The sequence below is a fragment of the Microbacterium atlanticum genome, assembly GCF_015277815.1.
GTDB classification, from domain to species: Bacteria; Actinomycetota; Actinomycetes; order Actinomycetales; family Microbacteriaceae; genus Microbacterium; species Microbacterium atlanticum.
This window is the reverse complement of the sequence record NZ_CP063813.1, coordinates 2,867,066-2,924,736: the sequence shown is the minus strand read 5'-3', so window position 1 is coordinate 2,924,736 and position 57,671 is coordinate 2,867,066. Positions and strand designations below refer to the sequence as shown.

The following is a 57,671-nucleotide window of genomic DNA, read 5'->3' as shown; positions in this document are numbered from 1 at the left end:
CCTCGTCGTGGGTGCGCTCGTCGGCTTCGTCAACGGATGGATCGTCTCTCGATCCAATGTCCCGTCCTTCATCGTGACGCTCGCCATGCAGTTCGCGCTGGCGGGACTCACGCTCGGCGTGGCACGCCTGGTCACCGGCAGCACGAACATCCCGATGACGCCGGATGCCATCTCCAAGGCGCTGTTCGGCACCTTGATCGCCGGCCAGTTCGAGGTTGCCATCATCTGGGCGATCGTGATCGCGCTCGTCGTCGCGTGGATCCTGCAGGCGACCAAGTACGGGAACTGGGTGTTCGCCATCGGCGGTGATTCGCAGAGCGCCCGGGCTGCGGGCATCCCGGTACCGAGGGTGAAGATCGCACTCTTCATCTCGACGGCCCTGGGGGCCTCGCTGGTGGGCATCATTCAGACCATGCTCTACAGCGGCGCGCAGACCGGTGTCGGCCAGGCCTTCGTGTTCAACTCGGTGATCGCCGTCGTCGTCGGTGGTGTGCTGCTCACCGGCGGGTATGGGTCGGTCGTCGGCATCGTCTTCGGCTGCCTGACCTTCGCGATCGTGAACCAAGGCATCTACTACACCGGCTGGAACTCCGACTGGGCGTCGCTGATCCTCGGCGTCCTGCTCCTGGTCGCGGTCCTCATGAACAACACCTTCCGTCGCCTCGCGCTCACTGCGGGGCCGGGCAAGCCCAAGACCGCGAAGAAGTAGGAAGGACTCCGGCAATGGCTACTCCGATTCTCAAGCTCAACCAAGTCACGAAGACCTTCGGCACCAATACCGCACTGGCAGGAATCTCGCTGGAGGTCGAGCCGGGCGAAGTGCTGTGCCTCCTCGGGGACAACGGCGCTGGCAAGTCGACCCTCATCAAAGTGCTCTCGGGCGTGCACAAGCCGTCCACCGGCACCGTCGAAGTCAACGGCGCGCCGATGGCCTTTGAAAGCCCGAAGGATGCCTCGGAAGTGGGCATCGCGACCGTGCACCAGTACGGTGGCACCTTTCCGCTCATGTCGGTTGCCCGCAACTTCTTCGTCGGGCGCGAACCCGTCAAAGGGATATGGCCGTTCCGCTACTTCGACCAGAAGACGGCCGGCGAGATCACTGTCACCGAGATGCAGAAGCTCGGCATCACGCGCGTGACCGATGGCAACCGCCTCGCCGGCAGCCTGTCGGGCGGCGAGCGTCAGTCGCTGGCGATCGCGCGTGCCGTGTACTTCGGCGCGAAGGTGCTGATCCTCGACGAGCCGACGTCTGCGCTCGGCGTGAAGCAGTCGACTCACGTGCTCCGGCTGATCATGCACGCGCGGGCGCAGGGCATCGCCGTCGTCTTCGTGACGCACAACGTGATGCACGCGATGGCGGTCGGCGACCGCTTCGCCGTGCTCATCCACGGCAAGAAGGCGGATGATTTCCGCAAGGGCGAGCGCACCCGTGAGCAGATCACCGACCTCATGGCCGGCGGGGAGGCGATGGCCGAGCTCGAGGCCGAACTCGCCGAGCTGACGGGTCCCGTCAAGCTGCCATGAACCCCGGAGCGGGCCGCCGGTCTGCCACTGGGCGGCCCGCTCTCGGGCTTTGCATCTACGACGGTAGATGTTAGTATGTCAGTACAAACTTGAAGCGAAGGAAGTAATGGAGATGACGGAAGTCGATGACAGCCGCTACGACGTCCTGACGATCGGTCGCATCGGCATCGACATCTACCCGCTTCAGGACGGTGTCGGGCTCGAGGATGTCGAGACGTTCGGGAAGTTCCTCGGCGGCAGTGCCACAAACGTCGCGGTCGCGGCCGCGAAGCACGGTCTTCGCACCGCCGTCATCACGGCCACGGGCGACGACCCGTTCGGTCGATACGCGCATAAGGAACTGCGCCGGCTCGGCGTCGACGACCGCTTCGTCGGCACGGCGGCGGGTCTGAACACTCCGGTCACGTTCTGCGAGATCTTTCCGCCGGATGATTTCCCGCTCTACTTCTACCGGGCGCCCATCGCGCCCGACCTGGTGCTCACCAACGCCAATCTCGACCTTGACTCGATCGCCCGCGCGCGGGTGTTCTGGGCGACGGTGACAGGCCTCTCGGCCGACCCGAGCCGTACCGCGCACCACACCGCGTGGGAAGCGCGCGGTCGTGCACCGCTCACGATCTTGGACCTGGACTACCGACCGATGTTCTGGTCTTCCCCTGCCGCTGCGACCCGTGAGGTCGAGAAGGCGCTGGAGAAGGTCACGGTCGCCGTCGGCAACCGCGAGGAGTGCGAGGTCGCCGTCGGCGAGACCGACCCGCACCGCGCCGCCGACGCGCTGATCGAGCGTGGCGTCGAGCTCGCCATCGTCAAGCAGGGCCCCAAGGGCGTGTTGGCCAAGACTCGCGACGAGACCGTCGAGGTGGCCCCATACCCGGTCGACGTCGTCAACGGCCTCGGCGCCGGCGACGGCTTCGGCGGCGCACTTACATATGGACTGCTGCAGGGCTGGTCGATCGAGCGCGTGCTGCGTTTCGCCAACATCGCCGGTGCGCTCGTCGCCACCCGGCGCGAGTGCTCTACGGCGATGCCGACCACCGAAGAGGTCGAAGCGATCCTGGAGGAGGTGTCCGGTGTCCACGCCTGAGCTCACCGAGACTCCCGCCGTCGTGGCCGAGTCCGACTTCGCGCGGGTGCGCGACATCCGCTTCCGCACCCCCGGTGCGATCCCCGAAATCTTCGCCGACCGCCGTCGTCGACCCCTCGTCGAGGGGGACGGCCGGCTGTTCATCGTGGCCGCCGACCACCCGGCACGCGGTGCGCTCGGCGTCGGCACCGATCCGCTGGCGATGGCCAGCCGCTACGACCTGCTGCGGCGCCTCGCGCTGGCGTTGTCCCGTCCGGGCGTCGACGGTGTGCTGGGCACGCCGGACATCCTCGAGGATCTCGCGATCCTCGGTGTGCTCGACGGCAAGGTCGCGGTGGGCTCCATGAACCGCGGCGGTCTGCGCGGCGCCGCCTTCGAGATGGATGACCGGTACACCGGCTACGACATCCCCTCGCTGGTCGGCGCGCGCCTGGATGCCGGCAAACTGCTGGTTCGCGTGAACCTGAGCGACACCGCAACGGTTCGAACGCTGGAGGAGACCGCACGCGTCGTCAGCGAGGCAGCTCGCTCCGAGATCCCGATCATGCTCGAGCCGTTCATGAGCGAGTGGCGGGACGATCGCGTCGTCAACGACCTTTCTACGGATGCCGTCATCACGTCGGTGGCTATTGCGGCAGGCCTGGGCAACAGCTCGGCTTACAGCTGGCTCAAGCTGCCGGTCGTGAAGGACATGGCGCGCGTCATGGAGGCCGCCACGCTCCCGACTCTGCTGCTCGGCGGCGACGCCGACGGCGACCCGGACGAGACGTTCGCTTCGTGGGAAGCCGCCCTCGAGCTCCCCGGAGTACACGGCCTCGTCGTCGGCCGTACACTCCTCTACCCCAACGACGGCAACGTCGTGCGTGCGGTCGACACCGCCGCTTCCCTCGTCCACGGCCGTTGACCCCACCCGGCCCGACATACAAGAAGGAACACCCATGACCAACATCACCGAAGCCCAGATCGAGGCACCCGTCGCAGACGAGACCGCGATCGTGTCGCACTGGATCGACGGCGCGGAGCGTGCCTCGAACAGCGGCCGCACCGCCCCGATCTACAACCCGGCCACGGGTGCCGTGAGCGCTCGCGTCGCCCTCGCCGACCAGGCCGAGATCGACGAGGCGATCGCGTCCGCCGAGCGCGGCTACCAGGTGTGGAGCAAGTTCTCCATCGCGAAGCGCCAGACCGTCCTCTTCAGCTTCCGCGAGATCCTGAACGCCCGTAAGCGGGAGCTGGCGGAGATCGTGACGGCGGAGCACGGCAAGGTCGTCTCGGACGCGATGGGCGAGATCCTCCGCGGTCAGGAAGTGGTCGAGTTGGCGACCGGGTTCCCGCACCTGATCAAGGGCGCGTTCAGTGAGAACGCGTCGACCGGGATCGACGTGTACTCGCTGAAGCAGCCGCTCGGCGTGGTGGGGGTGATCAGCCCGTTCAACTTCCCGGTGATGGTGCCGTTGTGGTTCGTGCCGATCGCAATCGCCGCCGGCAACGCCGTGGTTCTCAAGCCCTCGGAGAAGGACCCGTCCGCCGCGCTCTGGCTCGCCGAGGCATGGAAAGAAGCCGGCCTCCCGGACGGCGTGTTCACGGTGCTGCAGGGCGACAAGCTCGCCGTCGACGGCCTGCTCACCTCCCCGGTCGTGCAGTCGATCTCGTTCGTGGGGTCGACGCCGATCGCGCAGTACATCTACGAGACCGCCAGCAAGCATGGCAAGCGGGTGCAGGCGCTCGGTGGCGCGAAGAACCACATGCTCGTCCTCCCCGACGCGGACCTGGACCTGGTCGCCGACCAGGCCGTGAACGCCGGGTACGGTGCTGCCGGGGAACGGTGCATGGCCATCTCGGTCGTCCTGGCCGTGGAGCCGGTCGCCGACGACCTCATCGTCAAGATCCAGGACCGCATCGGCAAGCTCCGCATCGGCAACGGCGCCGGCATCGACGGTGTCGAGCCCGACATGGGCCCGCTGATCACCGACATCCACCGCGACAAGGTCGCCTCCTACGTCGACATCGCCGAGGCCGATGGCGCGAAGATCGTCGTCGACGGCCGCGGCTACACCGTCGACGGTCACGAGGACGGGTTCTTCTTCGGCCCCACCCTGATCGACGACATCCCCACCACCAGCAAGGCGTACACGGAGGAGATCTTCGGACCCGTCCTCTCCGTCGTCCGCGTGAACAGCTACGACGAGGGTCTCGACCTGATCAACTCCGGCCAGTTCGGCAACGGCACCGCGATCTTCACCAACGACGGGGGAGCGGCCCGCCGGTTCCAGAACGAGGTCCAGGTCGGCATGATCGGCATCAACGTGCCCATCCCCGTCCCCGTCGCGTACCACTCCTTCGGCGGCTGGAAGCAGTCCCTGTTCGGCGACGCGAAAGCCTACGGCGTGCACGGCTTCGACTTCTTCACCCGCGAGAAGGCCATCACCAGCCGCTGGCTCGACCCCGCCACCCACGGCGGCATCAACCTCGGCTTCCCCCAGAACAACTGACCCCGCAACTACACAAGACTGGATGCCGCGGCCCCACGCCGATCGGGGCCGCGGCATCCCTCGATGACGAGAAGGATTGATGACTGGCAACCGTTGGTTCCATCGCCGGGGCGATCTCGCCCGCGACGGGTGGGAGAGCGTCGTCGACGAGAACACTCCCGGCTGGGCGCACACCGGTATCCGGGTCGCGGAGCTGACCGCGACCGACTCGCTGGCTCTCGCACCCACAGGGGTCGAGCGGATCGTTGTGCCGCTGTCGGGGTCGTTCACCGTTGCGCGGTTCGAGGGTGCCGAGACCGTGACGACGCGGCTGAAGGGCCGCGCGTCGGTGTTCGACGGGCCGACCGACGTGCTCTACCTCTCGTCGACTGCGACCGCCGTGCTGACCGGCGTGGGCCGTGTCGCGATCGCGACCTCGCCGACCGACGTCGTGAAGCCGAGCGTGCACATCCCGGCAGCCGACACTCCGATCGAGCTGCGAGGAGCGGGTCGCTCCAGTCGTCAGGTGCACAACTTCGGCACCCCGCAGGCGCTGGACGCGGTGCGGCTGATCGTGTGCGAGGTGATCACGCCGGCCGAGAACTGGTCGTCGTACCCGCCGCACAAGCACGATGAGCACGTGCCCGGCCACGAGTCGCGTCTCGAGGAGATCTACTACTTCGAGACGGCTCCGGTGGCGGGATCGGATGCCGCAGCCGAGACCTCGTTCGGCATGTTCAGCACCTACTCGTCCCCGGCGGGCGAGATCGACATCAACGCGATGGTGCGCACCGGCGACATCGCGCTCGTGCCCTACGGGTACCACGGCCCCGCCGTCGCGGCCCCGGGATACGACCTCTACTACCTCAACGTCATGGCCGGCCCCGACCCCGAGCGGAAGTGGCTGATCAGTGACGATCCCGCGCATGCGTGGGTGCGCGACACCTGGACCGGGCAGGCATTCGACGAGCGACTGCCGTACACGAACGACAAGGAAGGCGACCGCTGATGGGCGCGACGAGACGGATGACGGTCAGCCAGGCGCTCGTGGAGTTCCTGGCCCACCAGTGGACCGTGGACGGCGACATCCGCGAGCGCACCGTCCCCGGCATGTTCGGCATCTTCGGCCACGGCAACGTGGCCGGCATCGGTCAGGCACTGAAGCAGTTCAACGTCGAGAACCCCGACCTCATGCCGTACCACCAGGCCCGCAACGAGCAGGCCATGGTGCACCAGGCCGTCGGGTACGCGCGCATGCACCGCCGCCGCGGCACCTACGCCTCGGCCGCATCGGTCGGCCCGGGCGCCGCCAACATGCTCACCGCCGCGGCGCTCGCCACCACCAACCGGATGCCCGCGCTGCTGCTGCCGAGCGACACGTTCGCGACCCGCGTCGCCGACCCGGTGCTGCAGCAGCTCGAGCAGCCGTGGGACACCGGCATCCAGGTCACCGACGCCTTCCGCCCGCTGTCGAAGTTCTTCGACCGCGTGCAGCGACCCGAGCAGCTGTACTCCATAGCGCTGGCCGCGATGCGCGTGCTCACCGACCCCGCTGAGACCGGCGCCGTCACCATCGCACTCCCCGAGGACGTGCAGGCCGAGGCGCTCGACGTCCCGGTCGAGTTCCTGCAGGACCGCGAGTGGCACATCCGCCGTCCGCTGCCCGAGCGCGGCCCGCTCGCCCGCGCGGTGGCGGCGATCCGGAACGCGAAGAACCCGTTCATCGTCGCCGGCGGCGGCGTCATCTACTCCGGCGCCGAGGACCAGCTCCGCGCACTCGTCGAGGCCACCGGCATCCCGGTCGGCACCTCGCAGGCCGGCGGCGGCGTCCTGAACTGGGACCACCCGCAGAATCTCGGCGGTGTCGGCGCGACCGGCACGCTCGCCGCCAACCGGCTCGCGGCCGAGGCCGACGTCATCATCGGCATCGGCACGCGCTACAGCGACTTCACCACGGCATCGCGCACGGCGTTCCAGAACCCCGACGTGCTGTTCGTCAACATCAACATCGCCTCCTTCGACGCCTACAAGCACGGCTCGCAGCTGCCCGTCATCGCCGACGCCCGCGAGACGCTCGCCGAGCTCGCCATCGAACTCGAGGGCTTCGAGATCTCGGGCGAGTACTCCGAGCGCATCGCGCGCGAGAAGGCGCAATGGGATGCCGCGGTCGACGCCGCATTCGTCCCCTCGGGGCTCGCACTGCCCGGTCAGCCCGAGATCATCGGCGCCGTCCAGTCCACCAGCGCCCCGGAGGACGTCATCGTCCAGGCGGCAGGCTCGCTCCCGGGTGACCTCCACAAGCTGTGGCGCGTGCGCGACCCCCTCGGCTACCACGTCGAGTACGCGTTCTCGTGCATGGGCTACGAGATCGCCGGCGGCCTCGGCGCCAAGCGGGGCCTTCTCGTCGACGGCGACGACCGCGACGTCATCGTCATGGTCGGCGACGGCTCGTACCTCATGCTCAACACCGAGCTCGTCACCGCGGTCGCCGAGGGCATCAAGCTCATCGTCATCCTGATCCAGAACCACGGCTACGCCTCCATCGGCCACCTGTCCGAGACGGTCGGCTCCGAGCGCTTCGGCACCTGGTACCGCGAGTACGACCGCGAGGCCCGCAACTTCCAGGGCGAGCAGATCCTCCCCGTCGACCTCGCGATGAACGCCCGCAGCTACGGCCTCGACGTTATCGAGATCGAGCCCGGCGCCTCGGCCATCGACGACCTCAAGGCGGCCCTCGCGCAGGCGAAGGCATCCGACCGCTCCACGTTCATCCACATCAACAGCGACCCGCTCATCTACGCGCCCGACGGTGCCGGCTGGTGGGACGTGCCGGTACCCGAGGTCTCGACCCTCGAATCCACCCAGCAGGCGCGCGAGGAGTACCTCGTCCAGCAGGCGAACCAGAAACCGCTCCTCGGCTGAGCCGCACGACCGTCCACCACGACACGACCGGAGACACCATGGTCCGCATCGCGCTCGACCCCACGCCGTACCACCACGATTTCTCACTGCTCGAGTTCCCCGAGGTCGCTGCTCGTCTCGGCTACGAGCACCTGCAGCTGACGCCGCACGTCGACCTCTCGCCCTTCTTCCGTTACCCGAAAGCCGATGACGACCTCGTCGGGCGGTTCAAGAAGGCGGCGAAGGATGCGGGAGTCGGCATCCCGGCCATCTTGCCCGTGCAACGGATCTCGTGGCCCGACGAACCCCAGCGGGAAGCGGCCGTGCGCAATTTCCGCAGGATCATCGAGCTCGCCGTGCAGCTCGAGATACCGATGATCAACACCGAGTTCTCGGGACGCCCGGAGCGGGCCGAAGACAGTGAGGCCGCCTTCTACCGCTCGATGGAGGAGTTGCTCCCGGTCATCGAATCCGAAGGCCTGCGCATCAATATCGACCCGCACCCCGACGACTTCGTCGAAGACGGGCTCGAGGCCTGGCGCGTGCTGCGCGGCCTCAACTCGAAGGCCGTCGGCTTCGTGTACGTCGCCTCGCACACCTTCCACTACGGCGACCGTGCGACGACGCTGCTGCCCGAGATCGGCGAACGTCTGGGTGCGGTGTACAGCGCGGACACCTTCGACCACCACCGTTCGCACGGGCTGCGATACATCTCCAACCCGCCCGGCAACGCGGCGCGAGTGCACCAGCACCTGCGAATCGGCGACGGCGACGTGAACTGGGACGAGCTGTTCGCCACCCTTCGCGCGATCGGCTACCTCGACCGCGACGACGCCCTCGTCGTGTCGAACGTGTTCGCCGAGGACGAGGCCGCCGACGAGGTGTCCCGCTTCCAGTTGCAGAGGCTTCGAGAGCTGATCGGCTGAGCCGACGACCCCGCGGACGCGCCCGCACCTATTGACGAGAAGACAAGGAAGTTCATCGACCCATGCAGAATGCTTCGCCATCCACGACGAGCCTGATCACACTGCCCCCGCTGGGGACCGGCGGTTTCGTCCGCCGTCTCGGCTGGATCGCGGCCATCGCCACACTCGGCGGGCTGCTGTTCGGCTACGACACCGGCGTGACCAACGGCGCGCTGGCCTTCATGGTGGACTACTTCCACCTGGACGCGCTCGGCGAGGGGGCGATCACCTTCTCGCTGCTGATCGGTGCCGCGTTCGGCGCTCTCGTGGGAGGCCGGCTCGCCGACCGCGTCGGGCGCCGCCGCATGATCATCGTGATGGCGATCCTGTTCATCGCCGGAACGCTGGGCTGCGTTGTGACGCCGAGCTACGAGTTCCTCCTCGCCGCGCGATTCGTGCTGGGCCTCGCGGTGGGCGCGTCGTCAGTTGTAGTCCCGGCGTACCTTGCCGAGGTGGCGCCGCACGAGCGACGCGGGAGCCTGGTGTCGCGGAACGAGTTCATGCTGGTCATCGGGCAGTTCCTCGCCTTCCTCATCAACGCGATCATCGGCAACGTGTGGGGTGGCAACGAGCACGTCTGGCGCTGGATGCTCGCGGTGGCGCTGATACCCGCGGTTCTCCTCCTGGTCGGCATGCTCCGGATGCCGGAGAGCCCGCGGTGGCTGGCTTCGCGGGGGTGCAACGACGAGGCGCTGAGCGTGTTGCAGACCGTCCGTTCGCCTGAGCGTGCTGCTGCCGAGATCGCCGAGGTCGAGGAACTCGCCCGGACCGAGCAGCGCGAACATCTCGGAAAGCTGCGCGACATTCTCAGCCAGCGCTGGTTGCGCGTGCTGATGCTCATCGGAATCGGCGTGGCGGGTTTCCAGCAGCTCACCGGCATCAACTCGATGATGTATTACGGCACCCAGGTGCTTGAGCAGGCGGGCTTCGACCGCGACTCGGCGTTGATCTTCAACGTGCTCAACGGCGTCATCTCGGTCGTCGCGATCGCCTTCACGCTGACCATCATCAACCGGTTCAACCGGCGGGCTTTCCTCCTCACCGGCTATATCGGCACCACGACCGCGCACGTGGCGGTGGGAACCGTCGGCCTGGTCCTTCCCGAGGGCAATCCGGTCCGCCCGTGGCTGCTCATGGTGCTGATCCTCGCCTTCATCGGCGTCATGCAGGGAGCTCTCGGCCCGACGCTGTTCGTGGTGCTGTCGGAGCTGTTCCCGCTGAAGTTCCGCGGGGTCATGCTCGGGACGGCGATGCTGGTGCTGTGGGTGGTCAACGCCCTTATCTCGCTCGTCTTCCCGGCGCTGGTCCAGGGCCTCGGCTTCGGGACATTCCTGCTGTTCGCCGGCGTCGGCGTCTTCGCGATCTGGTTCGTCGCGACCTCGGTGCCCGAGACCCGCGGACGCACGCTGGAGCAGCTCGAAGAGCGCTTCCACAGTCGCTACGGGGTGTGACCACGATGACGACGGAGACGGATGCTGCGGCCCGGCGCGTTGCCGAGCTGGAGGCCGACGAAGCCGAGGCGGTCTTCGCTCGCTTCGACGAGTCGATCGCGTGGCGCATCGGGTGCGAGATCCAGGCTCGAGCGGCCGAGCACGAGTACCCGATCATGATCGACGTCCGGCGGCCCTGGGGAGTCGTGCTCTTCCGAGCCGCCCTGCGCGGTTCCACCGCGAATCACGAGGACTGGATCCGCAGGAAGGTCGCCACCGTCGTCCGGTTCGAGGAGAGCTCGGCACTTGTCGGCGCGCGCATCGCCGCCGCCGGCGGCGAGCCCGATTCGGTGCCGTGGTTGCCGGTCGATGCCTACGTGCTTGCCGGGGGAGCAGTCCCGGTCCGCGTCCGCGGCGGTGGCGTGGAGGCCGTGGTGACGGTATCCGGTCTATCGGCGGAGGAGGACCACGCACTCGTCGTCGATGCGTTGCGCGCGGTCGGTACGGCACTGCAGTCAGGGCTCGATCCCGTCGCGGTGTGATCCCACGAAAGAGAGGACGACGATGTCTGCAAACAGGGCGGTGGCCTACAAAGGTCCGGGTGAGGTCGAGGTGATCGACACCGACTATCCCGTGTTCGAGCTGAAGGACGGGCCGGGGGTGAATCCCGCGAATGTGGGCAGGAAGGTGCCGCACGGCGCGATCCTCAAGACCGTGTCGACGAACATCTGCGGCTCGGATCAGCACATGGTGCGCGGCCGCACCACCGCGCCCGCGGGGCTCGTGCTCGGTCACGAGATCACCGGCGAGGTGGTCGAGGTCGGACCCGACGTCGAGTTCGTCAAGGTGGGCGACATCGTGTCGGTGCCGTTCAACATCGCCTGCGGCCGCTGCCGCAACTGCAAAGAGGGCAAGACCGGCATCTGCCTGAACGTCAACCCCGACCGGCCGGGGAGCGCGTACGGGTACGTCGACATGGGCGGCTGGGTCGGCGGGCAGGCCGAGTACGTGCTGGTCCCCTACGCCGACTGGAACCTGCTGGTCTTTCCCGACCGCGACCAGGCGCTGGAGAAGATCCTCGACCTCACGATGCTGTCCGACATCTTCCCCACCGGCTTCCACGGCGCCTACACCGCCGGTGTGGGGCCGGGTTCGACGGTCTACATCGCGGGCGCCGGTCCTGTGGGGCTCGCCGCCGCGGTCGGTGCGCAGCTGCTCGGCGCGGCCGTCGTCATCGTGGGCGACCTCAACGCCGACCGCTTGGCCCGCGCACGTTCGTTCGGCTGCGAGACCGTCGACGTGTCGAAGGGCGACCCCAAAGACCAGATCGAGCAGATCCTCGGCGTCCCCGAGGTCGACAGCGGCGTCGACGCCGTCGGGTTCGAGGCGAGAGGACACGGGACGGATGCCTCGCACGAGGCGCCCGCGACGGTGCTCAACTCGCTGATGGACCTCACCGCGGCCGGCGGCGCCCTCGGCATCCCCGGCCTCTACGTGACGGGCGACCCGGGCGGCATCGATGAGGCCGCGAAGGTCGGCTCGCTGTCGCTGCGCCTCGGCCTGGGGTGGGCGAAGTCGCTGTCGTTCACCACCGGCCAGTGCCCGGTCATGAAGTACAACCGGCAACTGATGATGGCGATCCTGCACGACAAGGTCCACATCGCCGACGCGGTCGGTGCGACCCCGATCGGCCTCGAAGACGCCCCGCAGGGCTACGCCGACTTCGACCAGGGCGCGGCGAAGAAGTACGTGCTCAACCCCAACGGCTACATCAAGGTTCCCACGTCGACGGCGACACCGGGCGACAACCGTGATCAGGAAGGCTAGGTTTCGAGAATGGGCATCACATCCCAGGGTGACGCGTCCCGTCTCACGGGGTCGGAGGGCGCTTCCACGGCGGACCGCGCTGGTCGGGAACCCGCGATCGGCCTGGCGGTCCTCGACATCCACAACCAGGTATACGCCGACTTCGCGGATGGTGTCGCGGAGATCGTGCGACCGGCGGGTTACCGTCTGCTCCTGGAGCTCGGCGGGTATGCTGGCGAATCGGCTGCAGAGGGGCTCCGGTCGCTGGTCGGACTCGGCGTCGACGGCATCCTGTTGGCCACTCACGTCGATGAGACGATTGATGTCGCGAGCGCCACAGCAGGCACGCCCACCGTCGTCCTGGGCGCGCCCAAGGGCTCGTCTCACGTCGACGCCGTGCACGGCGATGACCGTGTGGGTGGAAGGCTGGCGACGGAGCACCTCATCGCCGCGGGTCACCGCGACATCCTCTACCTCGGAGGCCCGCCCGACTCGCAGAGCCCGGCACGGGCGGCCGGATACCGCGACGCGATGAACGCCGCGGGACTGGCGCCGCGCGAGGAGGAGGGTGACGCGACCGAATCTGCCGGGTACACGACTCTGCTTCGGCTCCGGAGGGCGGAACAACTGCCGTCCGCGGTCTTCTGCTACAACGACGCCACGGCGATCGGAGTCCTCGCCTGCGCGAAGCGCGAGCTGCTCGCCGTTCCTCGCGATCTCGCGGTGGTGGGCTACGACAATACGCGCGCGGCAGGATACCCGGGCGTGGAACTCAGCACCATCGACCAGCAGGCTCGGCTCATCGGTCAGCGGGCCGCCGAGTTGCTCCTCGCTCGGATCTCCCACCCGGAAGGCAAGGCCCACGTCGAGGTGTTCACTCCGCGCCTGATCGTGCGGGAGTCGACGAACCGATTCATCTCACCTGGCGGAGCCCGATAGGGGGCTCCGTCGAGTGGTGATACGAACGCTTCGGTCGCGATCGGCTGGGAGGCAGGAGCCGGCGACCGCGAATCCGCGGAACGTAGCGCGCTCTTCGCCGTTCCGCCGTCGCCGCGACGCTCCGATGGCGGCGGTCGCGTTTCTGATGGTCGGCATGAGGACGTGCAGCATCTCCGGCACGCCGGGAAACGCACGGTGTCTGGCTTCATCCAGCGCCTCGGCCAATCGACCGCCGAGGAGGTCTTCCGCTGTGATGTCGATGTTCACGTAGCCCGGAACCTCGGCCAGCAGCCATTTCGCTACGACGCCTCGGGAGACGACAGCATCTGACCGTTCAGCGGTGGCGAGTCGAGGGCGAGCAGCACACGGCGGGGGACGTGGTTGACATGTCGTCGTATGAGCGTCATCATGGATTCGAATCCATGATGGATTCGAATCCATATCCCGCGAGGACGCGACGGAGGATCGCATGACTTCAACTCCCTTCTCTCTGCTGATGCACATGGCCGGCGACGCCGGCCAGGCTGAGATCTTCTCCGCCGACGCGGCCATCGAGACCTGGCTCGCCGCGGAACGAGCTCTCGCCCTGGCGCAGGCGGAGGTCGGCGTCCTGACTGACGATGACGCCGGCGCGATCGCGCGCGCTGCCGTCATCGAGAACATCGACGAGGGACGACTGTGGGCGTCGGCGAAGAACGTCGGTTACCCCATCCTGGGCATCGTGCGCGAGATCGCGGCCGCGCTGCCCGAGGGGCCAAATGGTCGTGTGCACTACGGTGCGACCACGCAGGACATCATGGATACCGGCCTGGCGTTGCAGCTCAAGGCATCGCTGCAGCTGCTCGATGGTGACATCGCACGGCTCGGCGACCGTCTGGCCGGCCAGGTCGAGGCGCACGCCGGTACGGTGATGGCGGGGCGCACCCACGCGCAGCAGGCGGTGCCGACGACCTTCGGCGCGACGCTCGCGACGCTACTCGCCCAGCTGACGCGCCAGCGCACACGCATCGCGCAGGCACTGCCGCGTGTCGCCGTCATCTCGATGTTCGGCGCGGGCGGGACGTCGGCTGCGTACGGGCCGCGCGCTGAGGAGATCCGTGGACGGATGGCTGCGCATCTCGGCCTCGAGAACGTCGATGTGCCGTGGCATGTCGACCGCGATGGACTCGCCGAGTTCGGCTGGCTCTGCGCGTCGATCACGGCGACGTGCGCCAAGCTGGCGCGCAACATCGTGGACCTCTCCCGTACCGAGATCGGCGAGGCATTCGAGCCGTACTCGCCGCATCGGGGGGCATCGTCCACGATGCCGCAGAAGGTGAACCCGATCTCGTCCGAACTGATCATCGGGCTCGCCGGCACCGCCGGTGCCCTCGCCTCGTCGCTGCTGCGGATCCAGGAGGCAGGGCACGAGCGCAGCGCGGGGGAGTGGCAGATCGAATGGCAGGTCGTGCCGCAGCTCGCATCCCTGGCCGGCAGTGCTCTGCAGGAGGCGTTCGTCATCGTCGATGGGCTCCGCGTCGATCGCGAGCGGATGCGGCGCAACATGGAACTCGACGGTGGTCTCGTCCTCGCGGAGGCGCAGATGATCCAGCTCGCCGATGCGCTCGGTCGCGAGCGCGCGCACGACCTGCTGTACGCAGCATCCACCCGCGCACGTGAGTACGGTCAGGTGCTGGCTGATGCCCTGCGGGACGTCGCCGCCGCAGCAGGCCTGGGCGGCATGCTCCCGTCGCAGCTCGTGAAGGCGGAGGACTACCTGGGCGATGCCGAGAAGATCTGCCGCACCGCGGTGCGCACGTGGGCGAAGACTCCGGCTCTCGAGGCCGCCGTCGTCCCGATCTCGGGGCTCGCTGCGGCGACCGCCGCGACGGGGGTGAGCGCATGACCACCACCGCCGTGCAGACGCACCAGGACGTCGAACGCGCGAGCAGATTCGACATCGCACGCGCACGGGTCGGTCTCTGGGCCGTTGTGCCGCTCATGCTGCTGGCGCTGCTCCTGCCGGCCGATCTGCCCTGGGATCAGCGCGCCATGCTGGCCGTCCTCAGCTTCGTCGTGCTGTTCTGGATCACCGAAACGATCCCGATCCCGGTCACGGCCCTCATCGGCATCGCGCTGCTCGTCATCCTCGGCGTCGCGCCCGCCGCCGAGGTGTACTCCGCGTTCGGATCACCGACCGTGTTCCTCGTCATCGGCGCGTTCATCCTCGCGCGCGCCATGACCGTCCACGGGCTCGACCGTCGCTTCGCGCTCAGGGTGCTCTCGCTTCCGCGGATCGGAGACAGCACCATCCTCACGGCGCTCGCATTCATGGTCGTCGCCGCGCTTCTCGCGATGCTGGTGTCCGCATCAGCCACCGCCGCCATGCTTCTGCCGATCGGCATCGGAGTGGTGCGCACGGTGGGCGATCTCATCCACGACCCGAGCACCGGAGTCAAGTCGTATCAGACCCGCTTCTCGTGCATGCTCATGCTCGCGATTGCGTACGGCGCAGGTGTCGGCTCGGTGCTGACGCCGATCACGGGGATCGCGAACGTGATCGGCCGCGGCACGGTCGAGGAGATGACGGGATATCAGATCCCGCTGTTCGACTGGGTCGCGATCTCGGGCCCGTACGTGCTCGCTCTCGGCGCGGTGATGTTCCTCGCGCTGTGGCTGCTGAACAGACCCGAGACGCGCCACATCCCCAACGGCACCGAGTCGTTCCGCGCATCGTACGCTGAGCTCGGCGGGATGACGCGCGGCGAGAAGATCGTCACGGCGGTGTTCGTGGCGACCGTGGTGCTGTGGACCGTGCCCGGTGTGGTGTCCGCGCTGAACGTCACCGATCCCGCGGTCCTCGCCGTCGTGTCGAAGCTGAACGAGGGCTCCGTCGTGCTCGTGTTGTCGGGGCTGCTGTTCCTGCTTCCCGCCGCCAAGGGCCTCCCCACGATGGAGTGGTCGGAGGCGGCGAAGATCGACTGGGGCACGGTCGTATTGGTCGGAGTCGGGCTCACCATCGGCGCGATGATGAAGGCGACGGGGCTGGCCGAGACCATCGGCGACGCCGTCGCCGATGCGACCGGGGTGAACAGCACCATTCTGCTGTGCCTGGTCGCCATCATCCTGGGCATGGTGATCTCGGAGACCACGAGCAACACGGCAAGTGTGGGGATCGTCGTCCCGATTGTGATCCCTATCGCGGTGGCGATCGGCGTGGACCCGCTGATTCCGGCGATGGCGGCGATCTTCGGCGGCAACGCCGGCGCGATGCTGCCGGTGTCGACGCCGCCGAACGCCATCGTCTACGGCTCGGGGTACGTCCCGATGCTGCGCATGATCCGCACCGGGCTCGTCGCCGATCTGCTGACCGTTCCGCTGATCATCCTCGCGGTCGTCGGCGTCGGCACCGCCATCGGCCTGGCGCTCCCGTGATGGTGCGCCTCCGTTCCGGCACGTCGATCTGATGCCGGAACGGGTGCATCCGCGCGGATATGGTGAAGACGTGGTGAAGCTCTCCGACGTGGCGAAGGCCGCAGGTGTGGGCTACGGCACCGCCTCGCGGGCGATCACCGGGAAGGGGTCGATCGACGCGGAGACCCGATCGAAGGTGCTGGCCGCCGCCGAGCGGCTCGGCTACCGGCCGGACGCCGCGGCCCGGGCTCTCCGCGAGCGCCGCACGCGGACGGTAGGGCTGGTCGTTCCAGACATCGTCAACGAGTTCTATACGTCGAGTGCGGAGGTGCTGCAGAACCGGCTCGCCGCCAACGGCTATCAGCTCGTGGTGGCCACGACCGGGAACGATCCCGCCCAGGAGGCCGTCGCGCTGCGCACGATGCTCGATCGTCAGGTGGACGGTATCGTGCACGTCCCGGTCGCGGCCGAGGCCAGCGCCGGGATCGGGGTGCCCCTCGTCGAACTGAACCGCTCCACCGGGCGGACCTCGGTCGTGAGCGACGACGTGAGCGGGATCGCCGCGCTGACCGATGTCGTCGCCGACGAGGGATACGAGAGCATCGTCGCCATCACGGGGCCGCGCACATTGAGCACCAGCCGAGACCGGGTGGCGGGCTTCGTCGCGGCGCTCGAGGCGCGGGGGTTCGTCGTCGACGCCCCGCGCGGGCGACGATTCGAGATTCACGAGACCACGTACACCGCGGACGGCGGTGCAGACGTCATGCGAAAGCTGGCGAGCAGCCCGCCGGAGGCTATCGTCGCGCTCAGCAGCCGCATCGCGCTCGGCGTGCTGCAGGTGGCTTCCGATGAGGGGATCGATGTCCCCGGAGGCGTCGCGCTCGCCGCCTACGGCGACCCCGACTGGTTCCGCATCTGGCGTCCCGGGATCACGGCGTTCGCGCCCGCGCTAGCCGAGATGGGCTCCCGCGCGGCCGAGCTGCTGCTGGCGGAGCTCTCGACCGGTGAGCCGCAGGAATCCGTCCGCGTGTCCGGCGAGGTGCGCGTACGCGGGAGCCACACCCGCGGGTAGCGCTTAGGCTTCTCGTCCGGTCGCGTCCCAGGAAGACCGCCGTTCGACGGTGCGCTGTGCGAGGGTCGCCTCACCAGCGGTCGGGTGTTCGTCGATAGCAGCCCAGATGGCGAGCATGCGCAGTGCGTCCGCGGACGGCGAGCCCGGTTCCGCCGTGTACGTGGAGAGCGTGAGCCCGGGATCGGCCGGCAGCTCGAACGCCTCATACGTGAGCTCGACGTCTCCCACAACGGGATGCCGGAGCTTCTTCACGCCGGTGCGCCGCGTGGACAGGAACCCGCGCACTTCGCTGCGGTGATCCATGCCGTCGCCCGTACGGCGGGGTGGCGCATCGGGGGAGGGTCTGCGAGTACCGGGCACGTCCGTCACTCCCGCTCACGCACGACCAGGTGTCTTCTGGAAGCATCCCCAGGCTCAGGAGGCAATCGCATGCTTGCGACTTTCATGTACGGCGCCGGCGACGTCCGCGTCGAGACCGTGCCCGACCCGATCATCAAGAACCCGACCGATGCGATCGTCCGCACGGTCCGCTCGTGCATCTGCGGGTCTGACCTGCATCCCTACCACTCGATGCATGCGACGCACCAGGGCAACCCGATGGGCCACGAGCTCATCGCCGTCGTCGAAGAGGTGGGTGCAGAGGTCGCCTCGGTCAAGCCGGGCGACTTCGTCGTCGCCCCGTTCGCCTTCCAGGACAACACCTGCGTGTTCTGTCGCGAGGGTCTCCAGACCTCCTGCATCCACGGCGGTTGGTACGGCAGCGCCGAGACCGGCGGTCTGCAGGCTTCTCTCGCGCGCATCCCGCTCGCCGACGGCAGCCTTGTGAAGGTGCCGGACGTGGACGGTGACAGCCTGGACGAGGGGCTGCTCGCATCGCTGTTGACGCTGTCCGACGTATACCTGACCGGCTACCACGCCGCCCGCGTGGGGCGGGTGAAGCCGGGCAAGACTGTCACAGTGATCGGTGACGGGGCGGTCGGCCTTTCGGCTGTCCTCGCCTCACGGCAGCTCGGGGCGGAGCGGATCATCCTGATGGGTCGCCACGCTGTTCGCACCGACCTCGGTGTGGAGTTCGGTGCGACCGACGTCGTCGCAGAGCGAGGCGCGGAGGGGGTCGCCAGGGTGATGGATCTCACTTCAGGTGAGGGGTCGCACATCGTCCTCGAGGCGGTCGGACACATGCCTGCCTACGAGCAGGCGTACGGCATCGTGCGGCCGGGCGGCATCATCTCCCGCGTGGGCGTGCCCCAGTACGAAGAGGCTCCGATCGGATTCGGCTCGCTGTTCGGCAAGAATGCGCGTCTCGCCGGCGGTCCGGCCCCAGTCCGTGCCTACCTCGACGCGGCGATCCCGCAGGTGCTCTCGGGAGAGATCGATCCGGGCCGAGTCTTCGACCGCACCATCACCCTCCAGGAGGTCCCGGCCGGTTATGCCGCAATGGGTGCCCGCGAGGCGCTCAAGGTCATGGTCACCGCCTGAGTGTCCGGGATCCGGTTGTCGTGAGGGGAAGGAGGCAGGCATGACCCACACCATTCGCACGAGCCCGCTCCACAAGGGCGCGATCCTGACGATCGTCCTCGTCAGCTACTTCATGATCCTGCTCGACAACTCGGTGATCTTCACCGCGCTGCCGAGCCTGCAAGCCGACCTCGATCTGACGTCGACGCAGATCGCGTGGGTGCAGGACGCCTACACGCTCGTGTTCGGTGGCCTGCTGTTGCTCGGTGCGCGCGCGGGTGACATCCTCGGGCGCAAGCCGGTGTTCATCTTCGGTCTTCTCGTCTTCGTGGTCGCCTCGCTGCTGATCGCCCTCTCGCCCGCCGGTTGGTTGCTCATCGGCGCTCGCGCGGTACAGGGCATCGGTGCGGCGATCGTGGCTCCTTCTGCTCTTTCTCTGATCACCGCGAGCTTCGAGGGTGAGGAGCGTACGCGCGCGGTGGCCTGGTACTCCGCCACGGCCGGCATCGGCGCCAGTCTGGGTCTCGTCATCGGAGGAGCCGCCGCTTCGTGGCTTTCCTGGCGTGCCGGGTTCTTCGTGAACGTTCCTATCGGGGTGGCGATGCTGCTGCTCGCGCCGAGATTCCTGCCTCGGACCCCCACGCTCCCTGGCCGATTCGACGCCATCGGGGCGATCACCTCGACAGTCGGTGTCGGCTCGCTCGTCTTCGCGATCCTCTACGCAGTCGAGTTCGGCTGGACGGCGCTGCCCACGTTGATCGGCGTCGTCGTCGCCGTCGCGGTACTCGCGCTGTTCGTGATCGCGGAGAGCCGCGCGACGCAGCCGATCATGCCGTTGCGGCTGTTCGCCAGCCGCCTCCGCACAGGGGCGTACCTCGTCCGGCTGCTGTACCTCGGTGCGATGATCGGCTTCTTCTTCTTCACGAGTCAGTACCTGCAGGAGGCGTTGGGATTCTCTCCGCTGCAGGCCGGGCTGGCGTTCCTGCCGATGACACTCGTGAACTTCGGCGTCGCGCTCGCCATTCCGCGGCTGACGGTCCGCTTCGGCAACACTCCCGCGCTCGTCGTCGGCACCGCGCTCACCCTGGTAGGCATGGTCTGGTTGAGCCGGATCACTCCCGCGAGCGACTATCTCACCGCCGTCGCACTTCCGATGCTGCTGATCGGCGCCGGACAGGGGCTCGCGTTCGCGCCCATGACGACCTTCGGCATCGCCGGCGCGACGGCTCAGGACGCCGGCGCTGCGTCCGGCGTGGTCAATACGTTCCACCAGGTCGGCTCCTCCCTCGGGCTCGGCATCCTGGTCGCCGTGGGTGCGTCGGCCGCCGGAAACGCTAACACCCCCGCGGCGGGAATCGCCGCCGCGGCCGCTGCAGCCTTGGCTGCCGGAAGCATCTTCCTTCTCGTAGCGCTCGTCCTCGTTGCAGCGCTGATGGTTCCCGCGACTCTCGCTGAGCGCCGCCGCTCGCCCGACGCCGGCGAATCGATCGCCCCCTCGGGTGCGCTCGGCGAGCCGCAAGGCGTCGACTCCACCCGTCTACCCGCCCGCACGCGATGAAATGCACACCATGACCTTTGGCCTACCGCCGACCTGGACCGCGCCGGTCGCGCCGAAGAGCGGCCGATCTCCTCGAATCGGCCGGACGGCACCGACCGGCCGTTCGTCACGATCGGGTCGTTCGCGTACTCACCGAGGTGTGGCCAGACCGGCTGACTGATGCGCATGCCCATTCGGGGGCAGGTTGGAAAGTCTGCAGCATGGAACGGCGCGATCCCGGCAACCAGTTCCGGATCGGCCGAGGCAAGAGCCTTGGTGTCAGGACTCCGAGCTGGTCCGCGGTGCGGCCGCGCTCTCACGCACCACAAGAGCGGGCCTCTCGGACGAGAGCCGTTTGCCGACCTCGCCTTTGATCTCGCCGAGCAGGAGCTGGAATCCGCGACGTCCAAGTCCGACGAAGTCCTGCTTGACCGTGGTCAAGGGCGGTGACCACAGCTCCGCGAGAGGATGGTCGTCGAAGCCCACGACTGACACATCTTCGGGAACTCGGCGGCCTGCGTCGTTCAGGCCACGGATCACGCCCATCGCAATCTCATCGTTGCCGCAGAATACCGCGGTCACTGAGTCGTCTTTCGCAAGCTGTTCGCCGATGCTGAGTCCGGAGTGTGGATCCCACGATGCGTCGAGCAGTTCCGGAATGGGCGCACCATGCGCACGTAGCGCACGGCGCCAACCGGTCGTCCGGCCGTCCTCGCGGCGCGACGGTGGCACGCGAACGTGATGAACCGTGGCGTGCCCGAGTTCGAGCAGATGGTTGGTCAACTCCTCGGCCGCACGGGACTCATCCAGCACCGCCTGCAACACGGAGGGATCCCGGACACCCGACAGTGCGACCAGCGGCAGCGGCTCGGGGATTCTCCGCATGGCCGCAACGCCAGGAGGGTCGAACTTCAGGACAACGACGCCGGCGAGGGGCTGAGCGAGCGTAGCTGAGATAGCGCGGTCGATCTCGTCATCGTCGGGACTCTCGACGACGGTGATCATCACCGTGTATCCCTCGGCGCGTGCCGCTTCCTCTACACCCCTGATGGCCCCGGCGTACCCGTACTGCGAGGTGTCGCCGGCGATGACGGCGATGACCTGCGGCTTGCGGGAGGCGAGGACTCGCGCGGCGGCGCTCGGCCGATAGTGGAGCTCGGTGATCGCAGCCTCGACGGCTTCCCGCTTCGCCTGGCTGACCTTCGCTGCGCCGGTGAGCACGCGCGAGACTGTCGGCACAGATACTCCTGCCAGCGCGGCGACATCCGCGATAGTCGTTGTCTTGCCGCTTCCCGTGCCGTTCATCCCTACCCGTCTGAGCGGTGCAGGGGACGTCACTTGACGGCACCACTCGTGATGCCTGCGATGATCTTGCGCTGCGCCACCATGAACGTGATCAGGAGCGGCAGGCTCATCAGGATGATATACGCGAAGATCAGGTGCCAGTTCTGCAAGTACAGGCCCGCGCTGGCGACCTGGTAGAGGTTCAGCGGGAGCGTGTCCAGCCGACCGCCGACCACGAAGAGGGCGTAGAACACGTCGTTCCAGATGTACAGGCAGATGAGGATGGTCGCTGTCGCCAGCACCGGCATGAGCAACGGCAGGATGATGCGCGTGAAGACGCGGATCGGGGACGCTCCGTCGACGCGGGCGGCTTCCTCGAGCTCGATGGGGATCGTTCGTACGAAGCCGGTGACGAAGAAGATGACCGTCGACATGTACATGCCCATGTACACGCCGATCATTCCGACTGCCGTCCCGGCGAGGCCGAGCTGTCGCAACAGCAGAACGATGGTGACAACCGCTGGAGGCAGCACGATGCCGCTGATGGCGAGCGCGTAGACGAAGGCGAGTGGCGTGGAGGTGCGCCGGCCGAGGATCCACGCCGCCATCGAGCCGAGAATCAGAACGCCGAGGACCGCGGGCACCATGACGAGAACGCTTCCACCGAAGGCGGCGAGCATCTTGCCGTCGGAGAATACGGTGGCGAAGTTGTCAAGCAGCTGCCACTGGGTGGGGAGCGACAGATTCGGGTTGAGGGCCTCGGCTTGGTCCTTCCCAGCCGTGGTGATCACCAACCAGAAGGGGACGCCGAGCAGGACGACTGCCGCGGCGATGGCTGCGACCGGCTGAAGGATGCGAGCGGCGCGTCCGTGATGAGGGCGCCGCTTCACCCGTGCCGCTTGGGTCTGGCTGTGGCTGGTGGACCTGACAAGGGTCTCGGTGGCGGTCACAGTACGTCCTCCCGCTTGCGCAGTGTCCGGATAACGGGGAAGGCCAGTACAGCTACGAGCAAGAACAGTACGAGGCTCATGGTGGTCGCCTGCGCAAACAGGCCCTGACCGAAGGTGCGGAAGATGAAGATGTTCAGCAGTTCCGTGGTTCCGCCGGGTCCGCCCGCGGTCGTGGCCTGAACGATGTCGAACCCGTTCATCGAGCCGAGGAGAGCGGTGGCGACGTTGAAGGTGACAGCGGGTGCGAGCAGCGGGAACCGGATGGTGCGTAGCGTGGTCCACCATCCAGCGCCATCCAGGCGGGCGGCCTCGATGACGTCCTCGTTGATGGTCTTCAGGCCGGCGAGGTAGATCAGCATGGACAGGCCCATCCACTTCCATGCGTGGATGAGCGCGACGACCACGATGGTCCAGGTGGTGCTGCCGAGCCACGCGATCTCAACGTTCTGTCCGGTCAGGAATCCAAGGATGCCGTTGACTGCGCCTTCGGGCTTGAGCATGGCTTGGAAGATGTATCCGACGGCGAGCGCCGACATGATGACCGGGATGAAGAACGCCACCCGGAGTGCGCGGTTGATCGTCGTGTCGCGTTCGAGGAGCAGGGCGAGGGTCAGGCCGAAGACATTCTGGAAGATGGCGACGAGGACCGCGTAGACGAGGGTGACGACGAGCGCGTTGATCAGTGCGCCGTTGCTGAACAGCGAAACGAAGTTGTCCCAGCCGATGAAGTTGATCTCGCTCTTGAAGCTGGACCAGTCGGTGAAGGCGTAGATGAAGTTGAAGACCGTCGGGATGAAGAAGAACACCACCAGGACGAGCAGGGCGGGGATGAGGAACCACAGGGGGTGGTCCTTCTTTCCACGCCGCGTCGGAGCGATCTCTCTGATGCCCTGGGCTCGGGCGGCGCCCGTGGAGAGTCCAAGTGTGGTGGTCATGGTCATACCTTTCGGGTTGGGGGTGCCGGCGAAGCTGCCGGCACCCCCAGGTAGTGCTAGAAGCCGGGCGTTCCGATGGCCTTGGCCAGCTCGGCGAACTGCGCCTGAGTGGCTTCGGCGACCTCGACCGCGGTCTTGGTTCCCTGGATCATGTCGCCGAGGTTCAGGTACAGATCCGGGTTGGCGACTGCGAGAGCCTGCATCGAGCCGACAGAGTCGGACAGCGATGCGCTGACGTCGAGAAGCGCCTGCGGCACATCGGCGGAGGAGTCGACGTCCGACTGCAGCGAAACGGTCGACTGAGCGTTGACGAAGTCCTGGTAGCCGTCGCCCAGCCAGTAGGACAGCAGCTGGCGCGCGCCGGCCTCTCGCTTCGCGTCGCCGGTCTTGAAGGCGACGAGGGCGTTGGACTGGTCGGGGATGAAGGTGCCGACGTTTCCGCTGGGCGAGATGGGGAAGAAGCCGATCTTCTCGTTGAGCTCCTCGGTGTCAGCGAGCGACTGCAGCTGCCCGAAGAACGAGTTCACCTGGACCGCCATGGCCGCGTCACCGGAGAGGAGCGCCGGTCCCTGGTCCTCGAAGGTCGCCGTCTTGAGGTTCTCGTTGAACAGTCCCTCCTCGATGAGCCCCTGATAGGTGTCGATGGCGCCTTGGATGGTCGGGTCGGTGAAAGTCTCCTCGTTGGCGTTCACCCGGTCCCACAGGCCGTCGGCTGCAGCGTCGGCGAGTTGCACCTGCACCCACCATTGCGTCGCCCACGGTGTGCCGCCGCCGAAGTCGAAGAACGGGGTCACACCGTCGGCCTTCAGGTCGCGGGCCACCTGGAGGAACTCGTCCCAGTTGCCGGGCGTGGTGGTGATGCCGGCGTCGGCGAACACCTGCTTGTTGTAGTAGACACCCTCCACCGCAGGGGTCGTGATGAGGGTCGCGTACCGGGTGTCGTCGAGGATGCCGGTGATATCGCGCAGCTCAGGCGTGTAGGCGTCCAGCCACGGCGCGTCGTCCAGCGACTGCAGGTTGGTCTTGGCGTTCAGCGCAGTGAGCTGGGACGCGGTCGGCTGCCAGAACGCGAGGTCGGGCTTGTCTCCCGTAGCAACTTTCGTCTGGATGCTCTGCTCGTACGGATCAGGGATGGTGACGACATCCACCTTCGCGCCAGTGAGTTCTTCGAACCCCGCCACGACACTGTCGGGCACGGTGTTCGAGTTCTGGGCGGCCCAGATGGTGAGGGTGGTGCCGCTGAGGTCGGCGTCCTGCGCGGGCCATTCGGCGGGGGCGCTTCCGGAGTCGCCTCCGGACCCCGGGTCCGAGCAGCCGGCCAGGGTGAGTGCCGCAACCGCGCCGAGGGCGAGGACGGCGGAGAACCGCTTCTTCATTGAATTGCTCCTTTGTATGTGATCAGTGTGATCCGGTGCGGGCCTCTACGCCGACCGTTTAGGGCGGATGGCGAGGCGGAGAGTACGCGCGGCGAGGTCTGGACCGTCCGCGTGTACAGTGAGCGCTCCTGTCCTGGCATCCCATTCGGTGGGCCAGGCGGGCAGGTTGAGGGGAAACTCGGTGGTCACGACGACGTCCTGGCCTCGCAGGTGAGGGAAGCTGAGGACGGTGGCAGCTGGCCCGCCTCGACGCCAAAGGGAGACGAGGTCGCCCGCTCGCAGGCGCAGACCGAGGGACACCCACTGGTCGTCCCATTGGGGAAGACCACTCGGCCAGTGAGGGTACGACTGCGCGATGTCTGCGCGCAGCCGCTGCGCGACAGAGATCGCCGATGCGACCTGCTCGCGCTGTGCGGAGTCCATCTCGTTCAGGTGACCTGATACGTAGAACCGGCCGAGCAGACCGGTGACCAGGCAGTACGCGGCTTCCTCGTCCGTCATCGACGGCTGCGGGTATGCCCAGCTTGCCGCCTGCTCCGGGAGGATCGACAGCGGCGCAGCTGCGGCGATAGCCGGGTACTTCTCGAAGTCCTGCTGGTCGGAGGTGGACTGCATAGCGACCCGCGAGAGCAGCGCGTAGTCCATCCGCATGGCCCCAGAGCTGCAGTTTTCAATGATGAGCAAGGGGTGACGGTCGAGCACGCCGTCGAGCCAGTCCAGGTGTGCACGGTTGTGGCCGAGTAGCCCGTCGCCCACGCTGTCTGCGTCGACGTCGGTGCCAGGACCGGGGTTGATGTTGTAGTCCAGCTTGAAGAACCCGATGCCGAACTCGCTGACGAGTCGGTCTACCACCTCATCCAGGTGTGCTCGCGCCGCGGGGTGACGCATATCCAGGTGGAAACGGTGGTGCTCGACGACCCGCACCCCATTGCGCTGCAGGAACGCTTCGTCGGGTAATGAGTCCGCGACCGGGCTGCGAGTGCCGATGACTTCCGGTTCAAGCCAGAGACCCGGAATCATCCCCGCAGCGCGGATCGCGTCGATGACCTCTCCGAGACCGTTCGGGAACCGGGTGGTGGACGGACGCCATTCTCCGACAGTGTCCCACCAGTGGCCGGAATCGTCGTACCAGCCTGCGTCGATGCAGAACACCTCGGCGCCGACGGCCCCCGCCGCTTCGATGAGGGGGATCAGCTTGGCTGTCGTAGGGTCACCGTCGAGGGTGTTCATGTAGTCGTTGAACACCACGGGCATGGCGGCGTTGTCATGGTGGGGACGTCTGGTGGCCCGCCGGTGATCCGTCAACGCCGCCACGACAGCGTCGGCAGAGTGACCGTAGGCGACCGCCGCCGGGACAGTGGTGAAGGACTCCGCTGGCGACAGGACGCGTGTCCATCCAGAGTCCGCGTCGGTGGGCCCGGATAGGGCCAGGAATCCGCCGGCCGTGTCCTCTCCGATCTCCCAACGCCACGGGCCGTTGTGCTCGATCTGCCATCCGAGTGCCAAGTGGACATCGGGTGCTTCGAGCAGACCCGTCGGCAGGTGATGACCTGTGGACCAGGTGCCGTCAGAAGTCACGCTGAATGACCCACGGGGGTTGTGGCCAGTCAGGTGCGCGGCGAGCTCCACGAAGTCTGACCCGCGGAGTGCCTCGCGTGACCACCGGCCTTCGCCGAGCCAATCGCTGACACCGGTGAGCCGGAACCAGCCGGCGAGGGAGTCGTCCGCGGCGGAATCGACGGTGAACCCCGCAGACCATGACGCCACCGAGCGAAGGACGACGCGCCCCTCGCCCGTGTTGGTGACCGTGACGGCGCTGCTCACCGTGTCCACACCGTCAAGGATCTGCAACTCGAGCCGAGTGTCGAGGTCGGCGTACCTCTGCACGATGCTGAGGGTCTTGCGCCCGTCTTCGACGGTTTCAGAGTGCTCGACGTACCTCAGCCGCTGACCGATCTCGGTGTGCGTCAACCGGCCGGAAGCGGGCACTCGGCCCGATGCGGCGGTCACCACCTCGACAGCGGGAATGCGGTGAAGAGGGATCTCCTCGGCGTGCTCCAAGGACACCGCGGCCAGGCTCACGGCCGTGTCGTCGTCCCAGACGAATGTGAAGACGACCAGGTCATTGCCCCAGCGCAGCGCGGTGGTCTGCGTGTCTCGGGCCAAAGACGTCGTTGTCATCAATCTCTCCATCGGTTGAGGTGCAGAAGCAACGTAACCCATTCTGAAACCGCTATCAAGTTTTTCTTGAAACCGTTATCAAGCGGTGCTAGGTTCGCCCCGACGCGATACGCGCCTCCTCGACGAAGAGAGAAATCAATGGTGAGAACACGACAGTGGGCTGCCGCGGGAGCCGCATGCGCCCTCGCTCTGACCGCCCTGACCGCGGTGCCGGCCGCCGCCGCCGCTCCTCAACAGCTCGAAGTGGACTTCGCCGCGCGAACGGGTGACTTCCGCGGTGGCGCGACCGGGACCCTCTACGGCCTAGGCGACGACGGCGTCCCGACCCGGGCACTGTTGAACGGTGCCCACGTGACGAACACGTCGCAGAAGGCCCCCTACGGCACGCAGCACCCGTCGGGAGACGCCATCCGCGTCGAAGACGACTTCTTCGCCAAGCACGGCCAGGACATGTACATCTACGTCCAGGACTACTACCCCGACTGGGCATACAACGGCGGTCAACGGCCCGGGGACACCCGCACGTACGGCCTCACGGACGGCACGTACGCGAGTCAGCCGAACGGCGTATGGGACTACCTCGAAATCGTGGAGTTCGTCGCCGACGCTGTCGCCGAGGACTCAGCTCACCCCGAGGACTACGTCTTCATCACCTTCAACGAGCCCGACGGCGGCAACTGGTACCCGAACTGGGGTGCGCAGAAGGACCAGTTCCTCCAGGACTGGCAGTCGACCTACGAGAAGATCCAGGAAGTCTGGGCGTCGCACGGCCTCGGTCACGCCCGCATCGGTGGCCCCGGCGACACCCGCTGGCAGCCGGAACGCAGCGCGGACATCCTCGAGTTCGCGAAGGCGAACAACTCGCTGCCGGACATCTTCATCTGGCACGAGCTGGGAATCGACAACCTCGGCTTCTACCGTCAGAACTTCGCCGACTACCGCGCGTTGGAGGCGTCGCTCGGCATCGACCCCATCCGCGTGAACATCACCGAGTACGGCATGCTCCGCGATATGGGCGTGCCTGGTCAGCTCATCCAGTGGCTGGCGATGTTCGAAGAGACCAAGGTTGATGCGCAGGTCGCCTACTGGAACTACGCCGGCAACCTGTCCGACAACACCGCCCGGCCCAACGGCGCCAACGCCGGATGGTGGATGTTCAAGTGGTACGGCGACCTGGAAGGGTCTGAGACCGTCACGGTCACCCCGCCCACACCCAACGGCGTCGACACGCTGCAAGGCATCGGCGCCATCGACGATGCCAACAGACGAGCCACCGTGCTCTGGGGCGGAACCGATGACGACGTCACCGTCGACCTCAGCGGACTGGACACCTCCGTGTTCGGCACCACCGTCGACATCGAGGTTCGCGAAGCACCGCTGACCGGCGCCGAGGGCCTGGCCACCACGCCCCGCGTCGTCCACGCCCAGGACGGCGTCGCACTGTCCGGCGGCGAGCTGGAGCTGACCGTGCCGACGCTGGATCGGTACGCCGGATACCAGCTCATCATCACGCCCGCGCAGCACCGCGACGTGCAGGCAGACGCTGCCGTCCAGCCCTGGACCGCGTCCATCGAGGCGGAGAGCATGCAGCTCACCTCGGCGCAGGTCTACACGCAGGACCCCAAATCGGGCGGCGGATGGAAGTTCCTCGCGTCCGGTGGACGCGACGTCGGATCCTTCAACCGCGCCACATCCAAGGCCGACTGGACTGTAGAGGTCCCGCAGACGAGCACCTACCGACTGCAAATCATCGGCGCGGCCCCTGGCGTGCCCGGACGTCACGCACTGTTCGTTGATGGAGCCGCTGCAGGCACCATTCAGTACACCGCCGACCTCGCCTTGAACGCGACCAGCCGGTGGCAGTACCGAGGTAGCGCCGAGGTTCTCGTGGATCTCACGGCTGGGTCGCACACGCTCTCAGTCCGCGCCAGCGCGAACGGAACGAGCGTGCTCCCGAACTCCGACATCACACTGGATAAGTTGGCTCTGACCGAGGTCGGTGCAGGCGAACGGACGACCTACCCCGCGAGCGGCTTCAGGCTCTCTGGCGGCTCGTCGCTCGTCTGGGGAGGAGCAACCGCCGGTTCCGCCGCACTCGCTACCGGCCAGCGCGCCGACGTTTACGTCACGGCGATGGACAGCGGCTACTACGACCTGACCGTGGACTGGGCCTCGGTTGGCGCGAGCGACCTTCAGATGACAGTCAACGGGCACCCCGCGGCGACCATTCGGGCCGCATCGGCCGGCGTCTGGCGCTCGACCGTACGCGCTCACCTGAACGAGGGCATCAACGAGATCGAGTTCCGCTCGGCATCGGGTGCGCAGGTCTCGCACCTGATCTCCTCGCGTGTCCGAACGGCTGACACGGCTTCGGTGTCGGTGGAGGCGGAAGCGGCGCAACGCTCCGGCGCGGCGTCGGTGAGCACGTTGGCAACGAACACCGGGTCGAACGTGTCCGGCGGAGCCTTTGTCGGGTACATCGGTGCAGGGGCTCAGAACTCACTGCAGATCCCACGCGCAGCAGGATTCGACACTCCTGGCGCGTACGACGTGACGATCTTCTACTCGAACGCGGAGACGGTCGGCAACCACGCCTATAACCCGCAGGTCGTGGACCGGCGTCTGGATGTACTCGAAGGGGCGACGCAGGTCGGCTCCGGGCACTTCCGGTACACGTACTCGTGGAACAGCTTCTGGCAGCGCACCATCCCCGTCGCCCTGACGACGGCCGACCAGCCGCTGAAGCTCGCGAACGGGAGCGCGTACGGGCCCAACGTGGACCGCATCGTGATCTCGCCCCGCGTTCTCGGAACGCCCAGCACCGAGGAAATCACGCCGGTTACGGTAACGCCCATGGTCAGCAGCGACTCTGGGCAGAGTGCCTCAGGCTGGCATCGCGCACCTGCGACGGTCACGTTGACGAGCTCTTCGGGGAGCGCGCAGGCGCAGTACCGCGTTGGCGGCACCGGGGAGTGGCTCGCTGCCGGCGCACCCGTCACGGTGTCAGCAGAGGGCGTCACCGTGATCGAGTACCGCGCCTTCCGTGTCAGTTCCGCAGTGCCCGGCTCGCAGGGGCAGGTGGAGGTGAAGGTGGATCGATCGGCACCGACGACGGTCGCTGACACGGATCCTGCCAGTGGCACGGCGGCGGCTGGTTCGGCGGTAACCGTGAAGTTCACGGCGACAGACGCCACGTCCGGTGTCGGTCACACCGAGTACTCCGCCGATGCCGGCGCAACATGGACACCCGCCACCGGAGCAGGAGTCTCGTTCACCGCGGTGGGGCCACACCCCGTGCAGTACCGCTCGGTCGACAACGCGGGCAATGTGGAAGCTGCCCAGCAGATCACCGTCACGGTGGCAGAGCCGGCCAACATCGCGAAAGCGACCATCACATCCGCGGATGAACCCACCGCAGACGGCTGGTACCAGCAGTCCGTTCTGGTCAAGCTGACACCGCCGTCGTCGGGGTTCAAAATGCAATACCGCGTGAACGATGGTGGGTGGAAGAACTATTCGTCCTCCATCACGGTCAGCGCGAACGGCACAACGAAAATCGACCATCGCCTGCTGCAGGCGAACGTCGTCGTCGCAGGGTCGGAAGGACAGACCCAGGTCAAGGTCGACAAGCAGGTGCCGACGGCATCCGTGACGCGCACGCCGGCGTCGGGGGCGGGCACACCCAGGAACCCCATCGCCCTGAGCTTCGCAGGCACCGACGTGCTCTCGGGGCTGGACAAGGTGGAGTACCGAATCAACTCGGATGAATGGGCGACATTCGCCGGTGACCCGCTGTCGTTGAACACCGTCGGAGACTTCGTCGTGAGCTACCGGGCGACGGATCGTGCGGGCAACACCTCCGCCGTGAAGTCGACGACCGTCACCATCAAGGAGGACGTGGCTACGACGGTCAAGTCCAACGGGAAGAGCGCAAGACGCGGCGCCGCTGTGACGTTGTCTCTCGCAGGGTTCGCGCGCTGGGACGATGTCACGGTAACGCTCGCCGGCGTGCCGGTGGCGACCGTTCTGACGGACCAGAACGGCGCTGCGAAGGTCACTGTCAGGGTGCCGACCGATGCCGCGCTGGGTGCAACTCAGATCGTCGTGGCAGGCACGGGCGCTTCGGCGTCGTCGCCGCTCACCGTCACCGACTGAGTCAGGTGGGGTGGCAGGAAACTGCCGCCCCACCGGAATCACCGGATCTGTCGGTTCATCGGCGAACGTCCGCTTGCTCGCTCCCACAGACGCCTGGGACTCCTGGCGGCACTGGCTCGCTGAGCGGACTGCCACCTAGCCTGCGCGATCGCACGTGACAGGCTGGTGGGAGGCGAGCGCGGTGCCGTGTGGTGGCAGCGAACGGAGGACGTCGCAGTGGCAGGACAGGAATGGGCGTCGCAGTTGGCGCATTGGGGTGCGTACGAGGCGACGACCGACGGCGCCGACATCCTCGCCGTTCGTGGCGACCGGCGCGACCCTGAGCCGACGGACATCCTCCAGAACCTGCCCGGCATGGTCACGGATCCCGCACGGGTCACCCGTCCGGCGATCCGGGAAGGCTGGCTTCGGGACGGACCCGGCGGCTCGGCCGGCCGAGGCGATGAGCCGTTCGTGGACGTGGATTGGGACACGGCGCTCGATCTTGTGGCCCGGGAGATCCGTCGCGTGCAGACCGAGCGCGGTCCGAGCGCGATCTACGGCGGCTCGTACGGATGGGCCAGCGCGGGCAGGTTCCACCACGCGCTGTCGCAGGTCCACCGCTTCCTCAACTGCACGGGCGGCTACACGCGGTCCGTGAACACGTACAGCTTCGGCGCCTCGGAAGTGATCCTGCCGCACGTGATCGGGCCCATGATGGAGCTGTACCGCACGATGACGTCGTGGGACGTGGTCGTCGAGCACACGAGACTCATGGTCGCGTTCGGTGGCGTGTCCCCAAAGAACTCGGCGGTGTCCTCCGGCGGGGTGCTCCGCCACCGCAGCAACGCCGGTCTGCGAGAGGCCATCGACGCCGGCATGCGTCTGGTATCACTCACCCCTCTCCGTTCCGACAGCGAGCTCGGCGAGTGGATGCCGTTGCGTCCGGGGTCCGATGTCGCGCTGATGCTCGCCCTCAGCCATGTGCTCCTGACGGAGGGGCTGGCCGATGCCGGCTTCCTCCGCGAGTACGCCGTCGGCGCGGAGGTCTTCCATGACTACGTGGTGCGCGGTCGCGACGGCGGGCCGTTCGATCCCGAGTGGGCCCAGGCGCTGACCGGCGTCCCAGCCGAGGCGATCCGCGCGCTTGCGCGTGACATGGCAGCGACGAGGACGATGATCTCCGTGAGCTGGTCGTTGCAGCGCGCGCGTTTCGGTGAGCAGCCGATCTGGGCTGCGGTCGCCCTCGCAGCACTCCTCGGCCAGATCGGGCTGCCGGGTGGAGGATTCGCGCATGGCTACGGCACCAGCGCCGCCGCAGGCGTCCCGTGGATGACCACGAAATGGCCGTCATTCCCGCAGGGGCGCAACCCGTCGGACTCGTTCATCCCAGTGGCGCGCATCGCCGACATGCTTCTGCACCCCGGCGAGTCTTACCGATACAACGGCGAGACACGGGTCTACCCGGAGATATCGCTCATGTATTGGGCGGGCGGCAACCCCTTCCACCACCACCAGGATCTGCCGCGGCTTCGCCGCGCCATCGGGACACTGGACACCTTCGTGGTGAATGAGTCCCACTGGACCGCGACCGCCCGGCACGCCGACATCGTCCTGCCCACGACCACGCACGTGGAGCGCAACGATCTCGGCGCAGCGAACAACGACGAAGTGATGATCGCCATGAAGCGACTCGTGCCGCCGCACGGGGAGGCGTGGGACGACTACGACGTGTTCGCGGCGCTCTCGCGTCGGCTTGGCGTGGCGCAGGAGTTCACCGAGGGGCTGACCGTCGACGGCTGGCTGCGGCGGCTCTATGACGAATGGGCGGAGCAGCTGGCACCGACCCACCCGGACCTGCCGTCCTTCGATCACTTCTGGTCCGCCGGCGAGGTGGTCATGCCCCATCCCGACCCGACGGTGCAGTTCGCTCAGTTCCGTGCGGACCCCGACCGTCACCGGCTGTCGACACCGAGCGGCAGGATCGAGATCTTCAGCGCGACGGTGGACGCTTTCGGTGAGCCGGACTGCCCGGGTCACCCCTCATGGCTCGGCTTCCCGGACGGCGACGATGCGCGCTTCCCCCTCACCTTACTCGCGAACCAGCCGCGCACGCGGTTGCACAGTCAGCTGGACATGGGCCGAACGAGCAAGGGGTCGAAGATCGCCGGACGCGAACCGCTGACGATGCATCCCGACGATGCACGCGAGCGCGGCATCGCAGCCGGCGACGTCGTGGAAGTCGTCAGCACCCAGGGGACGGCGGTGGTCGGCGTGAGAATCACCGACCAGATGCTCCGCGGGGTGGTTCAGCTGTCCACGGGGGCATGGTACGCACCGTCGCCCGGGGACGACCGCGTGTGTTTGCATGGGAACCCCAACGTGCTGACCCCCGACATCCCGACCTCGGCGCTCGCTCAAGGGCCGACCGGAGCCGTTCTGAGTGTGGAGGTCCGGCCGCGCAGCCGGGACTGGCCACGTCCGGATGTGCATCGGCGCCCGTCGTCTCCCGATCACGCCCGATAGCGAGGGTGGTGGCCAAATGGCCGGGGAGATACGCACGCCGCTGTCCATGCGTCTGGATCGTCCGCGGGCGGGCATGACTCATGATGGGACGAACGCCTTCCGTCGGGAAGGCGTGCGCACCACGACGACGGGACCCACGCGAACGACGCGGATCGGCACCAGCGATCAGTGCGGTGGAACGCGAACGAGGGTAGAGGATTCGGGTGTCGAAGGCCGGGGTTGTTGTGACGGGGGCTGCGCGAGGGATCGGGTTGGAGATCTGCGCGGCTCTCGCGCGTGACGGGTTTCGGGTAACAGGACTCGATCTGCTCCCGCCTGAGCGAGATGTCGACTTCGAAGGATTCCGTATCCTCGACGTGACCGATGCCAGTGCCGTCGAGACCACCGTGCAAGAGGTCGCGGCCTCCGAGGCCGGCCTTTTCGGTGTCGTGAACAACGCGATACTGTCGTCGAACTACATGGACGGGCCGCTGGCCGACGCCTCGATGGAGACCTACGACACGTCCTTCGCGGTGAATGTGAGGGCGCATTACTCTCTGATGCGGGCGGCCGCTCGCAGTCTGCAGAAGTCCGACCACGGTGGATGCATCGTTTCCATCAGCTCCGTGAATGCGATGCGCGGTGTCGCGAACACCGGGATTTACTCAGCGACGAAAGCGGCGCTCGTCGCGCTTACGCAGACGTTCGCCGTCGAATTGGCGCCGCACGGAATCCGGTGCAATTCGGTCGCGCCCGCGGCGACTGCGACCCACCGCCAGATGACGGCCCTCACATCGGACGAGATCTCCGAGCGGCTGGCGCGAATTCCGCTCGCCCGCTTCGCCGAGCCCAGCGAGATCGCCGATGCGGTGGCGTTCCTGTTCAGCGACTCCGCCCGCTTCATCACGGGAATAACACTCCCCGTCGACGGCGGCTACCTCGCCTACGGCTCCGGCCTGACGGAGAACTGACCGGCTGCCTTGCCGGCCGTCGTCAGTGCCGGGGGAACCGCCACCGCTGAGGGCGCCGACGAGGTCGAACCCCTGGACGACATTGCCGGTTTCGAGAGCGGCCGGCTCCGAGAGCTCAGGCGGCCGGGCATATCGTCCAGCGCGATGTCACGGCACTGCGGGCGTCCAGTCGGAGACGTCGTCCAGACGCGCGAGCTCGTCTTCCGTCAGCTCGAGACGGGCGCCGGCGAGCAGGTCGTCGATCTGATCGAGACGCGACGCGCTGGCAAGGGGTGCGGCGACCGTGGGCTGATGCCGCACCCACGCGAGGGCCGTCGCCGCGATGGATGCGCCATGCGTCCGCCCGATGTCTTCGAGAGTGTCGATGATGCGCAGCCCCTGCGCGTTCGCGTATCGGGCGGCGTCGCCCGCCCGCGGCGAATCACTACCCTCGGCATCCTGTGATCGATACTTGCCCGTGAGGAAGCCGCTCGCCAGTCCCGAAGACGGCAGCAGCGACAGCTCGAGTTCCTCCGCGACCGGGATGATGTCGGCCTCGACCTCGTTGCGATGGACGAGGTTGTACTCGGGTTGGATCGCGATCGGCTGGGCCAGACCGGCGTCGCGGGCGCAGTCCACCCATGCCCGGATCCGCTCGCCGGTGAAGTTGGACAGCGCGGGGTATCGGATGAGGCCCTCCCGCACCAGGTCATCGAAGACCCCGACGGCTTCTTCGAGGGGAGTGGCGGGGTCGTCGTAGTGCGCGTAGTAGACGTCGATCGTCTCGACTCCCAGGCGCTTGAGCGAGGCCTCCACGCCGGTGCGCACGTTCTTCGCCGACAGGCCGGGCGAGGCGGGATGCCCGCTCACCTTCGTCGACACCGCGACGCCGACGGGCTTGCGGGAGGCGAGCCACTGGCCGATGATCGTCTCGCTCTCGCCGCCGACGTTGCCAGGCACCCAGTGCGAGTACGAATCGGCGGAGTCGATCAGCGTGCCACCGCCGGCGTGGAAGGCATCCAGGAGAGCGAAGGACTGCTCGGGGTCGACCGTCCAACCGAAGACGTTGCCTCCGAGCACGAGAGGGAGGATGTCGAGGTCGCTGGTGCCGATCCGTGTCATTGGATGCCTTCCGTCGATGGGTTTCGTCCATGATGGCTCGCCGAGTGCCGGCGCGCATCGCCCGCAGGAGATGAGGGGCCGAATGGACAGTGGAGGCCCCTCAGCCTCAGCCACGTGGCCACCGCTCGCGCAGCGGCCGAGGCCTAGCGTGATCTGGAACGGGCGCCGGGGCGCCCTGACCGGAGGGAACCAGGAGGTACGCAATGGGCCTCGACAGCATTCCGCAGGCGATCGAAGCGCTGCAGGCGGGCTGGGCCGTGGTGGTCGCGGATGACGAGGACCGCGAGAACGAGGGAGACATCATCATGTCCGCGCAGCTCGCGACGCCGAGGTGGCTGGCGTGGATGATCCGATGGACCAGCGGCTATCTGTGTGCGCCCATGCCGGCTGACCTTGCCGATCGCCTCGATCTCCCGCCGATGGTCGCGGTGAACCAGGATCCCCACGCGACCGCGTATGCCGTGAGCGTCGATGCTGCCGATCGCCTGACGACCGGAATCAGTGCGGCCGATCGGTCCCACACTCTCAATGTTCTCGCCGACCCGGACGCCACACCCGGGTCGCTCATCCGTCCTGGGCACGTCATCCCACTTCGAGCGGTTCCCGGCGGCATCAGGCAACGTGCTGGCCATACGGAGGCGGCCGTGGAGCTGATGCGACTTGCGGGCCTGCCGCCGGTCGGTGTCATCGGCGAGGTCGTCGGCGATGACGGGGAGATGATGCGGCTCCCTCAGCTCCTCCGGTTCGGGGCGCGCGAAGGCATCCCCGTCATCACGATCGCGCAGCTGATCGATCATCTGAACGGGATCGCGGCTGAGGAACCGGCGGAATCGTTCGCGCCGCTCCGGCAGCCGTCCACCTTGCCCTGAAGTCAGAGGGCAGCGCGGCTCTGCGCACCGGGGAGTGGGCCGTCCGTCCACGACACCGCCGCCTGCTTCCGACGATCGGCCATATCGAGTAAGGCGCCACCGTCCCATGCTTTTCGGCACATGGGCGCAACGCCGCTTGCCGAAGGAGGCACTCTTGAGCACCGACCCGAATCCCTCCACGCTGGAACACGACCCGACGGCGATGCCGCTCGCCGTGGGAGGCCAGCCGAGGGAGCAGAGCGCCCTGTCGGGCAACATGGGCACGTGGGGGCTGGCCTTCACGACGCTCGCCTACAACGCACCGATCGCTATCGTCACCGGCTACGTCACGGTGGTCGTCGCCTACGGCAACGGTGTCGGTGCGCCGTGGACGTACGTCGTCGTCGCCGTCATCGCCCTGTTGTTCGCGGTCGGGTTCACTGCCTTCGCCCGCCATCTGCCGCGCCCCGGCGGCTTCTACGCCCTCATCACCGCGGGCCTCGGCAAGCACCTGGGACTCGGAGTGGGATATCTCGCAACGGCGCAGTACTTCGCCATCTGCGCGGGCGGGCTCTCGTTCCTCGGCTTCGCGACGGCGTCACTGGTGAGCAGTTGGGGTGGCCCCCCGGCTCCGTGGTGGGTGTACTCGATCGTCTTTCTGATCTTCTTCGGCGTACTGGGCTATGTGCGCCTCGAGTTGTCCACGCGTTTGCTCACGGTGTTCCTGATCGCCGAGGTGATTCTCGTCGTCGTCTATGACGTCGTCGTGCTCTCGCAGGGCGGTGAGTCGGGCCTGACGTCCGCGCCGTTCCTCGCCGAGAACATCTTCTCCGGCAGCATCGGCCTCGCGCTCCTGTTCGGCATGCTGTCGCTCAGCGGCTTCGAGGCTTCCGTGATCTTCCGCGAGGAGGTCAAGGATCCCGACAAGACGATTCCCCGCGCGGTGTACATGCAGATCATCGTCATCGGCGTTCTGTACACGGTCTCGGCCTACGCGTTCATCGTGGCGCTCGGTCCCGACAACGTCGTCGCCGCCGCGCAGGCGAACCCTCTGGGGGCGTTCCTCGACTCCGCCGAGATGTACCTCGGGGTGATCGGTCGCGACCTGTTCAACATCCTTACCGTGACGAGCCTATTCGCCGGTCTCCTGGCGGGATACAACACCATCTCGCGGTACCTCTACAACCTGGGGCACGACGGCATCCTGCCCCGAGCGCTCGCCTCGGTGCACGCGGTCCAGCGCTCGCCGCACCGCGCCTCGATCGTGACGGGTGTCATCCTCCTCGGCACTCAGGTGCTGTTGGCGTTCTTCGGCGGCGCCGCCGAGTTCATCTATCCGCAGGTGAGCGGGGCCGGCGGGTACGCCCTGCTGGTGATGCTCGCGCTTGTCACGATCGCCGCGATCGTCTTCCTCAACCGCACCCGGCCCGAGGGAGTCACTGCGTGGCACCGCCTGATCGCTCCGATTCTCGCCTTGGTCGGCCTGAGCATCTCGATCGTGCTGGCGACGATCAATATCGATCAGATGATCACCGCAGGTCCGATCGTCGTAGCCATCTGCCTCGGGGTCGTCTACGGGCTTGTGGTCCTCGGCATCATCATGGCGTCGGTGTACAAGCGCAAGCGACCAGACGTCTACGCGCGCATCGGGCGCGAGTGAGCGGTTCGGGCAGCCGGTCCGCCAGCCGGACTGCCCGGGTGGTCTTCTCCTCCGCGATGAGCAGAATCCATACGAACGACGAGACGGTGGCCCTCGTGATAGGCCACCTGGACATTCAGCCCGCCCGCTCACCGTCGCTAGAACTGAGTGCAACTCACGCGACGTGCGGATCCGTCGATCTCCGGGCTCCTCGATCGAGGCGGACGCCGGTACTCGCGACAGACACGAAAGGTCCTGCCACCGTGGTCACTGAACTACTCGCCACCAGCACCACCACCGCCAGCAGCATCACCGACACCGACTGGGCGGAGTTCGCCGCCGAACTGCGGCCGACAAAGACCTTCCACGGACTGGGCGACGGCGTGGTGCGTGAAGGAGCCAGGCTCATCCGCAAGGGCGATGCGGACTACGAGACTGCACGCCAGGTGTGGAATGCGATGCACCAGCGCTACCCTCTCGCCATCGTCGAGGCGGCCGGAGCCGCCGACGTCGTCGCCACCGTGAACTTCGCCCGCGAGCACGACCTGCCCATCACTCCGAGGTGCGGCGGTCACAGCATCCCGGGACTGTCGACGGTGGACGACGGAATCATCCTCGATCTCTCGCGTATGCGCGCAATCCAGATCGACCCCGTCCGCAAGACCGCGCGCGTCGAGGGTGGCGCGCTCCTGGGCGAGCTCGACCACGAGTCGCAAGCGTTCGGGCTGGCCACGGTCGGGGGACAGATCTCCAACACGGGCGTCGCAGGCCTCACACTCAACGGAGGGTGGGGCTGGCTCGCTCGCCGCTTCGGGTACACCGTCGACAACCTGATCTCGGCACAGGTCGTCACCGCTGACGGTCGGCTGCTGAACGCCTCGAAGGATGAGAACCCCGACCTCTTCTGGGGTCTGCGTGGCGGCGGTGGCAACTTCGGCGTTGTGACGCTGTTCGAATTTCAGCTCTTCGAGGTGGGCCCGCTCGTCTACGGAGGGCAGATCAGCTGGCCGATCGAGAAGGCGATCGATCTGTTGAAGTTCTACCGGGAGTGGGGCCCGCGCCAGGTTGAGGAGCTCACCACCGAGGTGATCGCCTGGCACACCGAGGAGGAGGATGGCTCGCTGAGCGACCAGGCCGTGATCTCCATGTCGCTCTGCTTCAGCGGTGACCCGAAGGATCTCGATGACGCTCTCGCCGAGCTCCTGGCCTTCTCGCCCGACGACATGGTCGTCGAGGCCGAATGGCTGCCGTACGCCGTTCTGCAGACGCAGTACGACGAGTTCTTGCGCCACGGCTTCAACACCTATTACAAGTACGGCGTGCTCGACGACCTCAGCGACGAGTTCCTCGAAACGGCTTTCAACGGCTGGCTCACGAAGAAGTCGAACCACACGTTCATGACGCTCGGCTACTGGGGCGGAGCCATGTCACGCGCCGGGGACGACGTGCCGTTCCCGCGGAACAAGGAGCCGTGGCGCGCGGTCACCGAGATCCGGTGGGAGGAGGCGCACGAGCGCGACGAGAACGTGCAGTGGGCTCATGACTACTGGAGCAGCATCGAGGGGTACTTCTCCACGAAGAACCAGTACCTCAATTTCACCGGCGACCTCGGCGAGGACCTGGTGCGCGATGCGTATGGCCGTTCGGTCTATGAGCGCCTGCGCGAAGTCAAGCGCACCTACGACCCGCAGAACCTGTTCAGGATGAACCAGAACATCGTTCCCTGACGCCACCCTGATCATCACGAGGGCGATCCGCGCGCGGATCGCCCTCGTGATGATCAGCCGATCCGAGGTTTGTCATGCAGACGCAAGTGAGCTCCCCCCTCGTCGAGAAGTTCGCCGGGATCGTTGGCGCCGCGCACGTGCGGGTCTCCGATCCGGGCGACGACCTGTCAGAATTCGGGCGCGGGCACGGACACACGCCTGCGAGCGCTCCCGCGATCGTTGTCAGTCCGGGCACGCCGGAGGAGGTCGCTGCGGCGCTCGCCGTGGCGACGCAGCAGCGCACGGCTGTGGTGACGCGCGGCGCGGGATTCTCGGTGTCCGGCTTCGCCTTCTCCGACGCAGACCACGTCACCGTGATCGAGACGCGACGGCTCGACCGCGTGCTCGCGGTCGACGCCGAGAATCTGACGGTGACCGCGCAGGCAGGGGTCCTGAACAGCGAACTCACGCGCATCGTGGCGGAAGCCGGCCTCCGCGTGCAGACGGTGGCTGTTCCCGTCCGCCGCACGACCCTCGGCGGCGCGCTCAGCGGTGTGGTGGGCGGGGGAGTGCCGGCGCGGAGCTCCGTCACCGGTGGGAACGTCCAGAGCGTGGCGGGGCTTGTCGTGGCGCTGCCCACCGGGGCTCTGCTGCGCACCGGCGCCGGCGGGTCGAACGTCCACGCTGCTCACGACACCTTCCCGGGGCTCGGCGGCCCGAACCTGACGGGTGTCTTCTTGGGGGACGGTGGCATCCTCGGCGTCAAGGTCGAGGCGACGCTGTGCCTCGAACCGCTGCCGCCCGCCACAGGCGGTGCGGCTTGGGTCTTTCCCGGTGAGGATGCCGCGTGGGGAGCGATGACGGAGCTCATGGGTCTCGTCGACATTCCGTACGCATCGGTGGGCGTTTCGCCTCGGCCGCAGTGGACGCTGATCGCCCGTGTCGAGGCGGGCGGGCGTGAGGCGCTCGAACGCAAGACCGCGGCGATCGAGCGTGTGGCGACGCGCTGGGGCGGAGAGGCAGGACCGGAGGAATACCGTCTCGAAGCTATCGCGATGGGCGAGCCCGGGGGAGCCTGGGCGGATGTCTTCCTGAACAGGCGGCGTGAGATCGTCGCCTTCGTCGCGCCCCGTGCCGGCTTTCGTAAGCTCTACCGCGACCTGGCGGCCCATGCGGGCTCGCGCGCGGAGGAGTTGGGCTTGGGGGCCTTGATCTCGGTCCAGCCCTACTACGCCCCGCACACCCGCCACGCCGTGTACACGAGCCTCAGTCTCGTTCTGGCGCAGCAGCCGGAGGACTCCCTCGCTGTGGTGGAGCTGATGCACGACTGCGTGCGCTTCCTCACGCGGCGCGGAGCATCCACGGAGTTCCATCAGGGCACGTCGTCGCAACTCGCAGCCGCTGCGTGGAGCGCGGAGTATCGCGGTGCGGTCGAGGCGCTGCGCGGCGCGTTCGACCCGGCCGGCATCCTCAACGCCGGCGTGTGGCGGGCATGAGCCGCGGCTCGTCCCTGCGCCGGCTCTGACCGGCCGGCTGCGACGGAGAGGCGGCAGAGCGATTCCGGTCCGATCACCGAGATGATGGCCGGTGGGCGTCGCGGGCGAGCACTACCGTGATGCCCACGATCGAGGGCAACGGAGCGCGCGGACGGCGTGAGTTCGGGTATCTCGCGGAATCGAAGGAGAATAATGCATCGCTTCGGGCAACGCACTGCTGGCGCTTTTCGTAGGGTCAGAATGGTCGCTGTGGCAGCGATCCTCGCGGCTGGGCTCGCTCTCCCGGCGATGGCGGCGTACGCCGCGCCACCGGCGGACAACAGAGATGACCTTGGCTCACTCGCGGGCAAGCGCATCTTGATCTCGAATGACGACTCGGTGCAGGCGGCAGAGGCGGACGGGTCCGACGGTCGCGGACTCTATCTGCTCCGCGAGGCGCTGTGTGAAGCGGGTGCCGACGTCGTGGTGATCGCTCCGTGGCAGCAGCAGAGCGGCAAGGGCCGATCCGTTTCGGTGGCGCCGCGCGTCTCGTTGGCGGCTCCGACAGTCTTTCCGGTCGGCTTCGAGGATGATTGCCGAGACGCACCTTCGCAAGGCCTCGTGCTCGGCGTCTGCGCCGCTGCGCAATGCGCGCCGGAGACGGAGTCGGCGACGCCGGCGGACACGATCGAAGTTGCCCTGCGGGCGTTCCTGCCCGGGTTGTCCGGGTGGTCTGACGGTCCCGACCTGGTGTTCACAGGAATCAACTCCGGGTCGAATACGGACATCTACGTGAATATGTCCGGCACCATCGGCGCGGCGACCACAGCGACGGAGTACGGCGTACCGGCGATCGCGGTCAGTGCAGACGGCCCGGCCAACAGCTACTATCCGCCGACCGACCGCACCTACGAGGTTGCCGCCGACTTCGCCGCTGCGACGGCCGCTCGGCTGTTCGACCGCCATCGCGCGGAGCAGCTCGGCCTGGACGGGGTGCTCCTCAACATCAACGTCCCGAACATCACGGACGGTGAGACGCCCTCCGCGCGATGGACCGAGGTCGGCGATGCGCCCCTCGGCAACCTCACGTACGTCACTGACGGCAGCGGCGGCTACACCTTCACCTACCTCGAGACCGGAGCGAACATCGACCGCGACTCCGATACCGCGGCGCTTCTCGACGGCGACATCAGCATCGGCGCGATCTCGGTGGACCGCACGACCGATCCGCGATGGCTGAAGGCGCTCAAGCTCACCAAGTGACGCCTCGACTGACTATCGCCGGGGAACGATGTCGCCGCATGCCGCGTCGGCGAACCCGACACCGAGGAGGTGATCGAACCCGACCTCGGAGCCCTCACCGCGCTTGACGCATGGGGGCGCTTTCCGTGTGGATTGACCAGCGGAACGCGGGAGTGCGCACAGGTCGTCGGTTCGTCACGATGGCGGTATGTACATCGAGAAGCTGCGCGAAATGTTTGAGAACGTCTCCATCGCCCGCGATGCCGCGCGTTTCGGCGAGTACTTCCATCCTGATCTGCAACTGTCTTTCAACGGTCAGGTGCAGGACTTCGAAGTGGTGCGCTCAGGGCACGAGGCGGTCTACGAGCGCACGATCGAGACCACGGTCGAGTTCGATGAGGAGGCGTGGGTCGAATCGCCCGACGGTGTCGCCGGACGGTTCTGGCTCACGACGACCCGTGTGGGTGAGGCGCCCCGCGCGAACGAGACGCTGTTCGTCGTCAAGTACCGCGACGGGCTGATCGTGCGTATGTGGGAGCTGGTGTGGGCAGCGGATCCGGCGGACGCCCGGTTTGAGTGAAGAACGCATGTGAGGGGCGAACTCCGGTGCGTCCGTCCGTTTTCACAGGAGTTCGCACTTCGCGGACATCGATCTCCGCGCAAACGCCGCCGGATCGGCGTCTGGCAGCGCTTCTGCTGCCGTGAAGCGGGATGGTGCTGAGCTGCGGGACGCCGGGACGGTCAGGTCGAGCGGCTGACGGCGTCAGCGAGCCCAGCGACGCGGGCGATGTTGATCCCGTATGTCGCGGCGAGCTCCCGCACGACGCTGTCGAGCTCTTCGTACTGCGTCATCGGCACGTACAGGCCCCGGCCGGGCACGACTGCGCCGAGCTCGGTGAGCAAGGGGCTCAGGCTGACGTTCGCGCCGAGGGAGTGCTGGGCATCGGCGCCGGTGTGCAACGGGATCGCGACGACCCCCGCAAGACCGTTCGATGGGTAGCGGTCGAGGAATGCCTTCAGCAGCCCGGAATAGGTGGCTTTGTACGTGGGCGAGGCGAACACCACCAGATCACTCTCGGCCACCGCTCGGTTCCACGCCGCGACGTCCTCGGCCGACAAATCGAACAGCCGGTCGGCGTAGTCGGCGAGTTCGAGCACCGTCGACTCGTAAGCGTCGGGCGTCAGTAGTTCTGCCACCAGCGCCTCGGCCACATGACGAGTCCGCGACATCGGCTTGGGGTTGCCGACCACGACGGTCACGCGGAGGGTCACCGCTCGGAACCGCCTGCCGGGACGATGTTGGCGTTGCGGCGGAAGAAGTTCGTCGGGTCCCACACCGCCTTGAGCGCGGCCAGATCGTCGTAGGTGTTCGCATAGGCGGCGCGCGCGCGTTCCGGCGTCATGACGCCGATCCAGTTCACGGTGCCCGGGCTGCCGGTTCCCGCGGGGGTCGCACGTACCGAGGCCACGACGCCGGAGGCCCAGCCCTGCTCGTCGTCGGTGTGCGCGAGATCCGAGAAGTACGAACCGCTGTGCACCGCCCACTGGGTCGCACCGCGAACACCCAGCGCGCTCGTCGCGACGTCGCCCCGTGCGATCGCGCAGGCCTCCGGGTAGAGCTGGATCGCGCGTTCCGTCGTCGCATCCGGAGCACTCGACAACAGATCGAGGCCGGCGAACAGGGCGTCGAGCGCCTCATCGCTCAGCGACGTCAGCACCTCGTCGTCTTCCGCCTTGTACTCGCCGCGCTCTGTGATCATGTCCTCCATGGAGCCGTGCACGGCGAGGAAAGTCATTTGGCGGACGTCGTCCAGATCGGCCGGAATGGTGCGGCGGATCTCACCGATCTCGGACGCGGCTGCCGCGGCCTCGCCGACGTGGCACACGATGATGCTCAGGCCGGGCTGGCCGACCAGATCGGCGGGAACCCCTCGCGATCCGCCGACCCACTCCAACGTCGCGTAGAACGCGAGGTCCTCGGATGCGGTCTCCCGGAACGATCGCAGCCACTCGATCGCGGCACGCGCGCGTTCACGTCCCACCCACAGCATCCCACCGGCGAGAACCGTGGCGGGAACGGTGTGCAGAGCGATTTCGAGCGAGCTCACGACACCGAAGTTCGCCGCCGCGCCCCGCACGCCTCGCAGCAGTTCAGGATGGCTCTCCGCGGATACATGGACCACGTCACCATTCGCAGTGACGAGTTCGGCGCTGACGATGTTGTCGCAGCCCCACCCGTGCTTCGGGGAAAGATATCCGAGTCCACCGCCGATGATGACGCCGATCCCCGGGGTGGAGTTGACACCGAGGGCAGCCCCCATTCCGATGCGGGTGGCTTCGGCTTGCACTGCGCCCATGAGGGCACCACCCTGCAAGCGCAGCGTTGCCGTCTCCGGGTCAGCCTTCACCTCGTTCATGAGTCCCATGTCGAGAAGGAGGCCATCTGTCGCACTGATCCCACCAGTGTGATGTCCGCCCCCGCGAACGGCGAACTCCCACCCCATCTCACGGGCGTAGATGACCGCAGCAGAGATGTCCGCTGTGGTGCGCGGGCGAGCGATCACGGCGGGAGCACTCGGGAACCGGCGATTGTAGCCGAACCGGCGCTCTTCGTAGCTGGGATCGCCGGGACGGAGGATCTCTCCGGTGAATGTGATCTCAAACGTATCGGCGTAGGTCATGCGAACTTCCTCTTCGGGCGCTCAGATCGTGGCGATCGATTCCGTTGCACGGAGCCGGCGCGCGGCGTCGATGTAGGCGCCGATGGCGTCATCGATGCCGTAGGCAGGCTCGTATCCGAGTTCCGTGCGGGCCCGGGTGATGTCCGACACCGTGTAATAGGTGACGTCGTATCCGTAGTAGTCCAGACCCGGACCGATCTCGATCTGTGCTCCTGGAACCGCACGCCGCACGGCGTCGGCGAACTCGTACAGCGACGTTCCGATGCCGGTGGCGATGTTGTAGACCGGGCTCGGCACCTTCGGCGCTTCGAGGGCCGCGACGATGCCGGCCACCACGTCGGCGACGAACATGATGTCGTCGACCTCATCGCCCCCGCGCTCGATCACGGTGCGTTCACCGGCTAGCGCGTTCTCGAGAATGCGACTGAGCAGGGCGACCTCGCCGTGTCGGGCGAGCTTGCCCGGGGCGAGGATCGTCCCGAACCGCAGCGACGCGATCTCGAGACCGTGCTCGCGGCGGTAGTTCGCGGCCATGCCTTCCGCGGCCAGCTTCCCGACGTCGTACGCGATGACCGGGTCGCAGGTGTGGTCCTCGGAGATCGGCTCGTAGGTCGGATAGGTATGGGGGCCCACGGGCACCCGCCCGTACGCCGACTTGGAGCTCGTGAAGACGACGCGCTTGACGCCGGCGAGCTTCGCTGCCTCGAAGACGTTCACCGCGCCGAGGGCGTTCACGTCGAAACCCAGTCTCAGATCGGACTGGCACCGCGGGGGCATGAGCGCGGCGAGATGGACGATCGCGTCGATCTCGTGGTCACGCAGGATGGTGGTCATCCCGTCGAGGTCCATGATGTCGCCGATCACGATCGGGAACTTCCCCGCGAGATCGGGGAGCAGCGAGGTGTCGTCGCGCGTCTCGAGCACGACCGGGACATGGCCGCGCTCGATGAGCTCGCGGGTCACCCAAGAGCCGTTGACGCCGAGGCCGCCGGTGACGAGTACTTTCATGTTCTTCTCTCAGTTCGCAGCAGGAGTGGCGCGCAGGTGCCGGCGGAATGTCCGGCCGTCGAGGCCGGGGTCGATGAATCCACGCTTCTGCAGGATGGGCATCACCGAGCGCGTGAACGCCTCGAACGTGCCGGGCATCTGAGTCGGCGTGACGATGAATCCGTCGCAGCCGTCGGCGGTGAAGTACGCCTCGAGCTGATCGGCGACCTCCTCCGGCGTTCCGACGACCTGCGGGGTGAGGTCGCTCGTCGCATAGCGGAATGCCGCCTCGCGCAGCGTCAGATTCTCGCGCTGCGCGCCCTTGATGAGCACCTCGAGCGCTCCGATCGAGAGGGCGTCATCCGTCAGAGAACTCACCGGCTTGTCGAGCGGGAGTTCGCGGATATCGATCCCGAGGTGATTCTTGATCGTCGCGACCGCGACATCCCATTCGACCAGGCTGTTGATGTACTCCTGCTTCTCGCGCGCGATCTCGCTCGTCTCACCGATGATGGGATCGATAGAGGTGAGGATCGCGAGCTCGCCGGGTTCGCGACCGTAGTCCGCGGTGCGCGTCTTCATATCGGTGTAGAACGCCTGCATGTCCTCGAGATCGTTCTGCAGCGTGAAGACGAGCTCCGCCCAGCGGGCGGCGAAGTCACGGCCTGCAGGCGACGATCCTGCCTGCATGATGACGGGGTGCCCCTGCGGTGCGGGCGGGGTCGAGAAGTAGCCGGATGCCGCCACGAACTCGCCCTCGAACGCGATGGGATCGATCGCCGACGTCTCGATGAACCGCCCCGAGGCCTTGTCGGCGATCACCTGGGCGCCATTCCAGGAGCTCCAGAACTTCATGCAGAGCTCGAGGATCTCGTGAGCGCGCTGGTAGCGAGCCTCGCGCGGGGGCAGCGTGTCCTGGCCCATCGCCTTCGCCTCGCCCTCGTTCCATGAGGTCACGACGTTCCAGGCGAGGCGTCCGCCACTGATGATATCGAGCGTCGACAGAGCGCGGGCGATCGCGTACGGCGGGATGAAGGTCGTCGACACGGTCACGCCCAGACCGATCCGCGACGTCGCCTGTGCCATCAGAGCGATCAGCGGAAGGGGATCGAGCAGGGCGATCTGTCCGCCCTTGTCGGCGATTCCCGTGTTGCCGAACGTGAGGGTGTCGGCCAGGAACAGTCCGTCGAAGTGCCCTCGTTCGAGTGTCCGTGCGATCTCCTGCCACCATTGCGGGTCAAGGTGAGCGTTGACGGACTCGGGGTGTCGCCACGCAGCGGTGTGGTGCTGCGTGGGTCCGGTCATCAGCATCGCCACGAAGCGCATGTAACGGTTGTTCGGCATCGTTGTGGGGCCTTCCTGCGGCGGGATGGCCGCGGTCGTCGGAGTCGTCGTGTGCCTCTCGACTCAGAGCGTGTGGGTGCCGAGGTGCCAGGGGGCGGGGTTCTGGGCGTAGGCGGTGTAGTCGCCGGGGATGCTGATGCCGGGGATCTGGGGTTCCCATTGGCGGTCGAGGAGTTCTTCGGGGTCGCCGTACTGGGCGGCCAGCGCGCGGACCTCGGGGTCGTCCAGCGCGGCGAGGCGGCCGTCCCGGATGGGGACCTCGACGGTGCCGTCCTCGTGGGTGATCTCCACGGTCGGCCACATCAGGTGCATGTGCACGTGCCCGTACGGCCAGCCCAGCTCACCGGCCTTGTTCTCCGCCTCGGACGGGCCCGCGGTCCCGAACCCGAGGTGGATCACCCCGGACCGGTACCGTTCCCACTCCGTGCCGCCGGTGGAGACCATGTCGATCCGCGACGGGCGCCGCACCCACGGGTTCGTGCCCACGGCGACCTCCCACAGCCAGAACAGCCCCTTCCCGGGGAACTGGTCGTACTGCAGCTCCTCGGTCTCCTCCAGCAGCGCACGCCACCCCTCGCCGTACGCGCCGCCCCCCTCGACCCGGGTGATCTTCCCCGCCTCGAGCGTCGCGGTCAGCTGCGGGAACGGCTTGGAGAAGTGCGTGAGCGTGCCCTTGATCACACCCTCCGCGTCCTGCAGCGCGTTGATCGGCGGACCCGGGTGATACATCAGATGCCCGATGCACGGGTCCTCCGCGAACCAGGTGCCCTCCGTGGTCCAGTAGTCCGGCAGCAGCGTGTACGAGAAGTCGGTGCCCTCCTTGTCGGTGATCCGCACCTTCGCGCCCTTGCCGCGCGACCACACCGGATCCCACGCCTTCTGGTTGATCAGGTCATGCAACGGCCGCGGGAAGTTGTTCGACTTGTCGAGGAACTGCTCCTCCAGCTGCCACGCATGCCCCTCCCACCGGAAGTCCGCCGCGATCGGGAACGCCCGCCCCTGGATCAGCAGGTCATAGTTGCGCCACTCGACCACCTTGCGCACCCACGGCATCTCCAGATACCGGCGCGGCCGATACGTGTCCTCATGGCCCTTCCACGGCTCCCGGCGAATGTTCGCATCCAGCTCATCGGTCTCCGTGATCGGACGATCCACCCCACCATCAGCGATGATGATGTCGACCTTCGCCCCCCGCTCCCGCAACACCTTCGCGATCGCCAACGGCGCCGCCAGATGCACCGTCGAATCAATCGCGATCATCACCTTGTCACCAGGCTTGGTCTCCCCATACCCCTGATAACCCGGCACATTCGTCTTCGCATACAGATGCAGGAACTCCGGCTGATCCGCCAGATACTCCGCCTGCGCGATCGCATCCGCCAGATTCTCACTCTGATCCAAACTCATGGTTCCTGCCTTGGGTGAAGCGGCCGAGCATGTGCGGCCGCCGGGTTTCAGAAGCGAACAGGGTCGGCGGAGGCGTCAGTCCTCAGGCGGCCAGACCGGTTCGACGACCTCGCTGAGATCCGTCGTGATCCCACCGATGACCGCGCCGATCTGCTCAGCCCACTTCGGATCCGCCAGATACTTGGCTTCCTGCTCCCGCAGGTCCTCCGCGCTTCCCGGGTACTCAACCGCCCAGACGAACTGTTCGTTGACGTGGTCGGCATAGGCGAACACGACAGCGAAGCCGTAACTGGCCCGCAGCGGAACAGCGCGCGCCGTGAAGTGGGGCAAGAAGTCCTTCAGGGTGCCGGGTGCGAACTGATAGCGGCGAAGCTGGATGGCCAAAAGGGTCCTCTCTGGGTCGTGACGCCGATGTCGCGCGATGCGAGGATCGACGCTCACGAGCGTCTCGCGGACCGGCCGAGAATGAGTCGGCCGGACGGCCGAAATCGGCTCGCGGGTATGGGCACCTGCACAATCGCGCGATCGGACGCCGATGCCTGCGGTCTGCATGGCAGGAAGGATACGTTCGTAAGGAGAGGAGGCGGTCCGGTGGTCAGACCGAATGCCCGCGCCGAGATCCTCGACGCCGCCCTGGAACTGCTGGTGCGCGCTGACGGGCGCGACATCAGTCTGGATGCGATCGCGCGTGCGTGCGGATTGACGAAGCAGGGCGTGATGTACCACTTCCCGACGAAGGACGCTCTTCGCGAGGCGGCATCCGAACATGTTCTCGAGCTGTGGCGCGGCAAACTGCGCGACGCGCTCGGTGGGTCGCTGGAGGACGCGCCGATCGCCGATCGCATCAGCGCGTACGCGCACCTGGTCGGTGCGCCGGCGCTCCCGTGGGAGCTGAGACTCTTCGCCGAACGTCTCTACCGGGACCGGCTCTCGGGCCCGACCACGTCCTGGTTCACTCGATGGCTGGCCGTGCCGCCTGAGCTGCCTGACGAGGTGCGCGGGCGTTTCATCACCGCGCGCATGGCGGCCGATCGCCTGTGGTTCGAGGTGCGCCTGGAGCGTCCGGAGGCGTTGCAGAACGTGGCGCAGATCGTCGCGCAGATCGACCGGATGCTGCAGGAGCCGATCGCCCGAGACCGCTGACCTGCGCAGCGCTGGGCATACCTCGAAACACGAGGGTCATTCGGCTGAAACATGCCGGAAACATTGCGGCGGGCTCGGCGGCTTACCGTCGAAAGCACAGCAGACCCACGCAATCGCACCGACGCCGTGGCGGGAACGCCGGAGCGAGGAGAGACCCGGCTCCCGGCCCACCCCGTCTCGGCGGCGGCGACCCGTGCACTGCGTCGTGCCCGCCCAGGAGAAGGAACCAACGAGCAATGAGCAACGAAGTACTCGACATCGCCACGCACGCGCCCACACCCACCGCTGACGAGCTCGTTGCCCGTGTCCGCGCTCTTCAGCCGCTGCTGCGTGAGCTGCAGCCCGAACACGCACGGATCGGCACCTACTCGGCGCCGGTGCATGAGGCGTTCCTCGAAGCGCAGCTGTACGACATCCTGCGACCGCGCCGGTTCGGTGGCCTGCAGTTGGGACTGCGGACGTTCTACAGCGTCGTGCGAGAGATCGCGGTCGCGGATCCGGGCGCCTCCTGGGCGTTCAGCGCCGCGACGTCTAGCCAGTACGACGTGGGCAGCTACTTCCCGCTCGCAGCGCAGGAGGCGGCGTTCTCGGCTTCGCCGTTCATCGCCGCGTCGCGTGTCGCGCCCCCCGAGTCGAGTGTCGAGCGCGCCGACGGTGGCTTCCGCATCTCGGGCAAATGGAACTTCTGTTCGGGCAGCACGTGGGGATCCCACTTCCTCGCGGGCACTTTCGCCACGCAGGAAGACGGGTCGCGCACCCCGTACCTGTTCCTCGTTCCCCGCGAGGACTACACCGTCCTCGACGACTGGGGCCAGGATGCCGCGCTGGGGATGCACGCGTCCGCGTCCAACACGGTCGCGATCGACAACGCGTTCGTCCCCGACGAATTGGCCGTCGTGCGTGACTTCGGCACAGGCGAGTCGACTCCTGGATTCGAGATTCACGGTGACGCGCTCTACCTCGGCCGCACGTACACGACCTACGCCGGTGGGTTCGCCGCGACGCAGGTCGGCGCCGCCCAGGCGGCTCTCGCCGAGTACGAGCGCCTGCTCGCTCGCGGCGCGAGCATCCCGCCGCGTGGCCCCCGCAATCAGTCGTTCTTCTACCAGCGCTGGTATGGCGAGCTGATGTCGATGACCGACTCCGCGGCCGCACTGCTGGACTCGGCGCTCGCCGAGCTCGAGCGACGCAAGGTCGATTGGGCGGAAGGACGCGGTGTCTTCACGAAGGCGGACGACGCGCGTCTGCGTGGTCAAGTCGTCCAGGCCACCCTGCTGGCGGGCAAGGTGATCGACCAGGCCTTCGTCACCGGCGGCACGTCATCGACGGCGCTCGCCGGTGCCACGCTCGGCCGCCTTCAGCAGGATGCCCTCATGTACCGCACGCACATCGGCGCGCAGTGGGATGTCCTGCACACCGACGCCGGACGCCTGAATCTCGGTCTCGACCCTCTCGGCTAAGAAGTGCTCCCGCGCCGTCATGGCGCGGGAGCTCGGGGAGGACGGGCCTCGGGCCGTTCGGATGAAATCGCGCGCGATTTGATGGGCACCTGCACAATGCGCCGACTCGCGCAGATCGTCGATCCTGACTCGCACAGCCGCGGTCCCCGTCCGAACGATCGGGCGAATCCGGGTCCGCGGATCTTCCGAGCGGAGGACCCATGCCCCTGGCCACCACATCGCGGCGATCCAGATCACGTCACGCACGGGGGGCGGCCGCTGCTGCCATCGCCGTCGCCGTGTCGGTCGTTCTCGCGGCGTGCTCGGGGGGCGGCTCGGTCGACTCAGCCGAGACGTCGAACGAGCCGGGCGCGGGCGGGACACTGCGCGTAGCGATCCTCGGCGACGGCAATCTCGAGTCGAACGACACGTTGACGGCGAATACGACGAGCGACTATCTGCGGATCCACCAGATTTTCGAGCCCCTCACGGTGGTGGACCCCGAGAAGGGGGTGCAACCCTACCTCGCCGAGCACCTCGAGGCCAACGCCGACGCCACAGAATGGACGATCACGCTGAAAGACGGCGTGAGATTCTCGGACGGGACGCCGCTGAGCGCCGACGACGCCGTCTTCACGCTGCGCATGCATCAGGCGCCGGACTCGGGGTCGGTCGTCTCGGGTCTGCTCGCGAGCGTGGTGGCGATCGACAAGATCGATGACCTGACGTTCACTGTGAGCCTCGCCAGCCCGAACTCCTACTTCGATCAGGTGCTGTCCAACTACCACTTCGGGATCGTGAAGGACGGCACGACAGACTTCGACGACCCGGTCGGAACCGGCCCCTTCGTCTTGGATCGCTTCGTCCCCGGGCAGGAGAGCGTCCTGGTCAAGAACCCGGATTACCGCGTCGAGGGCAAGCCCTACCTCGATGAACTCGTCATCCTCTCCATCTCAGACCCGCAAGCGCGGGTCAACGCCTTGCTGAGTGGGCAAGTCGACGCGATCGCCGGCGTGCCGCCGGCGCAGTTCCAGTCGATCGCGGACACGCCGGGCTTCGAGGCCATCGACTCGCCGAGCGGCACGCACCTCGTCCAGTACATGTTCACGTCCGGCCCGAACGCCGGCGACTTCGCTGACCCGGCCGTGCGCGAGGCTCTGCGTCTTCTCGTCGACCGCCAACAGATCGTCGACAACGTGTTCTACGGATACGCGCGCGTCGGCAACGATCTGTCGGGCATCGACGATGCGACAACGTACCCGGCTGACGTGCCGCAGAGAGAATACGACCCCGAGGCCGCGGCCAAGATCCTGGCCGACGCCGGCTACGACGACCTCGAGGTGACGCTCTACACGTCAGACATCTACCCGGGGATCCGCGACATGTCGACTCTCATGGCTGAGCAGGCGGCGGCAGGTGGGGTGACCATCAATCTCGAGGTGCTGCCCAGCGACCAGTACTGGAGCGAGTCGTATCTCCAGAATCCGTTCGGATCGAGCTACTGGTCGGGGCAGCCGTTGTTCTACTACTACGGCGCCAACTATGCGATGGCCGTCGGAACGGGCGAGAACGAGACCGAGTGGGATGACCCGGAGTGGCGAGCGCTGTATGACGAGGCACTGAGCACGACCGATCGTGACGCTGCCGACCAGTTGCTCATGGAAGCGCAGCGGATCCTCTACGAGCGCGGCGGCTACATCATCCCCGTGTACCCGGACTTCCTCGACGGCGCGCGGAGCACTGTGCATGGATTCGGCGCTTCGTCCTCCTTCCCGCTGGGTGACTTCGATTTCGTCGACGTCTACGTGACGCACTAGCGCGCTCATGAGGGGATGCCTCGCGCCGATGCCCGGCATCCCCTCTTCGTGTGACAACCGAACGCCCGATCGGCCGCCGCGCAACAGCAGAGGACGCAGACATGGTCGCACTCGAGAAGCCCCGTGCACGTGAGGGAGTGGCCCGCGGCCGTCCTGCGACGCCGTCCCTCACCGGCCTGGCGATCCTCAAGAGAGCCGCGACCGCTCTCGCGACGCTCTTGGCCGTCAGCGTCCTGCTCTATGCCGGGCTCGCGGTCATCCCCGGCGACGCCGTCCAGGTGTCTCTTGGCCAGGACGCATCGCCCGAGCGCGTCGCTATCCTTCGCGAGCAGTACGGGCTGGATCGTCCGGTCTGGGAGCTCTACCTCGAGTGGCTCTCTGGAGTCGTGCGCGGCGACCTCGGATCGTCGGTCCTGACCGGCCGCCCCATCTCGACGACGCTCGCACCATACCTGATCAACTCGATGGTGCTCGCCGGGATCGCCATCGCGGTGATGGTGCCTCTCGCCGTCCTGCTGGGCGTCGTGTCGGCGGTGCGCCGGAACTCCTGGCTGGACCTGACACTCTCCTCGAGCGCACTGGCGTGGGCGTCGATCCCGGAGTTCGTGGCCGGCACGATTCTCATCCTGATCTTCACGAACCTCCTCGGCCTGCTCCCGGCCACCTCCTTGCTGAACTCCAGCATTCCCCTCTGGGAGCAGCTCCCCGCGCTCACCCTTCCCGTGACAACTCTGATCGTCATTGCCGTCGCTCAATGCAGTCGCATGATCCGGGCCGCCATGATCGACATCCTGAGCTCCGACTTCGTGCATGCGGCGACCCTGCGCGGCATCCCGCGATGGCGCATCGTGTGGCGCCACGCCGTTCCGAGCGCTCTGAACTCGATCATCGCCATCGTGGTGCTCACCGCGGGATGGCTCGTGGGCGGCGTCGTGGTGACGGAGACGCTGTTCCAATACCCGGGACTGGGCATCGCGATGACGAACGCTGTCGCGTCTCGCGACACACCCACCGTGCTGGCGGGCGCGATGGTGATCACGGCGGTGCTGGTCGTCGGCAATCTCCTCGCCGACTCGGTGGCAGTGGTATTGGATCCCCGCTTGCGCGCGTCCAACCGGCGGCAGGCTGCGTCGACACCGCGCACGAAGGAAGCATGACCATGGCTCCGCACACGAACCACCCCGTGCCCGCCGCAAGCTCCGAGAACGCCGACGCGGAGCAGGCCGCTCGCTCGATGCGTCGAACGGGGGTCGCATGCGCAGCGGTGCGCGCGATCGGATCCACGACTGCGGGTCGTATGGGTGCGAGCCTCATGTCGGTCGTCATCGTGGTCGCTCTGATCGGTCCCCTGCTCGCCCCGCACAGTGTCGCGACGATCGTGGGTACGCCCTTCCAGCCACCCGGGGCGGGCGCCCTGCTCGGCACGGACTACCTCGGCCGTGATGTGCTCAGCCGCTTTCTCCACGGCGGCTGGCTGCTCATCCTCCTCGCGCTGGTAGCCGTGACGGTCGCGTATGCCGTCGCGATCCCGATCGCGTTGCTGGCGGCATACCGCAACGGCAGAGCGTTCGATCACAGCGCGCGCGCGACGAGCACCGTGCTGAACGCGATTCCCGCGATCGTGCTCGCCCTCATCGTGATCGCGGCGTTCGGCCGCGGTCCGATCGTGATCCTGCTGGCTGTCGCGATCATCCAGCTGCCGGCCGTCGTGCAGATCTTCCGCGGTGCGGCACTCGGACTCGTTCGGACAGAGTACGTCGACGCCGCGCGAGCGCGTGGCGAGAGTACATCGTCGATCCTCCTGAGGGAGATCGCTCCCAACATCCGCGGGCTGATTGCGGCCGACGTCGGCCTGCGGTTCGGGTGGGCGATCATGCTCATGGCTGCCATCAGCTTCCTCGGCTTCGGGCAGGCCCCGCCGGCAGCCGACTGGGGACTCATGATCAGTGAGAACCGCATGGGCATCACCACCCAGCCGCTTCCGGTGATCGTGTGCGCGGCCGCGATCGCATGCCTCACCATCGGCCTGACTCTGGTCGCCGATGCCGTCGCCCGGTCGGTCGGTCGCTCGTGAAGGAAGAGAACATGATTGATGACTTCGAGACGCGCTCCCCGGGCGGCGTACAGGCCCCAGCGCCTCTCGTCGTGCAGAACCTGCAGGTATCGACGACGACGGGCATCCCCATCGTCCACGGTGTGACGTTCGCGGTGAACGCGGGAGAGGTGTTCTCGATAGTCGGCGAATCCGGTTCAGGCAAGACCGCCGTCGCCCATGCCCTGCTCGGGCACGCGCGGCCAGGTCTGCGCATCGCCGGCGGCCGTGCGATCGTCGCCGGAACCGATGTGGTCGCCGCGACTCCGGCCCGCCTCCAGAGCCTGCGCGGGGGCTCGATCTCCTACGTGCCGCAGGACGCGGCGACATCGCTGTTCCCGCGTGCCCGGGCGGGCGCACAACTGCGAGAGACCATGATCGTCCACGGCATCGAACCCGCGGAGGCCGATCGTCGCGCGCGCGAACTCACGACGCGCGTCGGTCTGCCAGACCGCGTGCACCGGGCCTATCCGTTCCAGATGTCCGGCGGGCAGCAGCAGCGGCTGCTCATTGCGATGGCAATGGCGACGCGGCCCTCCGTCGTGGTTCTCGACGAGCCGACGACAGGTCTCGATGTGACCACCCAAGCACGCGTCCTGGAGCTCATCGGCGACCTGGCTCGGTCCGAGCGGGTCGCATTCGTCTACATCTCGCACGATCTGGCCGTCGTCGAGCAGATCTCCGACCGCATCGCCGTGATGAGATCCGGACGTATCGTCGAGGAGGGGCGGACGGCCGAGCTCGTGGCCAGGCCCGCACACCCCTACACCGCGATGCTCCTCCGCGCAGTGCCTCGCGTGCGCGCGGACACGCTCGGCCAGGCGTCAGAGCTCCCGCCCCCGGCCTCGGAGACGGACGTTCCGCTGCTGCGCGTATCAGAACTCGAGCTGCGCTACGGGGCATCGGCGCCGGTCGTCAAGGGTGTGGATTTCGATGTCCGCTCGGGCGAGTGCGTCGCCCTCGTGGGCGAGAGCGGAAGCGGCAAGTCCACGACCGGCCGGGCGATCGCCGGGCTGATGCCGGTCGCCGCAGGATGCATCGAGTTGGCGGGTGAGCGGCTGGCCGACGATGCCGATAAGCGCACTCGTGCGGACCGTGAGCGCATCCAGCTGATCTTCCAGAACCCCGACCGATCGCTCAACCCGAGCCACACGGTGGAGCAGATCCTGGGTCGTCCGCTGCGTCTGTTCGGCATCGCGCGTCGTGCGCAGGTGCCGGCGATGAGCGCGGAGCTGCTCGACCGTGTGCACCTGTCCCGCACTGCGCTCGGCAAACGACCGCACGAGCTGTCGGGTGGCGAGAAGCAGCGCGTCGCGATAGCGCGCGCCCTCGCGGCACGGCCACAGCTTCTCGTGTGCGATGAAGTGACGTCCGCACTGGATGTCTCGGTGCAGGCGTCGATCGTCACGCTGCTTTCGGAGTTGCGGGCGCAGGGATTGGCGATGCTGTTCATCACGCACAACCTCGGCGTCGTGAGGGCGCTTGCCGACCGTGTACTGGTGATGCGCAGCGGTGAGGTGTGTGAGCGCGGCACAACGAGGCAGGTGCTGGACCATCCCGCACACGAGTACACAGCTGCGCTGCTCGCCGCAGCGCCGGATCTGAGCGTCCCTCAGGAGGGCTGAGCGATTGCGGGGCCACCTGGAGCGGCCGCTGCCTCGATCGCCACGATTCGCGCGGGCGCGGCATCCACGCCCGCGACCTTCACGGGCAGGCAGATCAGGAACGAGTCCTCCGACAGCTCGCGGAGGTTGACCAGACTCTCGCCGATGACGCAGCCCGCCTCGAGCAGCACCTCGTGCACCTCGTGCATCTGAGTGTGTGAGGGGCCGGG

At 67.2% G+C, this 57,671-nt stretch carries 45 protein-coding genes and 1 pseudogene (2 of these 46 running past the window's edge); 32 read left to right on the top strand and 14 right to left on the bottom strand.

The annotated features are described in order from the left end of the window. The 15 genes from IR212_RS13400 to IR212_RS13330 form a co-directional block, all read left to right on the top strand. Positions 1-709, top strand: partial view of an ABC transporter permease gene (locus tag IR212_RS13400; protein ID WP_194396382.1) — the 3' portion only. Its footprint begins 380 nt before the window's first position; 709 of the gene's 1,089 nt are visible here — the last part of the coding sequence; the start codon falls outside the window, past its left edge; the stop codon is at positions 707-709. 14 nt (positions 710-723) lie between these two features. After that, positions 724-1,524, top strand: a complete 801-nt coding sequence (locus tag IR212_RS13395; RefSeq protein WP_194396381.1) for an ATP-binding cassette domain-containing protein — start codon at positions 724-726, stop codon at positions 1,522-1,524. Positions 1,525-1,636: 112 nt separating this feature from the next. Beyond that, positions 1,637-2,608: a 5-dehydro-2-deoxygluconokinase gene (gene iolC, locus IR212_RS13390; protein WP_194396380.1), complete on the top strand. Its 972-nt coding sequence runs from the start codon at positions 1,637-1,639 to the stop codon at positions 2,606-2,608. After that, a complete protein-coding gene (locus IR212_RS13385) occupies positions 2,595-3,512 on the top strand; it encodes a class I fructose-bisphosphate aldolase (RefSeq protein WP_420488602.1) in 918 nt (305 codons plus the stop codon). Before iolC ends, IR212_RS13385 begins: the two co-directional genes overlap by 14 nt. Before the next feature lie 34 nt (positions 3,513-3,546). Continuing rightward, the gene (locus tag IR212_RS13380) at positions 3,547-5,100 is read left to right on the top strand and encodes a CoA-acylating methylmalonate-semialdehyde dehydrogenase (protein ID WP_194396379.1); all 1,554 of its coding nucleotides are present in this window, start codon (positions 3,547-3,549) and stop codon (positions 5,098-5,100) included. Between the two features lie 79 nt (positions 5,101-5,179). After that, positions 5,180-6,088 (top strand): 5-deoxy-glucuronate isomerase, encoded by a 909-nt coding sequence (iolB, locus tag IR212_RS13375; RefSeq protein WP_194396378.1) that lies wholly within the window; start codon positions 5,180-5,182, stop codon positions 6,086-6,088. Further along, positions 6,088-8,001: a 3D-(3,5/4)-trihydroxycyclohexane-1,2-dione acylhydrolase (decyclizing) gene (gene iolD, locus IR212_RS13370; protein ID WP_194396377.1), complete on the top strand. Its 1,914-nt coding sequence runs from the start codon at positions 6,088-6,090 to the stop codon at positions 7,999-8,001. Before iolB ends, iolD begins: the two co-directional genes overlap by 1 nt. A 38-nt stretch (positions 8,002-8,039) precedes the next feature. Further along, positions 8,040-8,906 (top strand): sugar phosphate isomerase/epimerase family protein, encoded by an 867-nt coding sequence (locus tag IR212_RS13365; protein ID WP_194396376.1) that lies wholly within the window; start codon positions 8,040-8,042, stop codon positions 8,904-8,906. Between the two features lie 62 nt (positions 8,907-8,968). Beyond that, a complete protein-coding gene (locus tag IR212_RS13360) occupies positions 8,969-10,396 on the top strand; it encodes a sugar porter family MFS transporter (RefSeq protein WP_194396375.1) in 1,428 nt (475 codons plus the stop codon). A gap of 5 nt (positions 10,397-10,401) precedes the next feature. Next, positions 10,402-10,917, top strand: coding sequence for a heme-degrading domain-containing protein (locus IR212_RS13355; RefSeq protein ID WP_194398681.1), 516 nt, complete (start codon positions 10,402-10,404; stop codon positions 10,915-10,917). Between the two features lie 22 nt (positions 10,918-10,939). Then, a complete protein-coding gene (gene fdhA, locus IR212_RS13350; protein ID WP_194396374.1) occupies positions 10,940-12,202 on the top strand; it encodes a formaldehyde dehydrogenase, glutathione-independent in 1,263 nt (420 codons plus the stop codon). Positions 12,203-12,211: 9 nt separating this feature from the next. Beyond that, on the top strand, positions 12,212-13,120 hold the full coding sequence (locus IR212_RS13345; protein WP_194396373.1) for a LacI family DNA-binding transcriptional regulator: 909 nt from the start codon (positions 12,212-12,214) through the stop codon (positions 13,118-13,120). 469 nt (positions 13,121-13,589) lie between these two features. Continuing rightward, a complete protein-coding gene (locus IR212_RS13340; RefSeq protein WP_194396372.1) occupies positions 13,590-15,005 on the top strand; it encodes a lyase family protein in 1,416 nt (471 codons plus the stop codon). Beyond that, entirely contained in the window at positions 15,002-16,534 is a 1,533-nt protein-coding gene (locus IR212_RS13335) for an SLC13 family permease (RefSeq protein WP_194396371.1), read from the top strand. The genes IR212_RS13340 and IR212_RS13335 overlap by 4 nt, the downstream gene beginning before the upstream one ends. Positions 16,535-16,604: 70 nt before the next feature. Next, complete coding sequence (locus tag IR212_RS13330) at positions 16,605-17,585, top strand: LacI family DNA-binding transcriptional regulator (RefSeq protein WP_228479322.1); 981 nt, start codon at positions 16,605-16,607, stop codon at positions 17,583-17,585. A 3-nt stretch (positions 17,586-17,588) separates the two neighbouring features. On the opposite strand, the gene IR212_RS13325 is transcribed toward IR212_RS13330, so the two are convergent. Next, positions 17,589-17,888, bottom strand: a complete 300-nt coding sequence (locus IR212_RS13325; RefSeq protein WP_194396369.1) for an MmyB family transcriptional regulator — start codon at positions 17,886-17,888, stop codon at positions 17,589-17,591. A 126-nt stretch (positions 17,889-18,014) separates the two neighbouring features. Between IR212_RS13325 and IR212_RS13320 the strand changes: the two genes are divergently transcribed. Then, positions 18,015-19,064, top strand: a complete 1,050-nt coding sequence (locus IR212_RS13320) for a zinc-binding dehydrogenase (protein WP_194396368.1) — start codon at positions 18,015-18,017, stop codon at positions 19,062-19,064. A gap of 40 nt (positions 19,065-19,104) precedes the next feature. Beyond that, on the top strand, positions 19,105-20,601 hold the full coding sequence (locus IR212_RS13315) for an MFS transporter (RefSeq protein ID WP_194396367.1): 1,497 nt from the start codon (positions 19,105-19,107) through the stop codon (positions 20,599-20,601). Between the two features lie 258 nt (positions 20,602-20,859). On the opposite strand, the gene IR212_RS13310 is transcribed toward IR212_RS13315, so the two are convergent. From IR212_RS13310 to IR212_RS13290, 5 genes are read right to left on the bottom strand one after another with little or no spacing between them, the layout of a single operon-like run. Beyond that, positions 20,860-21,885 carry a LacI family DNA-binding transcriptional regulator gene (locus IR212_RS13310; RefSeq protein ID WP_194396366.1) on the bottom strand — a complete coding sequence of 342 codons (1,026 nt, stop codon included), beginning with the start codon at positions 21,883-21,885 and terminating at the stop codon, positions 20,860-20,862. A 29-nt stretch (positions 21,886-21,914) separates the two neighbouring features. Then, positions 21,915-22,814, bottom strand: a complete 900-nt coding sequence (locus IR212_RS13305; protein ID WP_228479321.1) for a carbohydrate ABC transporter permease — start codon at positions 22,812-22,814, stop codon at positions 21,915-21,917. Beyond that, on the bottom strand, positions 22,811-23,749 hold the full coding sequence (locus IR212_RS13300) for a carbohydrate ABC transporter permease (protein ID WP_194396365.1): 939 nt from the start codon (positions 23,747-23,749) through the stop codon (positions 22,811-22,813). The genes IR212_RS13305 and IR212_RS13300 overlap by 4 nt, the downstream gene beginning before the upstream one ends. 56 nt (positions 23,750-23,805) lie before the next feature. Further along, positions 23,806-25,125 carry an ABC transporter substrate-binding protein gene (locus IR212_RS13295; protein ID WP_194396364.1) on the bottom strand — a complete coding sequence of 440 codons (1,320 nt, stop codon included), beginning with the start codon at positions 25,123-25,125 and terminating at the stop codon, positions 23,806-23,808. Positions 25,126-25,170: 45 nt separating this feature from the next. Continuing rightward, positions 25,171-27,306: a glycoside hydrolase family 36 protein gene (locus tag IR212_RS13290; protein WP_194396363.1), complete on the bottom strand. Its 2,136-nt coding sequence runs from the start codon at positions 27,304-27,306 to the stop codon at positions 25,171-25,173. A 351-nt stretch (positions 27,307-27,657) separates the two neighbouring features. Between IR212_RS13290 and IR212_RS13285 the strand changes: the two genes are divergently transcribed. The 3 genes from IR212_RS13285 (at position 27,658) to IR212_RS13275 (ending at position 34,916) form a co-directional block, all read left to right on the top strand. Further along, entirely contained in the window at positions 27,658-31,461 is a 3,804-nt protein-coding gene (locus IR212_RS13285) for an OmpL47-type beta-barrel domain-containing protein (RefSeq protein ID WP_228479320.1), read from the top strand. 216 nt (positions 31,462-31,677) lie between these two features. After that, positions 31,678-33,966, top strand: coding sequence for a molybdopterin-dependent oxidoreductase (locus IR212_RS13280; protein ID WP_194396361.1), 2,289 nt, complete (start codon positions 31,678-31,680; stop codon positions 33,964-33,966). 203 nt (positions 33,967-34,169) lie between these two features. Beyond that, entirely contained in the window at positions 34,170-34,916 is a 747-nt protein-coding gene (locus IR212_RS13275) for an SDR family oxidoreductase (protein ID WP_194396360.1), read from the top strand. A gap of 147 nt (positions 34,917-35,063) precedes the next feature. Here IR212_RS13275 and IR212_RS13270 read toward each other — a convergent pair whose 3' ends face one another. After that, complete coding sequence (locus IR212_RS13270) at positions 35,064-36,017, bottom strand: aldo/keto reductase (protein ID WP_194396359.1); 954 nt, start codon at positions 36,015-36,017, stop codon at positions 35,064-35,066. 203 nt (positions 36,018-36,220) lie between these two features. Here IR212_RS13270 and ribB point away from each other — a divergent pair. The 6 genes and pseudogenes from ribB to IR212_RS13240 form a co-directional block, all read left to right on the top strand. Next, positions 36,221-36,844, top strand: a pseudogene (gene ribB / locus IR212_RS13265) (3,4-dihydroxy-2-butanone-4-phosphate synthase); the annotation flags it as partial. Between the two features lie 196 nt (positions 36,845-37,040). Then, a complete protein-coding gene (locus tag IR212_RS13260) occupies positions 37,041-38,525 on the top strand; it encodes an APC family permease (protein WP_194396357.1) in 1,485 nt (494 codons plus the stop codon). Positions 38,526-38,767: 242 nt separating this feature from the next. Further along, positions 38,768-40,231, top strand: a complete 1,464-nt coding sequence (locus tag IR212_RS13255; protein ID WP_194396356.1) for an FAD-binding oxidoreductase — start codon at positions 38,768-38,770, stop codon at positions 40,229-40,231. Between the two features lie 74 nt (positions 40,232-40,305). Continuing rightward, complete coding sequence (locus tag IR212_RS13250; protein ID WP_194396355.1) at positions 40,306-41,706, top strand: FAD-binding oxidoreductase; 1,401 nt, start codon at positions 40,306-40,308, stop codon at positions 41,704-41,706. A gap of 192 nt (positions 41,707-41,898) precedes the next feature. Next, the gene (gene surE, locus IR212_RS13245) at positions 41,899-42,948 is read left to right on the top strand and encodes a 5'/3'-nucleotidase SurE (RefSeq protein ID WP_194396354.1); all 1,050 of its coding nucleotides are present in this window, start codon (positions 41,899-41,901) and stop codon (positions 42,946-42,948) included. A 187-nt stretch (positions 42,949-43,135) separates the two neighbouring features. Continuing rightward, positions 43,136-43,507: a nuclear transport factor 2 family protein gene (locus tag IR212_RS13240; RefSeq protein ID WP_194396353.1), complete on the top strand. Its 372-nt coding sequence runs from the start codon at positions 43,136-43,138 to the stop codon at positions 43,505-43,507. A 161-nt stretch (positions 43,508-43,668) separates the two neighbouring features. On the opposite strand, the gene IR212_RS13235 is transcribed toward IR212_RS13240, so the two are convergent. The 6 genes from IR212_RS13235 to IR212_RS13210 all read right to left on the bottom strand — a co-directional run bounded on the left by IR212_RS13235 (position 43,669) and on the right by IR212_RS13210 (position 49,898). Then, entirely contained in the window at positions 43,669-44,187 is a 519-nt protein-coding gene (locus IR212_RS13235) for an NADPH-dependent FMN reductase (RefSeq protein WP_194396352.1), read from the bottom strand. Between the two features lie 8 nt (positions 44,188-44,195). Then, positions 44,196-45,608 (bottom strand): FAD-binding oxidoreductase, encoded by a 1,413-nt coding sequence (locus IR212_RS13230; protein WP_194396351.1) that lies wholly within the window; start codon positions 45,606-45,608, stop codon positions 44,196-44,198. A gap of 21 nt (positions 45,609-45,629) precedes the next feature. After that, entirely contained in the window at positions 45,630-46,616 is a 987-nt protein-coding gene (locus IR212_RS13225; RefSeq protein ID WP_194396350.1) for an NAD-dependent epimerase/dehydratase family protein, read from the bottom strand. Between the two features lie 9 nt (positions 46,617-46,625). After that, on the bottom strand, positions 46,626-47,939 hold the full coding sequence (locus IR212_RS13220) for an NtaA/DmoA family FMN-dependent monooxygenase (protein ID WP_228479319.1): 1,314 nt from the start codon (positions 47,937-47,939) through the stop codon (positions 46,626-46,628). A 63-nt stretch (positions 47,940-48,002) separates the two neighbouring features. Continuing rightward, positions 48,003-49,346 (bottom strand): hypothetical protein, encoded by a 1,344-nt coding sequence (locus IR212_RS13215; protein ID WP_194396349.1) that lies wholly within the window; start codon positions 49,344-49,346, stop codon positions 48,003-48,005. Positions 49,347-49,421: 75 nt separating this feature from the next. Beyond that, complete coding sequence (locus tag IR212_RS13210; RefSeq protein WP_194396348.1) at positions 49,422-49,898, bottom strand: NIPSNAP family protein; 477 nt, start codon at positions 49,896-49,898, stop codon at positions 49,422-49,424. A gap of 39 nt (positions 49,899-49,937) precedes the next feature. Between IR212_RS13210 and IR212_RS13205 the strand changes: the two genes are divergently transcribed. From IR212_RS13205 to IR212_RS13180, 6 genes are all read left to right on the top strand, one after another. Next, positions 49,938-50,489, top strand: a complete 552-nt coding sequence (locus tag IR212_RS13205; RefSeq protein ID WP_194396347.1) for a TetR/AcrR family transcriptional regulator — start codon at positions 49,938-49,940, stop codon at positions 50,487-50,489. Positions 50,490-50,725: 236 nt separating this feature from the next. After that, positions 50,726-51,949: an acyl-CoA dehydrogenase family protein gene (locus IR212_RS13200; RefSeq protein ID WP_194396346.1), complete on the top strand. Its 1,224-nt coding sequence runs from the start codon at positions 50,726-50,728 to the stop codon at positions 51,947-51,949. A gap of 200 nt (positions 51,950-52,149) precedes the next feature. Beyond that, positions 52,150-53,745 (top strand): ABC transporter substrate-binding protein, encoded by a 1,596-nt coding sequence (locus tag IR212_RS13195; protein WP_194396345.1) that lies wholly within the window; start codon positions 52,150-52,152, stop codon positions 53,743-53,745. Between the two features lie 101 nt (positions 53,746-53,846). Continuing rightward, positions 53,847-54,902: an ABC transporter permease gene (locus IR212_RS13190; RefSeq protein WP_194396344.1), complete on the top strand. Its 1,056-nt coding sequence runs from the start codon at positions 53,847-53,849 to the stop codon at positions 54,900-54,902. Positions 54,903-54,904: 2 nt separating this feature from the next. After that, complete coding sequence (locus IR212_RS13185; protein ID WP_194396343.1) at positions 54,905-55,819, top strand: ABC transporter permease; 915 nt, start codon at positions 54,905-54,907, stop codon at positions 55,817-55,819. A gap of 11 nt (positions 55,820-55,830) precedes the next feature. After that, positions 55,831-57,462 carry an ATP-binding cassette domain-containing protein gene (locus IR212_RS13180; RefSeq protein ID WP_194396342.1) on the top strand — a complete coding sequence of 544 codons (1,632 nt, stop codon included), beginning with the start codon at positions 55,831-55,833 and terminating at the stop codon, positions 57,460-57,462. Here IR212_RS13180 and IR212_RS13175 read toward each other — a convergent pair. Further along, positions 57,450-57,671, bottom strand: the end of a protein-coding gene (locus IR212_RS13175) for a cyclase family protein (RefSeq protein WP_194396341.1). It continues 477 nt past the right edge of the window; the window shows 222 of its 699 coding nt (coding positions 478-699); its start codon lies off the right edge, out of view; the stop codon is at positions 57,450-57,452. The genes IR212_RS13180 and IR212_RS13175 overlap by 13 nt on opposite strands.

What these genes read in the sequence shown, in the direction of transcription:
- IR212_RS13185 (WP_194396343.1), top strand. Translation starts at nt 54,905, where the DNA reads ATGGCTCCGCACACGAACCACCCCGTGCCCGCCGCAAGCTCCGAGAAC.
- IR212_RS13190 (WP_194396344.1), top strand. Translation starts at nt 53,847, where the DNA reads ATGGTCGCACTCGAGAAGCCCCGTGCACGTGAGGGAGTGGCCCGCGGC.
- IR212_RS13295 (WP_194396364.1), bottom strand. Translation starts at nt 25,125, where the DNA reads ATGAAGAAGCGGTTCTCCGCCGTCCTCGCCCTCGGCGCGGTTGCGGCA.
- IR212_RS13325 (WP_194396369.1), bottom strand. Translation starts at nt 17,888, where the DNA reads ATGGATCACCGCAGCGAAGTGCGCGGGTTCCTGTCCACGCGGCGCACC.
- IR212_RS13340 (WP_194396372.1), top strand. Translation starts at nt 13,590, where the DNA reads ATGACTTCAACTCCCTTCTCTCTGCTGATGCACATGGCCGGCGACGCC.
- IR212_RS13395 (WP_194396381.1), top strand. Translation starts at nt 724, where the DNA reads ATGGCTACTCCGATTCTCAAGCTCAACCAAGTCACGAAGACCTTCGGC.
- surE (WP_194396354.1), top strand. Translation starts at nt 41,899, where the DNA reads ATGCATCGCTTCGGGCAACGCACTGCTGGCGCTTTTCGTAGGGTCAGA.
- iolB (WP_194396378.1), top strand. Translation starts at nt 5,180, where the DNA reads ATGACTGGCAACCGTTGGTTCCATCGCCGGGGCGATCTCGCCCGCGAC.
- IR212_RS13380 (WP_194396379.1), top strand. Translation starts at nt 3,547, where the DNA reads ATGACCAACATCACCGAAGCCCAGATCGAGGCACCCGTCGCAGACGAG.
- IR212_RS13250 (WP_194396355.1), top strand. Translation starts at nt 40,306, where the DNA reads ATGCAGACGCAAGTGAGCTCCCCCCTCGTCGAGAAGTTCGCCGGGATC.
- IR212_RS13300 (WP_194396365.1), bottom strand. Translation starts at nt 23,749, where the DNA reads ATGACCACCACACTTGGACTCTCCACGGGCGCCGCCCGAGCCCAGGGC.
- IR212_RS13335 (WP_194396371.1), top strand. Translation starts at nt 15,002, where the DNA reads ATGACCACCACCGCCGTGCAGACGCACCAGGACGTCGAACGCGCGAGC.
- iolC (WP_194396380.1), top strand. Translation starts at nt 1,637, where the DNA reads ATGACGGAAGTCGATGACAGCCGCTACGACGTCCTGACGATCGGTCGC.
- fdhA (WP_194396374.1), top strand. Translation starts at nt 10,940, where the DNA reads ATGTCTGCAAACAGGGCGGTGGCCTACAAAGGTCCGGGTGAGGTCGAG.
- IR212_RS13315 (WP_194396367.1), top strand. Translation starts at nt 19,105, where the DNA reads ATGACCCACACCATTCGCACGAGCCCGCTCCACAAGGGCGCGATCCTG.
- IR212_RS13215 (WP_194396349.1), bottom strand. Translation starts at nt 49,346, where the DNA reads ATGAGTTTGGATCAGAGTGAGAATCTGGCGGATGCGATCGCGCAGGCG.
- IR212_RS13320 (WP_194396368.1), top strand. Translation starts at nt 18,015, where the DNA reads ATGCTTGCGACTTTCATGTACGGCGCCGGCGACGTCCGCGTCGAGACC.
- IR212_RS13355 (WP_194398681.1), top strand. Translation starts at nt 10,402, where the DNA reads ATGACGACGGAGACGGATGCTGCGGCCCGGCGCGTTGCCGAGCTGGAG.
- IR212_RS13220 (WP_228479319.1), bottom strand. Translation starts at nt 47,939, where the DNA reads ATGCCGAACAACCGTTACATGCGCTTCGTGGCGATGCTGATGACCGGA.
- IR212_RS13240 (WP_194396353.1), top strand. Translation starts at nt 43,136, where the DNA reads ATGTACATCGAGAAGCTGCGCGAAATGTTTGAGAACGTCTCCATCGCC.
- IR212_RS13180 (WP_194396342.1), top strand. Translation starts at nt 55,831, where the DNA reads ATGATTGATGACTTCGAGACGCGCTCCCCGGGCGGCGTACAGGCCCCA.
- IR212_RS13230 (WP_194396351.1), bottom strand. Translation starts at nt 45,608, where the DNA reads ATGACCTACGCCGATACGTTTGAGATCACATTCACCGGAGAGATCCTC.
- IR212_RS13360 (WP_194396375.1), top strand. Translation starts at nt 8,969, where the DNA reads ATGCAGAATGCTTCGCCATCCACGACGAGCCTGATCACACTGCCCCCG.
- IR212_RS13200 (WP_194396346.1), top strand. Translation starts at nt 50,726, where the DNA reads ATGAGCAACGAAGTACTCGACATCGCCACGCACGCGCCCACACCCACC.
- IR212_RS13290 (WP_194396363.1), bottom strand. Translation starts at nt 27,306, where the DNA reads ATGACAACGACGTCTTTGGCCCGAGACACGCAGACCACCGCGCTGCGC.
- IR212_RS13365 (WP_194396376.1), top strand. Translation starts at nt 8,040, where the DNA reads ATGGTCCGCATCGCGCTCGACCCCACGCCGTACCACCACGATTTCTCA.
- iolD (WP_194396377.1), top strand. Translation starts at nt 6,088, where the DNA reads ATGGGCGCGACGAGACGGATGACGGTCAGCCAGGCGCTCGTGGAGTTC.
- IR212_RS13195 (WP_194396345.1), top strand. Translation starts at nt 52,150, where the DNA reads ATGCCCCTGGCCACCACATCGCGGCGATCCAGATCACGTCACGCACGG.
- IR212_RS13310 (WP_194396366.1), bottom strand. Translation starts at nt 21,885, where the DNA reads ATGAACGGCACGGGAAGCGGCAAGACAACGACTATCGCGGATGTCGCC.
- IR212_RS13345 (WP_194396373.1), top strand. Translation starts at nt 12,212, where the DNA reads ATGGGCATCACATCCCAGGGTGACGCGTCCCGTCTCACGGGGTCGGAG.
- IR212_RS13225 (WP_194396350.1), bottom strand. Translation starts at nt 46,616, where the DNA reads ATGAAAGTACTCGTCACCGGCGGCCTCGGCGTCAACGGCTCTTGGGTG.
- IR212_RS13270 (WP_194396359.1), bottom strand. Translation starts at nt 36,017, where the DNA reads ATGACACGGATCGGCACCAGCGACCTCGACATCCTCCCTCTCGTGCTC.
- IR212_RS13210 (WP_194396348.1), bottom strand. Translation starts at nt 49,898, where the DNA reads ATGCAGACCGCAGGCATCGGCGTCCGATCGCGCGATTGTGCAGGTGCC.